The organism is Paraburkholderia sp. (assembly GCF_026225065.1).
Classification (GTDB): domain Bacteria; phylum Pseudomonadota; class Gammaproteobacteria; order Burkholderiales; family Burkholderiaceae; genus Paraburkholderia.
Genome location: NZ_JAMFSB010000376.1, coordinates 1 through 43,556 on the forward strand (window position 1 = coordinate 1; position 43,556 = coordinate 43,556).

Consider the following 43,556-nt stretch of genomic DNA (forward strand, 5'->3'; position numbering starts at 1 on the left):
GGATGGTGGGCGTGTTTCCGCAAGTGGCCGATGCGCGGGTCGAATATGCATGGGGCGGGTTCGTGGACGTCACGCGCAATCGCGCGCCGGATTTCGGCTCGATCGATCCGAACTACTTCTATGTGCAAGGATTTTCCGGGCATGGGGTGGCGTTGACCGGGATTGCCGGGCGCATCGTCGCTCAGGCCATGGCGGGTGAAACAGCGGCATTTGATCTGTTCGCGAGGCTGCGTCATGCGCGCTTTCCGGGAGGGCCGGCGTTGCGCGGGCCGGCGCTTGAGCTTGGGATGCTGTATCACCGGATTCGAGAGCTGCTGTAGCCCCCACTCCGCAATACCGACCGGCGCCGCCGTTGGCGCGGGTCGCCCCGCCAGAGCTGAAGGACCGGAACGGCATGATCGAGGCACAATGACGTACCACACACCACTGCTGTTGACCGTCAACACCGTGCTGATGTACCTCTTCATATTCCGCTTCTGACCTGCTACCGACGAAACGCCATGACTGCCCAACTCACTCCCGCTATCGCATCGAAATTCGCCAATCTGGCGCTGGATCACCTGACCCGCGAGTACCCGAACAAGCTGACGCACTCGCTTGAAGGTCCGCAAGACGTCCAGGGACCACGCGCGCTACACCCGATCTTCTACGGCAGCTACGACTGGCATTCCTGCGTGCACGGCTACTGGCTCATCCTCCATCTGCTCGAGCGCTTTCCCGAGCTGCCTGAGGCAGCGCGCATCGTCGCCGTCGTCGACGAGCATTTCACCGAGGCCAATGTGGCCGGCGAGCGCGCCTATCTCGACCTGCCGCAAAATCGCGGCTTCGAGCGGCCGTATGGCTGGGGCTGGCTGTTGGCATTGTCTGCGCAGATCGACGCGCTGAAGCTGCGCAAACATCCTCACGCCGCGCACTGGAGCGAAACCTTCGCACCGCTAACCGAAGCCTTTGTCGAACGCTTCGAAGAATTCCTGCCCAAGGCGACCTATCCGCTACGCGTGGGCACGCATTTCAACATGGCGTTTGCGCTCGCCCTGACGCTCGACTTCGCGCGGCAAACCTCACACGAATCGCTGACGGCGCTGGTGGTCGAAACCGCGCGTCGCTGGTACCTGGATGACGTGGCGTGTCAGGCGTGGGAACCGGCGGGAGATGAATTCCTCTCGCCGTCGTTGATGGAAGCCGAATTGATGCGGCGCGTGCTGCCGGGCGCGCAATTCGCCACATGGTTCGACGCGTTTCTACCTGAGCTCGCTGCGCAAAGACCGGTCACGTTGTTCAAGCCGGTCACCGTGACCGATCGCAGCGACGGCAAGATCGCTCACCTCGACGGTCTCAATCTGAGCCGCGCGTGGTGCCAGCGCTCGATCGCCCGCGCGCTGCCGGCCGGTGACGCCCGTCGCACGCTGCTCAACGAAGCGGCCCAGCGACATCTGGACAGCGCGCTCGCGCACGTGGCCGGCGACTACATGGGAGAGCATTGGCTCGCGACCTTTGCAACACTCGCGCTCGAAGCGTAATGGGCAAATCGAGTCTGACGCGTTGAAACATCCCCCTCACGATCGACATCCACTGTTTCTGTAAACGGTGGACACAATTGTTCTGGAACTTGGCAAGCGCATTTCTTTCTTAAGAGAATCGAGGGAGACAATCATGCTTCGCCTAATTGCGGCGCTCGGGGTGGTGGCAGTTCTGGCCGGCTGCGCCGTCGCGCCAGGTTACGGATATCCGTACTACGACGGGCCGGCCTACCCGGACTACGGACAAGCCTACTATCCCGACTACGGTTACGGGTACGGCTATGGGTACGCACCGGCCTACGGCTCGGTCAGCATCTGGGGCGGCGGCGGTTGCTGCTACTACGGACGCGGCGGGTATTGGCACGGCGGCCGGTACTGGCATGGCGGCAGCGGCTGGCACGGCGGCGGTGGCCATGGCGGCGGTGGTACTTGGCACGGCGGTGGCGGCGGACACGGTCAGGCGCGTTGAGCCGTTCAATCTCGGCTGTCTCGTTTCGGCAAGCCATGGAGCCGGCCGGTCAGGTTTTTGCAATTCCTTAACATTAACGTTTCACAACTGGGGCTAAGATAGCGGGCCGTTCACCAACAGGGTCGGTCTGACCCAGGAAAACCCCATGAAGAAAATTTTGCTTGCCATCTCGCTCGCCGCGGTCACTCTTGGCGTTATCGCCCCGGCCTCCGCCGAGGAACACCATCCGGTGTGCCACAAAGTAAAGGTTCATGGCCACTGGCAAAAGCGCTGTCACTAAGGCGCTGCCTGAGCCGCGGCTGACGCCGGGGCTTGCTACCGCTGGAAACTACAGCGGCTGTGCAAACCCATCAGTCAAGAAAAAAATGGCCGCAGATTGCTCTGCGGCCATTCCATATGCGCGGCTTCACTTCACCACGTTCTCATCAGTGTGCGCCCAATCTGGCGCGGCCCCGTTAATCATCCCCGTAATTAGAATTAGCAACATTTAGTTACGTTTGGTTACAGTCTAGGCGTTTTGCGAAAGCTTTCTATCATGGTTTTCCTTAGTATCCTCGCGACCCGCCACAGCCCGACCGCAAACGCCTGTAGCGCTTTTCCGGCGTTTCACGCAGCTTGCCATCCTGCCAATTTGAGCTACAGTTTTAATCAGACAAAATAAAAAGCTGGCGTAGACCAGGTACGGACCACCGCGGGGGCGGAACATGCTTACACTAATCGATCAGGACATCGCGCATATCACGCGCGTCATGAAGCAATCGGTGTGCGGGGATTTCGGCGGATGCATCCTGCCACCGGATTACTGGCGCAAGCGTCTGTTCAGACTGCTCGACACCCATCACGTCACCAAACCCCAACTTTGCTCGATCGACGACTTGCTGTTGCAACTCGATGAGCTCGACGCGGCCGTCAGGCACGGCAAGGTCACCGCCGACACGTAGCGCTCGGCGCTTTACTGCGATCCCAGTCAAACCCGTCGCTGCCCTTCAATGCGGCGCAGCGGCCTGCGCGTCATTCACATGCGTGTCCCGGCTGGGCTTCGATGCGGAGTCTTCGTCGATGCGCAGCAGTCGTCCTGCGTTGGCGATCACGATGAACGTGCCGACGTTGTGCAGGATCGCCACCCATACCGCTCCTAGCAAACCGAGCGCGGCAAGCGCGATGATCTCGACGGTCCACAGCAGTCCGATCGCCGCATTGATGCTCGCGGTACGGCGGCAGCGCCGGCCAAGCCGGATGCAGGTCGGAATGCGGCGCAGGTCGTCACCGAGCAGCACGATATCGGCAGAAGCCACCGCAATATCGATCCCGCGTTCGCCCATTGCGATGCTGGTCGCGCCAGCCTTGATTGCCAGCACGTCGTTCAGGCCGTCGCCGACCACGAGCGGATGATGTCCCGCTTCGAGTTCGCGCATCACGTAGTCGAGCTTGTCGTGCGGCAGCGCTTGAGAGACGACCGTCTCGATGCCGACCTCGGCGGCCACCTTGCGCGCCACTGCATCGCGATCACCCGTCAGCAGCGTTTGGCGCACGAGGCCGAGCTCGCGCAGTTCGGCGAGCGCGCTGGCGGCCTCGGCGCGCAAGGCATCGGCGAAGCCGAACCAGGCGAGCAGTTGGCCGTTGAGCGCCAGGCCGACGCAGGGCCCGTCGATGGAATCGGGCGCGGGTTGCAAGCCCGTTACGTGGTCGTGTAACAACTCCGCGCGACCGAGCACGGCGGTGCCTTCCGGCGTTTCCGCGACGACCCCGAGGCCGCGCAGCTCGCGCGTGCGCTCGAATGGCGACACCTCGTGCCCCGTGGCTGATGCGGCTGATGCGGCTGATGCGGCTGATGCGGCTGAGATGGTAGCCGCACCCGATGTGTTCGACGCGGCATAACGCGTCAACGCCCGGCTCACCGGATGCGCACTCCCCGCCCCCAGCCGCGCCGCCAGCGCGACGGCATCCGCTCGCACCACGCCCGGTTGCGCGAACACATCCGACACGCGCAGTTCCCCGTGCGTGAGCGTGCCGGTCTTGTCGATCACAAGCGAATCGATCTCGGCAATCCGGTCCAGAAATGCCGCGTTTCTAAACAGCACACCGTGCCGCGCACCCACGGCGATCCCGGCGATCGCCGTGGAAGGCGCAGCCAACACCAGCGCGCACGGACATGCGGCGACGATCACCGCCAACATCGCTGACGCATTGGCCGACGCGAACCACACAATCGCCGCGATCAGCAGCACCAGCGCCAGATAACCGCCCATATAGCGTTCGAGCACCTGAGTGATCGGCGGCTTAACCTGTTCGGCGCGTTGCAGCAGTTCGATGATCTTGCCGAGCGTCGAGTGCTCGCCCGCATGCGTGACTTCGATGCGCAGCGGGCCGTCGAGATTCAACGCGCCGCCGAACACCGCGACGCCTTCATCGACATCGAGCGGCAACGACTCGCCGGTGATCGGCCCGTTGTCGACGCTCGAGCGACCGCGCCGCACCACGCCATCGGCGGGAATCCGCGAACCGGCAGACACCTCCACCATATCGCCGGCGCGGATCGCCTCGTAGGCTACTTCTTCGATCATGCCGTCGCTCTTGACGCGCCGGACGTTGCCCGAGGTCAGCCGGCCAAGCGCGCGGATCGCCTCTTGCGAGCCAAGCACGCTGCGCTCTTCGAGCGCATGTCCAAAGGTCATGACGATCGGCAGCAAGGCCGCGGTGGTCATGTCGCCGGTCGCCCATGCCGCCAGCATGGCAAGCGCAATCAGCCGGTCGGTGACGCCATGCAGGCTCGGCGACTTCAGGCTGTACCAGGCGCCGGTGAACACTGGCCCCGCCACCAGCAGCGACGAGAGCCCAGCCAGTACTTCGGCGAGTTGCGCGCCGCCGGGTGCGAAATAGCGCCACGCCATCGACAGCAGCAGCAGGCCGCCCGCCAGCAAAGCAAGCGCGATCTGCCGCGTAACGATGCCCCGTTCCGTAGCGGAGAGCGCGATGCCCGGTCCATCGTCATCGTGCGAATGGGCGGCGTGCGGGTCGTGGTCGTGGTCATGGCCGAACCCGTCGTCATGACCGTGCTCGTGGTCATGCTCACGCCCCGCACCGTCAGCGCCATGGGCACCATGCGCGAGATCACCCGCCCCACCGGGCGTACCACGCTCGACCGGTTCGATGTGCGCGCTCATTGAATTTTCCCCGGCAGCACCAGACTCGATGCATCGTGTGGATCGATCGTTGTTACGCGTCCAGCCTTCGACAGGATCTGCTGGATCCGGTCGCGATACGCGCGCGCCAGCAAGCCCGGGTCGCTGTTGGCGTCGAGCGGCGTTTCGAGTTGCAGGATCGTGGTGGTTTCGGCCTGCGCCGTCGCGACGCGCTCGCTGGCGCTCGCCTGCGCGCTCTGCAGGATCTGATCCGCGGACTGCTGCGCGCCCTGGCGGATGTTCTCCGCTGTCGTGCGCGCATCGGCGATATTGCGGTCGGCGGTCTGCAGCGAGGTGAGCACCGAGTTGAATGCATCGACTGCGGTCGCCGGGAATTGCGCCTGCACGTCCATACGCGCCACCTCGATACCGAGCCCCGCATGCGCAGCCGCGAGCGCATCCAGATGGCGCTGCACCGCCTGCGCCATGTCGCCGCGCAACTGCTCGCGCTTGACCGCCATCTGCTGGTCGGACGACAGCAGTTCGGGACGCGCCACCAGAATCGAATCGAGATCGCGCCCCGCTGTCACTTCGACCACCGCCGCCGCAACCACGCGCTGCAACGCCGATTCGAGGCGCTCCTTTTGCAACACGTAAGCGTACGGATCGACGACGCGGTAGTAGAGCGTCGCGCTCAGTTGCACGACGCCTTCGTCGCCGGTCAGCACATAGCCTGAGCCGGCCAGCGCATCGGGCAGCGTGGGACCCGTGTTATCGGGCGAGGCGGAGTCCGACGAGGCAGAGTCGAGCGACGTAGCGTCTGACGGGATTCCCAACGAACTGGCTTCGCCAAGCGGCAGTGGCATCGTCTGACTGGATTGACTCGATTGACTGGACTGCGTCGCTGCAACCGGATCCGCTGCGCGGGCACGCGGGTCGCGATCGAGCGAGCTGATGCGCTGTTCAAGCACGCGCGCGCTGCCAGGAATCAGCAGCACGGTTTCGAACGGTTGCGGCATGGCCACCAGCAGTCCCGCGTCCTGGGTACGCACGAAGGCGCCGAAGCGCATCACGACAGCCCGGCTATCCGCCGGAATACGCCGGACATTCGAAGTGGCCCACACCCCTGCCGCGAGCAGCGCGATCACCACCACGAACCAGAACGCCAGACGCACGGCTTGTGCGCCGGGTCCGAGCGACGGCGTTGGCGACGACGTCTCCATGGCGGTACTCATGGGGTGTGCTTGCCCTTCTTCGACGGCGCCTGAGGTTGCGCCTGCGCCTGCTCGGCTTGCGTCACGCCGAGCCCGGCGGGCCCCTGCACGAGCACGTTAAACGGCGCGGCGTCGGTGCGCAGGATCAGGTTCGTGTTGGTGTTGACCACGCCGTTCAGCGTGTCGAGCGAGCGCAGCATCGTGTAGAGATGCGGGTTACCCGCATAGCTCTTGCCGTAGATTGCCGCCGCGTCCTGGCGCGACTGTGCCTCGATCTGGGCAGCCTTGACGTTGGCATCGGCCACCGCGATGCGCGCGTCGCGATCGGCATCGGAACGGATCTGCGCGGCTTGCCGTTTGCCATCCGCGGTGCGTTGCGCAGCCACCGTTTCGCGCTCGGCCCGCATGCGCTCGACAGTCGCCGAGAGCGTCACGGCCGGCAGCGTCAGCTGCTCCAGCCCGACCTGCACCACATGCACGCCATACGCCTGATATAGCTGCGAATCGACCTGACGGCGCAGTTCATCTTCGAACGCCGCGATGCGCACCTGGCCCGGATTGGTATTCACCAGCGAAGCGAGGTCGAAGTCAGCCGAGGTGGTCTGCAACGCGGAGCCGAGCAGCGAGCGAATCTGCCGCGCCGCTTCATCCGGTTCGTTGCGCACGGCGCGCACAAAACGTCCGACGTCGTTCGCATTAGCGGGCACGCGCCACGCCACATAGGCTTGCACGATGATGCGCAAGCCGTCGCGTGTACCGACATCCTGCAGGCCGCTCGAGGTCGTATGCAGACGCAGGTCGACCGGCACGGCGGCTTCGATCGGCGCCGGCAAGCGCCACGCGAGGCCGGGCTCGAGCAACACTCGCACCGGCTCGCCGAAGCGCGTCACCACGGTCGCCTGACCGGCCTGAACCTGAATGAAGCTCGCCACCGCAAACGCGATCACGACGCACAGCGCCGCCAGCGCCACGCGCCAGTAAAAACCGGGGCCGCCGGTTGCCGCACCGCCATGGCCGTGCGCATCACCGCCGCGATGGTGATGCGCGTGACCATGCGCGTGCGCACGCAAATGATTCAAACTCACAATATCCCCCGAAGCCGTCTGTCCGATGCCATGCAGCGTGTGCGTTGTTGGCGCGTGTCTCAAGCACTACCGTCAATAAACCCGCCGTGCCCCTGCCGCGTCGCCCGCACCATACGAGCGCAGATCGATCGTGGCGCGATTACCGTCGACGAGCCGGTCGTCGATCACCGTGATATGGGCGTTCTGCAAACCCTTCTGCAGGCTATGCAGGTAATACTCAAGCACAAACGCTGGGCCACCCGCCTGGGCAGCGATCACGTCGGCGCTGAAACTGGTTTGCTGGACTTGCGCAGCCGAGGTGATATCGGCGGCCTGCGCAGTGGCTTGCGCAACCGCGGTCTCGGCCTGCTGCTGCGCGTCGCCGAGCGACTGCGCGGCAAGCCCGCGCGCCTGTGCGACACTCGCCTCCGAGCGGATCTGCGCTGCCTGCACGCGGTGCCACGCTGCGGATGCCCCCGCCGGCGGATGCACGCTTTCGATCACCACCGCCACCACATCGATGCCGCTCGACAGACGATCGAGCTGGGTCTGCACGGCGCGCCGGAGCGTATCGGCCATCGCGGTCTGCCGCGTTTCGAGCAACGAATCGATCGTGTGCGAGGCGAGGTAGCGCACCACTTCGCGATTGGCAATCGCCCGCACGGTGCCCGGTACATCCTCGGCGCGATACAGCGAAGCGCGCGCGGCGGCATCCGAGAGGCCAATGCGGTAATCGAGCCGCACGTCGGCGCTGACAATCTGGAAGTTCTGCCGGTCGCCACTCGCGCCGGCGATCACCTGACTCGTCTCGCCCTGATGCACGACGTCCCACAGACGGTTCACCTGCTCGGGCGTCTGCGCATCGGCGGGCACCAGCGGCGACGCGGCCGCGCTCTCTTCCGGCGAACCGGAGACGATCAGCTGATGGACCGCGCCGTTATCGATCGCGCGCGCCTTGCCGAACGGCCACGGCAGCGCCACATGCAGACCCGGTTGCCAGACTGCGACCGGCGCGCCGAATCGCTCGTAGACGGCGCGTTGCTCGGGTCCGAGGATCACGATGCCCGTCAGCAGCCAGGCGCATACGGCAATCGTCCCGATGGCCGCGGGCAACAAACGCACCACGCTTTGCAACACCCAGTTCTGACGCAGATCGATGCCGTAGCGATTGCGCAGCTGCGCACTGAAGCGGGCCAGCGGCGACGGCCGCAGACGCAGCAGACTGGCGACGAGACTGTCGGGCACGCTGGCGTCGCCGCTGCGCATATGCGGCGGCGCGAACCACGAGAACACGGCACGCAAGGCGAATTCAAGTGCGATGACCGCGTTGAAAGCTGCGAGCGCCCGCACCGGCCACACTGCGGCAATCTCCGCATAAGCGAGCAGCACGGCACAGATCGCTGCGACCATCGCGCTCAGCAGCGCCACGCGCAACACATTGGCGAGCGATCCCCAGGCGCGTCCACGCGCGGCGTGCATCGCAAAGTACAGTTCAGCGACGAGCGTGCCGAAGGCCAGCGCAAAGGCGGCGAGGCCCGCGATCAGCGCGGCACCGGGCGGCCGTAGTACCGCAGCGAGCGCAAACTGGACCGGCGCGCGCCACGCGAGCGAGGCAACAGCCACGGAAAGCGCCGCGCAGAGCAGCACGACCCAAGGCTGCCAGCGGATCGCACGCAACGTCGCAAAGATCGTGTTGCCCAATGCACCCCACCACGCGCGTTGCCACACACGTAGGCCTTCCAGACGGGGTGTTTTTTCAACGGCGCGCGAGCCGCCGGTATGGGCGAGACGGGCCGCCAGCGCGACCGTCAACACATCGAGCCATGCACTCGACAAAGCGGCGCACCAGCGGATATCGAACCAGCCGCCCTTGATGAGCGGCAACGCGGCGAGCACGAGAGCTAGCACCAGGCTGACCGAGGCGATCCGAGTGGCGGAAACCGGATAGCTATGCGCTGTTTCTTCGTCGCTTTGCGTCTGATGCAACATCGCTATCCTTGGATGACCCGCGCCGGGCCCCTGAACCCGGTCAACTGAAAACTGTATGTATTTCGTCAGGATTTTTTGGCAGCGCCGGCGGCGTGCGAGGCGAATTTAACGCGTCGGGATTCGAAACTCAAGCGAATCATGAACTTGGTGTGTTTAACAGCCGGCAGGCTATTGCTGGATTGCATCCGGTGAATATCGACTTTCAAACAGGCTTGAAAACGATTTACGCTGCCGATTTAGTCACTGCCCCCGCAAACCCATTGCAAGCGGCAAAATCCGCAACGCACTTGCCTTGAAAATAAAATAATCTGAAAAGCGAGGGGCTTTAAGGCGATGGCGCAGTGGCTTGTCCGAGTTTTATGCACACGGTATGATTCTTCCTGAACGCCTACGAGACCACGTACGCAAAAACGGCCACCCAGGGTGGCCGTTGGTTTTTCTACCGCTTAATCGACGCCCGACACTTGGGCGTGCGCGCGAGCTCAACTCAAGCGCGTCAACTCTCTCTTTTGCCACTATGGACATCAACAAACAACTCGCCGCCCTCACCACGTCCGAACTGCAGACGGCCGGCGCCAGTCAGGCGACCGCCATCGCCGTGAGCGTGCTGCTACGGCACTTTCAGTCCCCCGCGCTTTCGAAGCTGCTAACTAACGCGTTCGAAAACCATCAAGCCGTGATGCTGCAAACGCCGTGGCCCGACCAGATGCTGCAATCGTTCGAAGCGACGCGGCGCTTTCTGGAAGGCGCCGCCAAACCGGCTAGCAGCGACGACACTGCGCAAAACGCAGGCTGAAACCAGGCGGCCGAAATCCACCGCGCAGAAGCGCCGGTCGACACTCGCCGGCCGGCGCTAACGCATTACGACTGACGAACCGCCACAGCACGCGTACGCACGCGAAGCTTGCCGACCATCTGGCTCTGCAACGCGCTGCGGCTTTGGGCGTGCGCAACCAGCTTGTCGATCGTCACGCGCGCCACGGCCCGGTGCGTGCGCCTGACTAGGTGGGTCAAACGCTTCTCGGTGGCTGGGCGACGTGCCCACATGAAAGCCGCAACCCAGCCGATCACCGTCCAGCCGAGCAGGACGTTGACCATCGTGATCGCAAAGGCGTCGTCACGGTTATGCGCGTCCGCTTCGATCGACGGGATCATGTAAAGCGTGAATGCGCCGAGAACCGCTATCCCTTCAAGTATTTGCGTCATGACATCACCTCATTTTTCTACCGCTCTAATGCGCGATCACACGACGGGCGGACGTGCTGTCCTGAGCCTTCACGCCCACGCACACGTCTGACACCCGTCGCGCGACGCAATCAATGACCTGCGTACAGGCTGCGCGTGGTGTCCGGGAACTGACGGCTACCCGATTCCGACGTGGCGCTTGCGACGCCACCGTAAGAGGTATCTGCGGTTGCGTTGCCGGTGCTGTTGCGTTCGGCAGCAACCACTTGCGCGCTCTGGCCGCGTTGCGAGACCGGTGCGCCGACAGAAGGACGATAGAACGGTGCCGGGCCGTAGCCGCTGGCAAAAGCCGGAGCAGCAACCGCTGCGGAAACGGCGACGAGCAATGCTGCGATCAGTTTGGTTTTCATGATGAAGCTCCAATGTGCTTTCAATTAACCGGGTGCGCTGCGGACTGCCCAGTGCAGCGCGACATTGGAAGGTAGTTTAGAGGAGCCCTATCGGAAGTCTATGACGATAGGGCGAAATCACAATTTTCAGATTTCGAACAATTCCTCCGGGCAACCCTACTGGCGGTCAATCGCGGTCCGGTGCGCCGAGCGGGAAGTACGCGCGATACGGGCGCGCTTCGTCGACGGCGCGCGCAAAAGACGGTCGTGCAAGCAGGCGTCGACGGTAGGCCAGCACATTGGCAAACGAAGCGTCGATCCGATGCGTCCAGTCCGCGTAGAACAGGAACGGCGCGGCGGCGCAATCGGCCAGACTAAAGGTATCGCCCGCCGCCCATTCGCGGCCTGCCATGGTCTTGTCGAGCCACGCGTACGCGGTATCGAGCGTGGCACGGGCATCGGCCACGCCACGGGGATCATGCTCGGCTTCGCCGCGCAAGCAGTCGCCAATCACCTTCTGCTGCGGCGTCGAGATGTAGTTGTCGAAGAAACGGTCCATGCTGCGGACCTCGAGCGCCGCACGCGGATCCGCCGGCAACAACGACACCGGCCCAGGATGGTAAAGGCCCAGATATTCGATGATGACGGTCGCCTCCATCACCGGGCGGCCGGCGTCGACGAGTACCGGAAACTTCCTGAACGGCCACAGCGCCGTGAGTTCTTCCATCACCTCCGGTTTGTCGTGGGACAGTTGGCGGAACTCGAACGGCGTGTGGTTTTCGTACAGCGCGACCAGCACCTTCTGGCAATACGAGGAAAAGGGGTGAGCGTAGAGCTTCAATGTCATCGCGATCTCCGGGTGTCGGGAAAGCTGCCCGGGCAAGGATAGCCGGAAAAAGCAGCTTTACCCTACGACGAACCACCATCGGGTAAATCGACGGGGACGCCTAGTCGGGGACGCCTAGTCGGGGACGCCTGGTCAAGGACACCTAGTCGGAGACGCTTGGCGGGGCACCCCAAATCGGGCACGCCTGTTGGAGGCACGCTCAGCAATACCCCCTCAATTCGTCGGCAAAACAAGCCGCACCCACAAGCCGCCATCGGGATGATTACCCAGCTTCAGACTGGCGCCGCCACTACGCGCCAGGCGCGCGACCACCGAAAGCCCCAGGCCCCAATGCTGAGTCAGGCTGTGTGTTTCGTTCAGACGCACGAACGATTGCGTCGCGCCCGGCATCTGGCTCGCGCTGATGCCAGGGCCATGATCGCGCACGCTGAGGTGCCAGCCGTGCTGATCGCGTGACGTCCTGATCTCGATGGGCGGCTCGCCATGCGCAAGCGCGTTGTCGACCAGATTGGTCATCAGGCGTTCGAGCAGCGGCCGCGACATCATGAACTGCGGCCCCGCCTTCAAATCGCAGGCGAATAATGCGCCGTCCATCGTGCCGATCATCGAGAAGCGGTCGCGCAGGAAGCCGTCCACGGACACCTGTTGCTCTTCGCTGTCGCCGTGTCCAGCCACGTCGAGCAGTTGTTGCGCGATGTCGGAAAACGAATCGATATCTTCGACGAATCCCACCCGCTTGTTCCACTCGCTGACTTCGAGCGCGCGGGTTCGCAGGCGTGCAGCCTGGTACTCCATATGCCGTGCGAGTCCTGCAAGCACTGCGGCCTGCGCTTCGATCGCCTCATTACGGCGCCGTGCCATTTCGTTGAAGGCGCGCACCACGTGCCGTAATTCGCTCGGTCCTTCCTCGCGGACGGTTGGAGCGACCCGGTGGCCACAGGCTGTTTCGCGCGCGGCGTGCGTCACGTTGCGCAGCGGGCGCTGCACGCGCCAGAGGCTAAAACACGCGAGGATGAGCATCACGAGCGACATCACCCACTCCGCGACAGCGAAACGCGAGTCCAGCGGCGACGCCGGAACGTCGCCCACGAGAGGCGAATCGTCACGAAGACCGTTCGACGAACCCGGCGTCGAGGGTGCGGCGATGTCCATCAAAACGCCGGCAGCGGGTGCTTCATATACGGCCGGGCGAACATCGACAATCCTCGGCCGTGCTGCGAGATCGAGCTTCATCGTCGCCGGCACCAGCGAGATGCGCTCCACCGGCGCACCCCACGTCCCGCCCGCACTGTCCAGCGGATCGTTGGCGAAAGCGCGCCCGGTGAAGACGGCAGTCTGTAGAGCACGGTCCTCGCCACCTGCCGCCGGCTCGGAAACCAGCAGCGTGACGCAGGCATGGACCGAGATCAGCACTAGCATCGACAGCAATATGGTTCTTACAAACAAGGTATTCAACGATTCCTCTTCGTTGTCAGTCGGAAGTTGCGCGAGCCGGATCGGGCGCCGGGCAAACGGGATGTTTAGCGATAAGGGTAAAGAATCTGCTTTTGCGTCCGTTAACCTTAAGAGAGACAGTAGTGGGTGGCTGCGAACCCGCATTTACGAATCCGCACGCTAATAGTCCCCCACTCCGGCCACATTAAAACCTACGAATAACCCCCTGCGCACGACAAGTCCTTACACAATATTTCCCGATCTTTCAAAAAGTAAGATCAGTGGGAGATTTTCTCCAGCTCCAGGCCTTTGGTGCGCGGCCCCATCAGACCAGTCGCCAGCATCACGATCAGCATCGCGCCTGCGATAAACACGAACACGCCCGTGGTGCCGAACTCCTTGAGCACGGCCGCGATCAGAAAAGCCGTAAAAATCGCCGAGAAGCGGCTCCACGAGTATACAAAGCCGACAGCCCGCGCGCGGATGCTGGTCGGAAACAGTTCCGACTGGTAAGCGTGGAAGCTATCGTTGATGAGTCGCCGCTGCGCGACGGAACTGGCGCGATAGTCGGCAATATATGCGGCGCCATGCCTTTCTTTTTCGACTACACCGCCATGAGCGCTCGCGTTGTCGGTCTTGGCAACGGTTTTGTGTCGCATGGCTTTTTCATTCGATGCCTACCGTTTCCTGTATTCGCGTCGCCGAACACGCCGGACCATTCGGCGAAGTCCAGATTCGTCGTTCGCCCTGGCGGGGGCCTCAATGCATGCTTGAGCAACGCCGCCCCTGAACAACAATCCGCTGACACTAACGCAAATACTGCACCTTGAGCGCGACGATCTCAGAAACGACGAACCGGATGTCGGCCGCCGCATTGGCAATCTGGTCGTTAAGGCCACGATGCATGCCCGCGATATGTTGCTGGCTTCCGCTCCCGGAAGCATTCAGCTTACGTTTCTTCTCTCTCAGGGCGGTAATCCGGGCCTCAACGCGAATCCGCTGATCTTTGAGTTCCGCTAGACGGGTTTCATAAGTGTGTTCGTCGGTATTCAGGCTTCCCGGCGCCAGCTGGTTATGGATGAACGCCATATCGTAGCTATGCTCGGCCCACTCTTCAGGTCGTAACCAGTCGCCCCATGCGCGCAGCTCAATGACCACGAGGCGTGTTTGCTTCTCCACTTCGCCAACCGTGTGTGCGCCATTGCCGTTCGACCGAACCTGCGGCACCGACACAATCTGGGTATCGAGCAAACCTAATGCGCCCAGCGATTGTTCGGGATCCGCGACGCCGTGGTGATCGATGAACTCAGGCGGCGGCGACATCATGTCGCGACTCGCTTCCCCACTCGCGATGATCGAGTCCATCCATGCGCCTACCGTTGGCCCGCGCGTGAAGCCGCGCTCGGTTTGGGTGTCGGAGATCTGGGTCTTGAATGTGTACGGTGAATCGAACAAGGGCTTGTCCTGCGATAGACCGAGCTGCTCAATGAACTGCGCCTTGTTCTCGGCAATCCACGCCTGGTCGGTATCGTTCAAGGCCTGATACATCTTGTCGAACCCGCTTCGGTTCATCAACATGAAACGGTACTTCGGATAGTCGAATTCCTTGAGCCGTTCGTCGATAAATTTTTTCAGATTGTCAACGTCCTCGCCTCCCAGCGCATCCACGGTCAGGCCATCTTCGGTGAGACAGGAATCGGTGTTGGCCTCTACCCACAGCTCGTGAAGAATATCGCCCGGATAGCCCAGTCCCTTGCACACGTCATCAATTTTCAGCGTGCTCCCTTGCGCGTACAGGCGCGCGAGTTCCTGGGCCACGTGACCGGCCCTGTGAAACTTGGTGAACTGCTTGTCGCTGTAGGTCGTCTGCATCGACTTTATGTAGTAGCTCAAGTACGACAGGAAGCCCTTTACGGCGGGACTTTGGTCGTTGGCGAGCTTTGTCGCCGCGTGGCGGTAGGCGTCCGATTTGGCGACGTCATGCTTGAGCGTGCCCCCGAGGAATTCGCGGGTCGTGGCTGCCTTGTTCTTCTCGAAGTGAAAACCCTTGTGGCCCTCGTCATAGCTCGCCGGGACATGGTTACCCTTCGCTAGCTTGTCGAGCAGTCCCGCCAGGTTTTCCATCGACACGCCAAAAGTGAATTGCGCCTTGGCCGACATGTTCGCGTCACTGGAAGGCGTGATTGACTCGTTTTCAAAACGTGGTTCCGGCGCGGTACCTAAAGCGTCTGCGATGGGGGTCGTGCCGCCGCCAGCATTCCCCAGAATATGCCGGGCCATCGCCACCATGGTGCTGACGGTCGCTTTCAACGCGGCCGCAGAATTGGCAGGCGGCTCGACCACAAATTCAAGGTTGTTGGCGTCGCTCTCGACTCGCCAGCCGACGCCATTGTAGATTGGCTTCTTGTGGTTCTCAGCCATATCACCGCTCACCGTCCAGTTGGTCTCGTACTCGACGCCGACGCGGCGCTGCGCGACCGCCGCCCCACCTGCGCCAGGCGCGGGCATCGGTATGGATTCGGCGCGTGGATTGAATTGCGCGGCAAGCGCGCCCATGCGATCTGCCTCGTTTTCCAGGGCTGGATCGTCGTTGAGGCGCGCACCCTTGGCTATCGTCGTAGCTCGGACCCGACCCTGCCGCTGCTGGGCAATGTGCCATGCCTCATGCGGCAGGTGACGTTCCTGGCCAGGGCCAAGGTGAATCGCGTTGCCGCGAGCAAAAGCAAGCGCCTGCATGCGCGCGGGCTCCGGCGAGTTGTAATGGACATTGACACCTTCCATCGACGTGCCCGACAACTGCTCGACACCCTGCCTCAGTCCATCCGGGATGCCGTGGGCCACGCCCGGCACCTGGACCCGCTGCGCGAGCACGCGCGGACTGCTGGCGATACCGGCGATAAGCTGCGCCTGGTCCCGCATGCGGGAGCTACCGGCCACCAGCTGGGCGAGACTGCTTTGCTGGACAGGCACGCCACGGGCAGGTTCGCCATTGATGGCGGACTCAGGAACCTTGCGTTTCTCACGTTCCATGGATAAGGGACCTTAACCCGTGTCGAACCTGCGGTTATACCGGTTCTGAATGCCAATTGCTTGCAAGCTTGGCCGTTTCAATGGTGAAGCGTTGAAGTCCGTGCCCGGTAAGTGAAAGAAGATTGATACGGTTCGTGCAGAATCCGGACGGCCCGTACATCGAACGCTTTGCCATTGGTGGGGAGCGCGCGGCCAGACGCGTTGCTTTTCCTAAAATTGCCAGACCGCGCCGGTCCAAGGCTAGTAGCTAAGCCATTCGCAACCGGCAAGCGCGTGCCATTGCGTGACCAGCGCTCCGATTTCCTCCGGACTCGGGGCGGGGCCCTGCGCCGGCAACAGATCTCTTACCAAATCGAGATCCAGTTCAACGGCGCCATTGGACTGCGAGCATGTCCGTCATCCAGCTCAACCGGATCATCGAGATTCGCCACGGAAGCGTATCGAGCAGCACGTCATACGCCTTCGTTTCGACGATCAGCGCCCAGTGATGCCCGGCGCTCTCGTCGCGCATCAAACGGCCGTTGCGCATCAGGAAGGACTCTCGCAGACCTTCCGTCGTGGTGTTGCGCAGTTTGTCCCAGTTTTGTCTGACGCCGCCCAGCAGTTCGTCGGAGACAGCCTGCTCACGGGCATCGGGCTCGCCCTCTGCGGCTGCGGCTAGCGGAGTCGACGGTACGATGCCGCACATCACCTTCGCAAGTGGCAACTCTGCTTCGTGCCGCGCATTGTGCCCGCTGGCAAGCCAATGTAGCAGATAGACGGCACGGCTGCGGGAGTCGAAGTCAATGAACGTGCCCTCACGAATCAGACCCAGCAATTCATAGTAGCGCTGCAAGTACGGCCAGAGTAGCACCATGCCCGCATTCGCCACGTAGATCGGATGACTTTCGTGCTTGACGGATTGACGTGGACGCTCGGGTGCGGCGCCCTCGTCCGAAGGCGCAATCTCGACACGGGGCGCCACGGCGCCGCCTCGATCGACTAGCGCCTCGCGGGCCGCAAGCCATGCTTGCCATTCACGCTCCAGCCCAGGCTCGACGCCAGCCAGCCGCACGGCACGCCGCCAGCGCGCGATCACCGTATGGGCCGCGCGCCCAGCCCTGTGGAGCGTCTCCTCGACGAGTACAGCAAGCATCGCGCGCACCGAACCTCGCCTGGCATGGAGCAGCCACGCAGCTTGAGCACGCGATATCATGAGCGCTGCATCCCGCGTGGCGAAGCCGGCAACCACCGACTGCAGCGCGAGGAGCGCGCTCGCGCGGCGTGGTGCCCCAGCTCGCGCAAGCCGCGCGAAGGCCGACGGATCGAGCGAGGCAAGCCGGGTGTGCATCGGCTCTACGGTCGCGTTTTCGCGCAATGCACGAGCAAGCAGTTGCGGTGCGGCGCGCGCGAGTTGCGCAATAGCCGCCTCAATCGACACGCCCGGTTCCCGCGATTGCTCTCCGTAGCGCATAAACAGCGCAAATTGCTGCCATGCCTGCGCGTGCGAAGGTCGCTCGCGTGCCAATCCAGCGGACCGCGTTTGCGTGCGATTCAGCTGGACCCCGCTGCGCGGCGTCTGCCTGGCCGCATCATGATCATCAGGTATGCTGAAGGATCTCGCCCTCAGCAAATCGCGCAGCACCGGACTGTCGTCTGCCGCCTCGTCAGCGAGTTCATCCGCGAGTCGCTCCGGTTTTAGATTGAGCCTGCGTGCAAGGCCGTCGAGCACGCGGTCGATGTACACCCGCTCCGAGGTCCGCGCCGCCGCGGGAGCCAATAGGGCAGCCAATAGGGCATGCTGAAGCGCGGCGAACTCTGGCCCATGCCGCGCTGTCGCCGCACATGAGCGGCCCGCGCGCAGCAAGCCGAGCGATAGAGCCGACATGTTTGGCGCCAACGCAGCGGCAAGACGCTGAAGACTGTCGGCCCGGAAGTGCCGCACAAGTCTGCGCAACATGTGCTCATCAGGACTGCGAGCCCGTAGCGCATCCGCGACTACGGCGAAATCGTCGCGCAAAACGGCGTCGAGCCAGGCGTCAGACGATCCCGATAGCCAGGGTAAAGCCTTCGGGGGGACCGTTCCGATCGCGACGAACTGGAGGAACGAAGCACCTGCAGCGGCAGCTTGAAGCAGTGTCGATGAGTGTTCGGAGAAAAGCGGCGCGTGCGAAATTTCTGCTGATGTTGACGACCGCTCGCCGGAATGCGCGCGCCAGCTTCGCAACAGCTTCAGTCCAAGGTCGACCTGCCGCCACTCTCGCGCGATCGCCAGGCCCGCGAACCACCGGCGCAGCGGTATGCCATATAACCCCGCGAGCCGGTTCAGTGCGTCTAACAGCATGTCCGAGGTAGTGACATGTGTCAGTTCTGGAACGGCCTGAAGCGCGCGACGCGGTAAGCGCAAAGCGTGGACAAGCATAGGCCACGCAAGCAATAACGCTCGCACAAAACGGTCTGCTTCGTGTCCAGTTGGCGTTTCATGGTTCGAGCTGGACTCGGGGGAAGTGGCCAATGCGGTGTGCGCGCTACGCCCCGCAACTCGAGCGTCGCCGCTTCGGTTCACCTCACCGCCCACACCGGCTTCAACAAGTCGCGCGCGCATCCAGCGGATGCGCCGTTTGCGCGCAAGGTCGCCATGCGTGACCAGCAACAGCACATCGTCAAACACGCGCTTGTCGAGTCCCGCGGCTTGTGCCGCGCGGGCCAGTATCTGCCCGAGCCATGCTCGCTCATCGAAGGCCTCGCTACGCGCCGCCGAAATGCATTCGAGCGTCGCAGCATTCAGGCCGCGCAGCAACGAGCGGCGCTGTGGGGCAGAAAATCCGGCATGCTCGATCAGGGCCTCCAGCGCGTTCAGCGAGCCAACCATCGCGCGGCGCGCCATCGGCTCGAAAGCGTCTATCAGCTGATCGCGCTGCCGTGCGTCCAGCGAAGCTGCGAGCCGCATAAGACGTGCCTCCCGCCCCATCTCCGAGTCGCGCCGCCGCAGCACCATGACGAGACGCAGCGGCACACGCTTTGCCAGACGGAGCACGAGCGCGGCGGGCGCGGTGGCGTCGGCGGTAAACCAGGGCCAGGCTCCCTGCTCCATATAAAAATCGAGTGCTTCCAGGTCGCGGTTTTCCGCTGCGCCTGCAGGTACCGGCGCGGCTTCGTCGGCGCTGTCCAAGGACGTCGCACCGTCCGCGCCGCCGCCCGCTTCACCGCTTCCGGACGCCGGGTGCACTTCGCTTGCGCTACCGCCTGCTGCATTTTTAACGGCCCTGCCTGGGTCCGTCTGTCTGCGCAATGCCGCCAGTACATCACGCAACGACTCATCCCGCTCCACGGCATAGTGGCCGTCCTCAACCCGCGCGAGCAGGCCGTCCAGCAAATCTGTGTATCTCACTCCTGCGTGCGCGGCGAGTCTCGTCAGCAGCGAGCCAAGAAACGCGCGCCGGTTAAAACGGCTGCCGCGATCGGCCAGCAGATAGGCGAATACTGTCTGCCATAGCACGGCGTCGAACGCTTGCTGGCTCATGGCGATGACGGGCGCCGCGCGATGATGGTCCGAAAACCGGTCAACATCGCCGATCACCTGCCGTGCATCGGTCGGCCGCAGGGCATGCACCGCCCGTGCACGTATTGAAGGATCGAGCGTTGCGACAAGGCGCTCGCGCCGCGCCTCTCTACGACCGTGATCGCGCAGCAGCAGGGCGACATCGTGTGCGGATACAGCAAGCGCGTCGGCGAACAGCCGGTTCACCGCTCGGGCATCCAGCATGGCACGCCCTTCGAGCCAATCAGCGAGCGCCGCGAGGTCAGCATTGTCCAGCCACTGCGTGCGGATGGACGGTCCGGCGCGGCCACGCTCGCTCGCAGGCGATGCGGGATACGCGTCGCGCCCACCCGGGTCGCTGGCAGGCTCCCATGGCCGTGCCGTCGAACCTGCCGCCCCCGCCGGGAAGCCAAACCGGTCTATCAGACGGTCCCGCAAAACCTTCGCGAGACGCTCTTCGAGTACTTTTTCGAGCCGGTCCGGCGGCGCGTCGCCGAGGTCGATCTCAAGCCGCTCAAGGATGCGCTCTGTTGCATCCTCGCTAAAGCCGCGCAATGCGTCATGCAGCAGCGTCGGCAGGCGCTCGCGGGCAAAGCGTGAAAGCCGGTCCGCAATCTGGTCGCCGTCGTCGCGCCGCTTCATCATTGGCTCCAGCACCACCCGGTTCACGAGCGGCGGACGTGTCATTTTCCAGCCCCATGGTTTACGCCGTGCCGACGACGCATACCGGGCTCATCATGGACACCGCCCTCAGCGGCGTCATCACCCTCCTCACGATCGCGCAGATCCATCCGCTCAATAAAAGCACGCATGGCCCGGGCCGTACCGCCTGGCCGCTCGCCTTGAGATTGATTCGCAAAACGATGCAGCTCCGAGCGCCATACGCCGTCGAGGCGCTCGAACTCCGTCATTTCGCCAAACCCGAGCCAGTAGCAGCGCACATCCAGATGCACGGGCGTGTTGTCGAATACGGTACGCTGCGCGAAAGCCCTGAATTCAGGGTCCTGAAAGCGAACCGGCCAGTTGGGGAAAAACAGACTCACACGCTGACGGTAGAAACCGTCGTCGGCACTAAGTTGATCCGGCCGCAACAGAATATGCTCGACCATATGGAAGCCCTCGCCCGATTGCAGCGCCCTCGCGTCGTGGCTCAGGCCACGCAGGTAATGCATCAACCGATCGCGCGCCGCATGAATCGCCTCCCGCGAGCCCGCGCGATGTATCTCCTGCGGCTTGTCTCCCGGCCAGGCGAAAGTCAGCACCCAACTGCCGGAACCGTCATGACTTACCCCGTACTGCGCATGGGCATCGTGCCGCACACTGTAATGCTCAGGCGTGAGCCCGTGCTCGAGCAGACTCGCAATGATCGCCGGTTGCTTCGCGCGGAATGTGAACGAACGCTGATTGGCAGGCGGCACGCGTGCGCCCGCGCCTTCCTCGCGCTCCACGTAGAGAAAGGGCGGGTTCTCGCGCGTCATGCGGAAATGCGCGCTGCGCAGCACACCGTCCGCGTCGGCCGGCACCTCGATGCCGAGCAACAGCGCGAGACGCCGCACGAAACCGTCGGCCGGTTCGTCGTCCTGACCACCGGGACCATAGTCGCTTTTCGTTAGCGCGCGGCCGTAGTCGGGTCCCGTGGCGCGGCCCGCGCCCAGCGGCACGAGGTTGCGCAGGAACAGGGTCTTCGCGCGCTGCAAACCGATCTGCAGCGCGGTGCCACCGTCGTCGCGCGGATCAAGCCGCGCCAGCAGGCTGTCCTCGAAGCGCTCGCCGAAACGGGCCAGCAAATGATCGAGGAAGCGATTGCGGCGTTCGACTGCCGGGTCGAAGCGCGCATTCAGCTCGGCGAGGCCCGCCAGATAGGCGCCCGGCAGCGTTTTGCCCGGCACGGCCGGCGAGGCTTCGATATAGGCGTCGTGCAACGAGGGCTCGTCGCGCAGGCGCACCACCCACGCGACCAGTTCGTCGCGCCCGAGGCGCGCGCTCTCAAGCGACGCATAGCGGATCTCGCCCGACGCCAGCAACTCGTGCTGCGCGTCGTGCAAGGTCAGCCGCAGCCAGCCACGATCGTCGCGCCTCACCCGGTAACGGCTGGGTTCGACCCCATGCAGCAACAGATCGCGCTCGCGCCGCGTGCGCGCCTGCGCGTCCGGCAGCGCACCGCTGTCGAGGACGATGCGTCCACCCCTGTCGGCGATCCGCACCGTAATCCCACTCAGCGCACGCACGATCAGATGCCGCGCCGTCTGCGCGGGATCGTCTACGCAGCGCGCCAGCAGCGCGGCCATCCGCGTCAGCGCGAATTGCGCACGCTCGAGCGTGCCATACCGTTCTTCACCGTACGCGAGCAGGTTGCCGTCGGCGGCATGAATGGTCAGGCGAAATTCCGCCTGACCCGACAGCTCCGGTTGCGCGATGCGTTCGATCTGATAGGCGTTCGCCGCCGCCCCACGCCGCACAAGTTCAGCGCGCACCGCGTGCGCATCGGACAGATTGCCCGTCTCGCGGCCGACCAGCACCACGCGTCGCTCGGCATCGATCACATAGACCCCGTGCTGCATCTGCTCGGTCCCGTCGGGACCGGTCCTTTGCGTCAGGAGCGCGAGCACGTCCGGCGGGTCGGTGTCGAGTTCGGGCGTATGGACGAGCGGCTGCCAGAAATAGCTGTGCTGAGCGGGCGGCCCGAGCTCCAGTGCAAACAGCTGCCACGCATTGGCAAGTTGTGCGAACTGGTTGGCGAGTAATTGCTCGAATAGTAGCAGGTAGCCCTTCAGTTGCTGCGCGAGCGCCTGGCGGCGGCGCCGGTCGGATGTCACTGGCACACTGCCTTGCAAACGCCCACCGGCGCTCTCCACGCTCCAGTGCGGCAACGCCGGCACGCCTTCACGGCCAATGCCGTAGGTCATGGGAAACTGATGCTGGATCGAGGTGTAATGCGGGAGATCCACGTACGAGGCGGTGGCCGCGCGGCCGTAACCCAACGCGCGCGTTTGCAGTTCAGCGTAATTCTGCTGGTCGGTCAGCGCTGCAATGAGCGCCTCGATACGACTATAGACGCGTGCCGAGTCGACCGATTGCGCGATGCCGCCTTCGAGTTCTAGCTGGATGGTGTAGGGGCGGCGTGTGGGCGGCTCGAAAATCGACGGCGCGAGGCGCGGCACCTCGTTCGGTTGCAGTGCAATCGCGTCGCCGGCTGCATTCAGACCGACGCCGGCCAGACTTACCTTCGAAACTCGCCGCACGCCCGGTACCGCCAGGATGATGTCGATCACCTGTTGGCGCGTCACATCGCGCCTGTAGTTGGCCAGACCGCTTTCGCCGATTACGCCCAGACCGAGCCGTGGCCCACGAAATATTTCGTCGGGCGGCATCCCGGCTTGCAGAAGCGCATCGGCTAGCTCGACCCTGGGAAACGGCACGAGGAAGTGCTGAAGGTCGAACAACACCTGGGCGAGCACGCCGACCGGGTCGGCATTGATGCCGACTTCGATCAGCGCATGCACCTCGATCGCATGCGGCTGCAGCAATACGACGCTCGCGAGATCTTCCCCGAGATTGCGCTGCGCGCGCATCTGCCGTACGACGGACTCGATCAGCGCGGCCCGTTCGTCGTCGCTTTTGATATCCTCGATAAAGCTCTCGACCCGGACTTCGTAGAGCCCCATGGACCACGCATAAGCGTCCGATGCTTTCGATGCCGCCGCCGGTCCCTGCCCCGCCACCGCGTCGCCCGGTGCCGCGAGCCAGGCGTTCTTCAGATGCACCACGCGGTCGTACAACATCCGCCGGTAATCGGCCACCGTCCACGGCGCGCTCGATAGAATGCGCTCGCCGGAGATCAGCGTATCGGCCGCTGCCGTCGTGCCCGGCGCGGGCGCCAGCAGCACCGGCACTGGTTGGCTGTTGCGCAAGCCGAGATCGGTCAACGCATAGCAAAGCTGTTCGAGGATCGTGACGCCGGGATCGTGCTCGTTATAGTCGGTCCAGGTGTCTTCAGTCAGCCGCTGGCAATAATCGAGGCCAAGCGCGAGCAGTGCCGCATAGTCCTGTGCGGGGTTGGCGGGCGGATCGCGCGGAATGGAGGGGGACGAGCTCATCGCGACAACCGCCGCAGCGCAGGCACGAAGGCAAAGGACGGATTAGCCGGCATGCCGGGTCACCACAGGCGTGTAATGTGAAAGCGGATCTGGGCCGCCTGCCCGCTGTCGTCGCGCCCGTAGTCGAAGTGCGTGCGAATTGCGAGGTCGTAGCCCGTAGGACGGGCAAACCAGTGACTGCGGCGCGGACGCCAGCACAACTCGATACGGCGCAGCCAACTCCAGCCGCGCTCGGTGCGGGTGATACGAATGCCCTTGCGGCTGCCGTTGAAGCTCGTCACGACGACCGCATGCAGCATGGCGTGCCGGCCCGACGCAGCGCTACCCGAAGCGTGGGCGACGATCTCGAACGCGCAGCAGGCGTTCACCACCGGCAGCATGACTTGCCATCGTCCGTTGGCGGGTAACTTGCCGGGCGCCACCGAATCGCCGCCCGGAAACGCCGGCTTCGCCGCCAGCACCGACGGCACGTAGCTGCCCACTCGCGCCGCTGCGGCCAGCCAGCCGTCGACGGCGAGCGGCGCCGCCACATTGCCGGCCGGGATCCGCCATTGGCCGGCCTCTCCCAGGCTCAGCAGCGTGCGTTGCCCTTCGATCAACGACGCGAGCCCAGCGTCGCCGTTCTGGAGTCCGAAGTGACGCTTGCCTACTTGCAGAGTGCCGCTATCGCCGTTCAGCGCGCCGGCGCCGGCCGGGGTATCGCCTTCGCCGCTCTCGTCGACGCGCTCGCCACGATGCACGAACGAATCGATCAGGATCCCGAAGTCTGCGCCGCTCGGCCGTGCGCCGTCGCTAAACAGCTTCTTCAGCGCCGCTCGGGACGCGATCTCGGATGTGGGTGTGGTGGCCATGGTATTAAGCGTCGTTGAAATCGGCAGAACCATCGGCAGCGCCGAGAGTGCCGTTGTCGGTATCGTTATCGGGAAAATCGATAAAAGCGTCCTGCAGCAGCGCAGCTTCGCGCTGATCGTGCCCACGGTGCCGGTCTTCACGGTCCGCGCCGTCGCGACCGCGCCGTGCACGACGCAGTTCCCGATCGAGAAACTTCACGTAGTACACCGCTTGCCTCGCGGGTGCATCCGGTGCGGGTGTGGGCGCCGACGCCGGCGCGGCAATAAAGTCCTCGCCGATAGTCAGGCTGCCGATTCCCGGCGGCGCCGGATCCGGTTGCGGCGCGCTGCCCGTGGACGCGCGATCGGCTCCATCCTGAAGCGGCGCGTCAACCTGTTTCAGTGCGTGACCGCCGGAAGGCACCAGCACGGACCATGGCGTACCCGGACGTACCCTTTCATCCTGACCGAACCAGCTTTCGCGCCAATCGTCGCCGGTACCGTCGGGTGAGACGTTGTACAGCACCACCATGTGGAACTCTTCGAGCGACTCGACGTAATCGCGCTGCCGGATAAAGCTGGCAATCGAATTGCCGTCGATTGCGCCGTAGCCGATCGGTAAGCGACCCTCAGGTTGTGCATGCCACGGCGCGAGCGCGGCGTCGAGCTCGCGGCTCAGCAGGTTGAGGTAGAACGCGCCGCTCGTGGCCCGCTTCAGCCGCACCGCGGCGACCACCTTGAGGCGCTCGTAGGCCGGATTGCGCACCGTCAGCCGACACAGGAACGGCGACACATAGGGGCGCAACAGATTCACCACACCGCGCAAGGTGGTCTGATCGACGTACGACTCGTACGTGTCGCCAGACTGTGCCGCGACCGCAATCACCACTTCCCCCGCCGCCAGCGGGGGCGAGGCGCTGTAGCCCCGGCTATTGCCCGGTCCAATGCATTTGGCCTGGGCGATGTTAGCGAAGCCGCCCAGCACGAGGCGCTCGTAGTCGTACGGCTGGATCGCGCGCTGCTTGTGGCGCAGCCGTTCGGCGACGCGTGCGGAGAAGCCTTGCGGCGTTTCGGCGGGCAGCCCCCCCCAGCTCGGCAATGGCTGCAGCACCGCCTTGATCGCCGGCAGCTTGCTGACCAGTCCGCTGACGCTCTGCGGCGGTAGATTCGCAATCACCGTTGCGCCGCCTGTCACGCGGCTGGCCGCTACCCCATTCGGCAGAATCGCAATGGTGTCGCACACTAGCGCCAGGCCGTCCGTGCCGGAGACCATCGCGGCTAGCCAGATATGCCCGGCGGGCATCAACGTCGAGTGCTCGTCGAACTGCAACGGAAGCACGAGCTCGACGATACCCGAGCATGTCAGGCCGTAAGTCGAATCGCTCAGCACGTCCTGCTTCTTGAAGCGCTGCCAGCGATTGCCGTCGAGGTAATACCAGAGGAGGCCGCTACCGCCGTCGCGCTCGTCCCGCCGGTCGCTCTGGGTGAAATCAAAGCTTTGCGCGGCGTGACGGTCAGCCAGTTGAAACAGTAGACTCAAGGTGTCACCGGGCGACGCGTCCAGGAGACCGATAAACAACGCGCCCCGCACGCCGTCGGGCACGAAGCGGGTGTCGAGGCCGTGCCGCGCGCGCACGTAACCGAATGGCGCGAGCGTATAGAAACGCAGCGGATTACCGTCGTCGAGCGAGTCGAACTCAACGTGTGCTGCACTCGTGTAGTCGAGCGACAGGGCGCTTGCCATCGGCACGAACGGCGGCTTCGGGATTGGCACCAGGTCACCTGGCCCGGGCTTGCGCGGCGCGCGCGAGTTTTGCAACACCGCCTGCGCGAGCGCCTGCGAATAAACGTCATATCCGAAAGCGCCAACCGGCGCGGCCAGGGCGATCCGCAACGCGCCCGCTTCCGAACCGGGCACGATTGCCGAGGCCAGGGTGACGGGTGTCGTACCCGCAGCAGCAGGCGTCGCGGGAGTGGCGCAGTCGATCTCGAAGCGAGTGGACGCGGCAACCTCGGTGGAGGGCCCCGTCGACCCGCCCTCGGCCGGCGCAAAAAGCGCGAAGCGCGAGGTACGCACAGCGCTCGTCGGCCGCCAGGCAATGCCGTCGTTGCGCTCGATGCCCACCGCGAACGAATCGCGCGTTAGCGGCTCGCCGTTTGCATCCGGCGGATAGCCGCGGTAGTACGCGGAGAATCCGCCCGCGCCAGGCAGGTTGAACCAGTCGATCTGCAACCCGATATGCGACACCGGCTTGCAGGCGAGTTCGGGCGAACCGACCTGCAGAAATCCGCCGAGGGTCGGCGCCGGCCCGAATGGCATGAAAGGCTTGCCGGCCACGAGCGGCCCCAAGGTGTTTTGCAATTCGAGCGTCTGAAGCCCGTGCACCTGGACCTCGAGATCCGCGCTGCGGGCGCGCAACGCTTCGAAAAACGAATAACCGTACACCCGCGCCGTCGGGTTCATCGTGACGCGTAGCAATGGCAGCGGCTGCGCCTGCGCACTATCGAATGCCAGCGTCGGATTGGCGAGCACGGCGGGCGCCGCGGCTGACAGCTCGATCACGAGATCGAGGGTGTTGCGCTCGCTCACCACCAGGCGCGCGCGTTGCGGCGTGAACCAGCCGTCCTTGCCGCTCAGGCTGACCAGACAGACATCGGCGAGAAGGCTGTTGAGGAGGTCGGCGGAGCTAGCTGGTGGCGACGCGGAAGGCTCTGCAACGGGCGCCTGCCCGAGCGAGCGGGCGTACGCGGCCGCGAGGCGCTCAAGGCGAGCGTATGCGTCGTCCGCCGCAGCCGGCGGCCGGGCCGCGAGCGCCACGCCTTCGCCCGGCGCACCTAGCTCGAAGCTGAGGGTGATGGTGCGCTCGCCGCCCATCAACAGCAGAAGCGGCGAGGCAATCGCGAAGCCCACCTGAGCGTCGGGCGCCGCATTGCCCGCAGCGAGCGCGTCCGCACGAGCCGGGCCGAATGTCGGCCAACCTACCCCCGGTGCAACGAGCTTCGCGCTGCAGCCGTCGGCGGAATCGGCCTTCGGATACGCGACGATCGAAGTCAGCGGCTGGTTCTCGCTGCTGCCGCCGCCGTCCACGTAAGTGGCGCTCAGCGCCATCACGGAGGTGATCCGCGCCGGCGTGACAACGAGCGGCGCGGCGGTAGCGAACTCGATCGGTGCACCCGCTCCGTCCACCCCCGCCGCAAGCCTGCGCCCGGATTCGAGCAACAGGGGCGCCGCACGCGGTGCCAGTGCAAACGCCACCAGCGTCTGGTCCGCCTGGCTTGGGCGTGGCGCGAGCCGCAAAACCTGCGTCAGGTAGTACTGCAAATGCCGCTCGGTGAACTGGTTCAGATCGCCCTGTGTCACGCTGAGAAGCTTCACGAACGCAATCAGCAGGCCGGCCTGCGGCGCGTGATCCTTGCTCTCGTGCTGCGATGACTCCAGATAGCGGCGCGCCAGCAGCTTGAGATTTTCCAGCGCGCGCTCAAACGCGCTTTCCACCGGGGCGAGATCCTGCGCATCGAAGGTAAGGCTGCGGCTATGACCGTCGTCCTTCGACCAGAGCGGTGCGAAGCTCAGGTTCGCGCGTTCGGCAAAGCGCCGCCAGCCAGGGCCAAGCAGACGGCTCGCATCGATCTGTTGGGTATAGCGTCGCAGGTCGTTGACGATCACCTGCTCGAGATTGATAGCGAACGGATGGACTTCGATACCGGTCGTCTCGAGGCGCGCCGCGGTCACATACCAGGCGTCAATGCGCTGCGCGATCGTGAAGATCCGCAGCAGCGACGCCGGCTCCGAAGCGCCGTGGTCACGTTCGTCTGCCTGACTCGCCGAAGCCCGCGCCGCAGCATGGGCAGCGAGCGACCCGGCCGTGGTCGCGCAAACCTGGGCGAGCAAAAAGCTCTCGTCCTGCTCGAGAAAGCGACCCCAGTCGCCGGCCGGCTCGCCCTGCCCATCGACGAATCCCACCAGGCGAGCGAACTCGGCGAGCCATGCCAGCATCTCGGGCAGACCGCGTTCGTCCACCTGCGCCGATGCCGGATCGAGCCCGCGCAGGTAACGCGAGCGCTGCGTTTCGCCGCGGCCATAGACAAACGAATGGGTCTGATCGGTCATGGTCAGTTACGGGGACGTCGAATGCATGCCGCCCCCGCCTAGAGGCGCGGCGGCGCAGCCCGACGTGCCGTCAGGTTAGTGCCTTCGTCATGACAGAACGGAATCACGATATTGCTGCGGCTGTTGGTGCGGCGCACCGTGTACTCGATCGAAAGCGAGGCAATGCCGTTAGGCATGTCGATCTCAATGCCAATCTCCTGGACGTCGATACGTGGCTCGTAGAACAGGATCGCGTCGGACACGAGGCGGCGGATTTGCGTCTGAGTATTCGCGTCGAGCGCGGCGAATACGAAACTGTTCAACGCGCAGCCGTAGTTCGGGACCATCAGGCGTTCGCCCGGCAAGGTGGTTAGAAGGACGTAAAGGCTTTCGCGGATATCCGCGTCGGCCTCCACCATCGACACCTCGCCCGTATGCGTGTCGAAACTTGGTGGAAAACTCCAACCACGGCCGAGAAACACCGGCCTGCCTGCGAATCCGTCACGCGCCACGGTCAGCCTCCAATCATTACGGTCGGCAGGCCAAACGCCACCAGTCCGCCGTGCGCCGTGGTGTCGCCCATGCGCGCCGCCGGCCGGCCGCCGATCAACACGGTGGCCGATCCCTTGACGATCACATCCGGCGGCCCGACGCAGGTGGCCATATCGCCAAGAACCGAGGCCGGCAGTCCGCCGATCAGGACGTTGGGCACACCCGGCCCGATGACGGGACCGCCCACGTGCGGGATGGGCGGCAGGCCGGGGGTCACCATCGGACAGGTATGCAAGTCGGTCACACGGGCGGCGGGGGGCATGGCACGGTCCTCGATCGGTGTCGTGGGTTCAGTGAAATTCAGTTGATCGAAACGAGTGCGCCGCGTACCGTCACCTGGCCGGACGCGGTCAGCTCAGCGGACACCTGCCCTTGCGCGACAAACGACATTGACGCCTTGGCGGCAATCTGCGGCGCGTCCAGTGTCACGCTAGCGGTCGACTTGACGGTGACACCGGCCTGCGCGTCGAGCGTCATCGAGCCATCGGCCTTTATGGTGATATTGCCGGGGCTTGTGAGCGACACGCCATCCGAGGACATCTTCAAGGAGTTCCTGCTGGAGTCGATGACCGTCACGGTCTTGCTGTCGTCGTCGAGGGTAACCACATGGCCGCCCGGCGTGCTGATGCTGATCTGCTTCTTCTCTTCGTCGATCTGGATCGTGACCTGCGAGCGCGACACGATGGCCTTGGTGGTGTTCTGTGCATCGGGCGTGCGCGGCGGCATGTGGGCGCCGCTGTAGAGGCTGCCGAGAATCACAGGATAAGCCGGATCGCTGTTGAGAAAGCCGAGCACCACTTCGTCGCCGATCTCCGGCATGAAAAACATCCCCGCGCCGCTGCTGGCATAGCCGTTGGCGAGGCGCGCCCACACACCGTCGCCGTCCATCTTGACAAGCGGCACGTGGACCTGGACCCGCGTCTGGCCGTCAGGGTCCTCGTCGATCTTGACCACCTTGCCGGTCAGCAGACCCTGGACCCCAGGCGCGAGGCCCGCGGCAGGCGGCGCTTCGATATCGGCCTGTTCGGCCACAAACGGACGTGGCGACATCCCAAAGCGCGCTTCAGTAGTCCAGTCGCCCTGCTCTATGCGGTGTACGACGCCGCTTACATACGCCGCGCCGTTAAAGCGCGCGCCCACGCCGCCAAGTTCGATCAACCGCCCCAGCTTCACCTTCGCGTCGCCAGGCATGCTAACCGTGCCGCGCAGCGCACCCATACGCGACTTCAGCAATTGCGCGCTTGCCCAGCTGGAGAGTTCGCCGTCCGCCAGCGTGGCTGCGCTCTGCCAGTCGTAACCCGATACGCCGAGCGTGCCGGCGAGCTTCGCGCCGCTCAGGTTGCCCTGCGCGTTCAAGGCCGGCTCGGAGGACTGGCCTTCTACCATCGCCTGCACGTTCGGATCCCATGCACGGCAGGTCACCGAGGCCAGTTGTGAGCGCGCGTCGATTTCCGCATCAAATTCCTGCAGTGCATCGCCGAAGTTGACCGTCACACCAGCGTCGTCGCTGAACGACGGCGCCGCCACCCGCACCGCGCCGTTCTCAACCATCACTACCATGCCGCACGCCTCGGCACGGGTCATCATGAAGTCCCAGTCCGAGGCGAAGTAACGCACGAGGCTTTTGCGCACCCCCGGGGTGGATTGCACGTCGGCGCTCAAGCCGTTCGCCGAGATCAGTGACTCCATCACCGCGCTGTCGGTCTGATCCACATAGACGTTGTTACGGCGCGCCACCGTCATTTTGAGTGCCTTGTCGGCGCAATTGACGACCAGGTTCGCGCGACCGTCGCGAATCCGCAAGCCATGCCGTACCACAATGCCCTTGAACAAGGAAACGTACTGGCTGTGGTAGCCCGCGAGAATTTCGATTTCCGCGCCCGGCACGAACAACGACGACTCGCTCCAGGCAAACTCGCCGGTGGTCGCGTGGCCGTCGATCAGCGTGACGCGCGCCTGCGGAATGCGGTTGATCTCGCTCGTCACGCGTACCGCCGAGACCTCGCAGGAATCGGGAATCGCGCTCCCTGCTACCTTGATCGACACCGAGACCAGGTCGATGCGGCCCGACAGCGGTGTACTCATGACGACGCTCCTAGGGGCGGGAAAATGACGCTCGTGCCCGGGCGCAGATTGCGGAAATCCGTGAGACCGTTATAACGCGCGACCTCCAGATAAAACCGGCTATCGCCATAGATCCGGAAGCACATCAACGGTAGCGTGTCGCCCGCCACGGCGACACGCGCGTGCGTGAGATCGGGCGAAGTCTTGTTCGCGAGGCGCGCCAGTTCATCGGCGCTCAGAAACTGGACCAGCGAGATTTTCAGTTTCGCGCGCAGCGGTGTGCCATCCGGGTCGAACAGCTGATATTCGATGTCGAGCGAGGTAAGCCGGCATTTGAAATCCAGCGACTTGCCCCACACCAGGTGCAAATAGTTCGGACTATGAATCGATCCATTGAAATCGTAGGCCACCGTGCGGAATCTGGCGATCTCGTCGTTTACGCTGGCGATGCCGTCGATCACGCCGGTGGCGTCGAGGTAGAACTCGAAGCTGACGGTCTGCGGCTCGATCGTCACGTAGCGCATCACGCGCCCCGCCGTGTCGGTGGTCTTGTTCGGGTCGTACGTGGTCTTGAACTGCTGGGAAAACGAGGCGGGGTTGATCTTAAGCGTGTAGCTGCCTGCCGATGCGCTGAAGCGCTCGTCGTTGTAGCCCTTTACGACAACTTTCTCGAGTTTGCCCATCAACGCTCCACGCCGCGTTGCAGAGCTGCCTCGATACGTTCCTCGCAGGCGTCGAGAAGATCCGCCTTGAGGACGGCCAGCCGCTCCTCGAGGCGAGCGGGTTCGGCGTCGCCGGCCTGCTCAGTGACGTTGACGCGAATGACCAACTCCCGTATTTCAATCATTGTTCAATGGCCAGTCTGCCGCGGCACACGCGCTTAATTGCCGCCCGTGCGCCGCGTAAAGTAATTGTACGAGAACTCGAGCGTTTCCATCGCGAGCTTGTTTTCCTGGGCGTTGAACGAGGCGACACTCCACTTGACCGGCCATGCATTGACGAAATTCCACGTCATCAGCGGATTGGCGTTGTGGTCGAGCAACGACAACTGCACCGAGCGCGGCGTGATCTGCCCGGACAGATCGCTTTCGAGAATGCGCCGACACCACACGGCAAGCGACGACGACGCAGTCATCATGCCGCGCTTGAGCACGAGGTTGCCGTACTTCGCACGTTCCGGAACCCTGTACGTAAAACGGTTCTCCCCACCCTCCTTGATTTCCGTCACGGTGAATTCGGCGTCCATGCCGCTTGCTTCCATGAAGGCGGCATCATCTGCGCCCGAGATGCCCTGGAACGCAAGCGTGAAATAGAAACTGACGGGCGGGTAATAATCGGACATCGTCCCTGTGCTGCAATGCGCGACCGCGGGACTCGCACGACGTTCCGGTCCCGCCTGCGGAACCAGTTGCCACGCGAGCGCGCGCCTCGTTACTGGTTCACGACCTTCAATCCTTCGTGCGCGAACTCGATGGTCTCGACCGCCACTTCGTTGCCGTCGGACTTGAGATCAGTGCCGGTGATCTTGGTAGGCCACGCATTCGCAAGCGTCCAGACCATGGTCGGCGAGCCGCTCTGGTCGAGCAGCTTGATCGTGACCGTGACGCGTGCGATCAGATTCATCGAAATCTTCGAGTACATATCGAAGAATTTGTTGTCCTTCACGAAGATGCCCTTCTTCAACGTGACATTGCCAAACTTTGCAATGCCGGGCATCTTGATCGTCGAGAACACCTTATTGTTGCCGGCGCGATATTCGATCACCTGAGTTTCGGTGTCGAGACCGCTGACTTCCTGGAACGGCAAATTGGTCTGGCTACCGATGTCGACCGAGAAGTAGAACTTCGGCAACGGCCACACGTTGCCTTGCGATTCACCTGCCATGCTGGACTCTCCTAGAGCGTGCTATATCAGGACACCTGCATCTGCTGCTTGAACGTGAGTTCGATGAACTCCGCCGGCCGGACCGGTGCGACCAGAATCAGCACTTTCAGCAACCCGTTGTTGATGTCGTCGGCCGTCATGGTGACGTTCAGGCCGACGCTAACCGAGAACGCATCGCTCGCCTTGGCGCCCGCCAGCGCGCCCGCTTTCCACTGGTTCGTGAGGAAGTTTTCAATCATGCTCTGCACGGTGACCCAGGTCGTCGCCGTATTCGGTGCGAACACGTATGGCTGCATGGCAATCTTGATCGACTGCTCGAACATGATCAGCGTGCGACGCACGTTAATGTAGCGCCAGTCGTTGCTGTTGCCATCCAGGGTACGCGCGCCCCATACGATCGTGCCGCGACCGGGAAAAGCCCTGATCGCATTGACCGCCTTGCCTTCGAGCGGCATATTCAGGTCTTCCTGATCGAGATCCGACAGGTTGACCGCAGGCGCGATGACCGAGTTGATGCTGGTGTTGGCCGGCGCCTTGAAGACGCCCTGCGTCGCGTCGATGCGGCCGTAAATGCCGGCTATCGCGCCGCTCGGCGGCAACAGGTTGAGCTTGGTGGCGACGTCGCCCATTACCTGCGCGTACAGCGGACTCGACGTATTCAGCACCTGATGCAGCGCGGTGATCTGTTGCGGCGTGGGGGTCGCAACTGGACTCGGCGCGGGTGCAGGCCCAGGTGCGGGTGCGGGTGCTGGCGCCGGAGCTGGATCCGGTGCGGGTGCCGGTGCCGGCGCGGGGTCTGGTGCAGGCGCCGGCGCTGGAACCGGTGTGTTGCTGCCGCTGCCGCCCGCAGGACCTGCCGGCGACTTCAATTGCTGGATCTTCAGCGTCAGCGCCGCCAGCTTGGCCTTATTCGCGTCACCCGCGAGCCTCGTGTTTGCGTCGATGGTTAGCGCCGTAACAAATGCGTCGAGCGAATCTGAGCTGATCGCGGTGAAATCAACGCTGTCGACGATCTGGGTATTGAGCCACGGGTAATAGGCCGCACCGTAGTTCAGAAAGTCAGTGCCCACAGAAGTGCGGAAGGCGGTGATCTGATCGGCCGAGTCCTGGCCACGCTTTTTGTCGCCGCCTGGCACATCGAAGATCGCCACGCGGCTTTGCATTGTGTCGCAATGGGCGAGGAACAGCGGGGGCAACTTGGACGGATCACCCAGATTCACGGCGTCCGGAGCGACCAGCATGGTCGGCTCCGTTTCGCGCGTGAGCGCGTCGAGCGCAGGCTGAAAATCACTCGAAGCACGACCCGTCTTCGTGTAAGGGCCGACCGACACGATGTAGCAAGGTCCGCCGCCATTGTCGAAGTAGATGCGCAGGCTGTAGTAAAGGAGAAACTGCGCGCTGGCCGCGGCCGTCAGCGTATAACCGCTGCCAGCACTTGCGGCAGCGAACGAAAACGCTGGCGCGGGCGGCCCGCCGAAATACGTCTGATAGTCCGCCATCGACTCAATGCGCCATGGCACATTCTGGAGCGAATCCGTGCCATTCAGGGCACGCTCGGTATAGCCGATAAACGCAGGAACAGCCGTTTCGACTTCCACCACCGAGTTGGGAAACGCGTCCTCTTCGACGATGTAGACACCCGGTACCTTGTACTGCGCCATGCTCTCTCCTTTTCCCAATGGAATGCGGGAAGGTCTTTATCTGCTCAGGGCAGCCATCGATGCAAGATCACACAGGCGCGACGAGACCGCACAGGCAAGCCGCGCAGGTCGAGAAACGCCGGATTAAAAACGTGATGCGATGGAAAGGAAGCTCAAGCCACCTATGTTTTCTGGTCTGCCTCATTCGGTCTGATACGGCCACGCAGGAAGTTCTTTGCGTAATCGCCAACGAATTCTTTTACGGCTTTTTTATAACAAGAATGCTTGGATGAAACGGTGTCTCGGCGGTTAGTATAGTTCAGACAAATCCAAGGTACAGAGAAATTTTTAACATTTCACTGAACACCCTTAACGCGTCACAGATAGACGTAGATATCGGTCCCGTTGCTTCCGTCAAGCGATGCTGGGGTTTCTGCATCTACCCGTGCCGGAACCGGAACCTGCAAGGACAGGCGCACGTGCCCCATGTCCGGATACGGCAACGCAAGCGGTTGCGCAAAGCCACTCCCGGTGAGCCGCACGCCCAGTCCGGCAGCCGGCCGTTGTGACACTGTGAGAGGACCTGGTGACGAGAACATGATCGCAGCACGGCCGCCGAGTTGCACGGTTTCCGCCGCGCGCGCGAATCTGCGTGGTGCGGCTACCGCGTCAGCAGACCTGGCGTCCGGCATCACAGCGTCGACTTGCCAGTCGTCATGCGGCTGATTCGGATGAGGAACGATGAAGTAACGCCACGGCAAGACTCTCGCGCCAAGCGCGATCGTATAGCGTTGCGGTGTGACATTGCCCTGCGCATCGAGACATGTCGCGCAGCCGGCCGCAGCGTGCGCACCGCCTGGATATATCGCCGCTATCGCAAACGCGCCATTGAGCGGCACGTCGCTCAGATAGAACGGATAGTCGGGACTGCCGGGGGCAGCGAGCCGATAACGTCCTTCGGATAGATGCGTGAGCGCCAGCGAAGCCCGCAGTGCCGACGGCACGATCGCCATCGGTCCCCACACCGGTGGCCCATCGCGCGCAGCAAGCACCGCGATACTCGTGAGCGGTGCTTCGCTGACATAGTTGAAGCGGCGCGGTTTCCAAGGCAGTGCGCCATACGCAAACGGCTCGCCGGCCGGATGCAGCAATGCGCTGGTTGCCCCGTCGAAAGGCACACTTCCGCCGTTCAGATTGTCGAAGTAGTAAAGCGACACGCCTGGCGTGGCTGCCGGTTGCGTATCGATCGCCGTATAGTTGGTCAGCCCCGCCCCTTGGCTCTCAAGGATGAACGTGAACGCCCCCTGCGCCGCGAAACCGAGCAGCGAGCCAGGCGCACCCTGCCGTTGCGCGCTCGCGTCGTAATAAACCTCTGCGCCCTCGCGCGTGGCTTTGAACAACAGGCCGTATTGACGCATCAGGCGTTCGCATGACGGCGTTGGCCTCACGCCCAGCGCGTCGCACCAGCCGTCCGCGAAATAGGTGTGTCGGATGTCAAGTGCGAACAGCAGGCGGTAAACGCTCATGAGCGGGTCCCGAGATCCGTCGCGGCGCCGCTGACCGCCGGTTCGAACGCGGCAACCCAACCCTGCTGCACAGTCAGCATACGGATCTTGTAGAGCGCCGAAGGCAGGTAATTCGCACCGAGCACGGACCAAACGTTGCTCAGCATCGTCAGATCGCAACTGACCATCTCGATTGAAAGCCGCTCGATCCCGGGCGGCAAAGCAGGCGCGTTCTGCGGTGTGAAACCGGGACGCGCCTGAAAAAATCCGATGGCCGCGCTCAACACTTTCAACGCCTCCCGATAATTCGCGCCGAACGACGCAGCCACCATCACGTTGAGATTCAAAGGCAGCGGAGCCGCGACCCGGGCGAAGCCAGACGGCGCCCCCGCTTGAGCCGGCGCGCTCGGGTCGCGCAACGGCACGGGCAGCGACGAGGCGGCGCCCTCTTTTTCGATGCTGAGCAGCGATATCACGAGCTTGTTATCCGTGCCGGGCGCCGCGCCACCGTGCGGTACGGCGAGACTCGACAGCACGGCGAGCGGCTCGCCGCCAGGGCTGCGCGGTTCGAGAAAACGGTTCAGTTCGTCGAGCAAAAAACCTAAAGCCTTGTCGATCATCGAGGAGCCTTTGCAAATCACACCGGGTTTGATGAGGCGCTGCGAACCGGCTGCGCCCGGGTGGCCATCAAGGCGTCTTGCCGTCCTTGCGCAACTCGCGACGGATCCCTTCGATAATATCCGCCTGCAAGATCGTCTCGCCGCCGCGCCGCAAAGTCGAGAGCGCCGCGTGCCGCAGCACGTTGGCAATTGCCCCGCCTGTAACTTCGTAGTCTGCCGCGATGACCTCCAGATCGACCTCGGCCGCAAGCCGGGGGCCGCGTGAGAATGCGTTACGCCAAAGCGTCAAGCGCTCTGCCTGTCCCGGTGCAGGAAAGTAGATCATCGACTGAAAGCGCCGCGCGAACGCATCGTCGATATTACCTTTCAGATTCGACGCGAGAATCACCACGCCCGGAAAGTCTTCGACCCGCTGCAGCAGAAAGGCCACTTCCTGATTCGCGTAGCGATCGTTCGAACTGCTGGTCGCGGTACGCTTGCCGAACAGCGCGTCGGCTTCGTCGAAAAAGAGGATCCACTCGCGCCTCTCGGCTTCGTCGAATACCTGCGCGAGATTCTTTTCGGTCTCGCCGATAAACTTCGACACCACGAGCGACAAGTCGATGCGGTACACGTCGAGCCCGGTGGTCTTGCCCAGCAGCGACGCAGTCAGCGTTTTGCCGGTGCCGGGCGGCCCGTAAAAGAGGCTGCGATAACCGGGCTTGATATGGCGGTCGAGTTGCCACGTATCGAGCAAGGTCCTGCTGTGCTCGATCCATGCACGCAGTTCGTCGATCTCGTCGCGCACGCCTGAATGCAGCACGAGATCATCCCACTCTAGCGGCGTCGTCAGACGGCGGGCCGGAAACGTACTGCTGTAATCGGGGCGCTGTTCGACACCGAGCGTGATACGCGACAACGCGAGGGGATCGACGCGTAAGGGAGCGTCGAACCAGTTCACAGCGCTCTCGGTAGGCTCGAGATGGAGTATCCGGGCGCGGCGCAACGGGTGGTCGGGTTCGGCGAGCCGGGTCAGGCGAATGCGCCGCTCCAGCGCCGTCGTTGCGCCGACGACGAAGGCCGCGGTTTCGTAGGTCGGCCAAAAGCCAGCGTGCGTGCCACGCGCGGTGCCACCGAATTCGGAGAACGCGCGCTCGAGATTGGGGTTGCGGGCAAAAAGCGGGTCGAGCAGTTGCGGGCGCAAGCAAGGCGCGAGCGCCAGCGCCAGCGTTACGCGCTCGTCCAGTTCGGTTATGTGCTCGCGGACGATGCGCGCGTACCAGGTGGTTTCGTCGCGCAGATCGGGAGCGTCAATGCGTGCGATATCGTCCACCTCGCACGGTTGGCCAAAGTAAAGGCGGATTGCCGCATCCAGCAACTTGGCGAGCCAGTTCATCTCGGCGTCGAGGACCCTGGCGGCCGCACCGCTGCCCTGTGGGATCGTGCCAGTGCCGATGTTGCTCCCGTGGTTCCTGTTGCTCACACCGCTGGCGGCAAGCTCGGACATCTACGCCTCTTATCAATTTTTGCACAGCCGTTCATGAGCCAGGCTCCGCTCGCGAGATACGAGGCAGATCGCGGCGTTTAGTATAGTTCACACAAATCGCCCGTCCAGGAAATTTTGGCGCGGTCATTGTGTCGGCTATGCTGGCTGCTGGGCCGGACAGGACGGCTGGCTACTGCTGGATCGTTGCGTCCTAAGCTGACCGGCTACAAACTGCGCACTCGCCTTCTCCACCGCCAAGGGCTGCAACTGCTGGCGAATCGTGTCCCTGGCCTGATTGAAGCCCGGCACCACTGTCGGCCGCTTTGCGTCGAGCTTCGCGACTACGTACAACGTGCCGCTTCCCTGTATTACAGGGATCGCCGCGGGAGTGACCGCGTCTACTGGCAACTGCGCGACCGCCTGCGCGACGGGCAGCGGAAGACCCTGCGTCTTGCCCTCCTCCAGTGGAAGCTTAAAGCTGATCCACGACATCTCGCCACCGGCCGCCTTGCTCGGCGCCATCGGGATTGTGTTGTATTTCGATATGCAGGCAGCCAACGCTGCCATCGCTTCGGTCTGGAGAGCCGCCTTGCGCGATCCCGTACAATGAGCAGGTTCAAATCCTTCGATAGATCGCGCTTTGCGCCGGCCTACAGCGTCATGAATCACGACATTGAACATGCTCTCACCGCAGCGAAAAAGAACTTAACGGCCGGGCGATTAGACGATGCCGCAGGTCTGCTGAGCGGTATTCTGGCGAGCGCTCCCGATCACGGCGAAGCTCTTGAAGGTCTCGGTTACATCGCCGCCAGACAGGGTGATCACGCACGAGCGGCCGAGTACCTGATACGGGCATCAGCGAATATGTCCATGTCGGTGGAACAACTAAACTTCGCGGCGCAGGTGTGTCAGTCGGCGCAACGGCACGATGGTGCGATAGCGCTGTTCGAGCGCGGCCTGACCCAGTTTCCGAACCATGCCGCCTCGTTGCATGGTGTCGCAATGTCGTTGATTCAGCTCGGCGAATCGCAGCGTGCACTCGAGATGCTGGTGCATCTGTGCAAAATCCAGCCGCAATCAGCCGAAGCGCATTACAACCGGGGAGCGCTGCTCGGTACGATGGCGCGTTACGAGGACGAACTGGAGGCCTACCGGCAGGCGATCACGATCAACCCGCGTTTCGTGAACGCGTATGTCAATCTTGGGGTTGCGTTGCGAGATATGCGGCGCTTCGATGAGGCGTTGCTTCAGTTCAGGAAAGCACTTTCGCTCAATCCGAACGACGCCGGCGCCCGCACCAATCGAGCTCAGACGAATTTGCTGCTCGGCGAATTCGAACACGGCTGGCGCGAATACGAATGGCGTTGGCGCGATGGCTCCCAAAGCCACGGCTTTCCCCAGAGCGCCCAATGGACTGGCACTCAACCGACAGATGGCAAGACAATTTTCGTTCATCATGAGCAGGGGTTCGGCGACACGCTGCAATTCGTGCGTTTCGTGGATCGACTCAGTGCGGCTGGTGCTCGCGTCGTGTTGCGAGTTCAGGACGCGCTGCTGCCGCTCCTCCAGAATTATAGGGGTGCGGCCGAAGTCATCGGCGAGACATGGCAGGTACCACGTTTCGATTATCACATTCCGACCCTGAGCCTGCCGTTTGCGCTCAAGATTCGTGCAGCCGATCTGGCGGTGGCTGGTCCATACGTGCACGCGGACGGTGCGCTTGTCTCTCAATGGGATGATGTGTTCGCAGGCTCTACTCAACGGCCAGGCATAGGAATCGTGTGGTCGGGAAGCCGTACGCATCTGAATGATCGCAACCGGTCTATGTCGCTCGAGCAACTGAAGCCGCTGTTTGACGCCGACGCGAATTTCTTCGCGCTGCAACAGGATGTACGCGAAAGTGATCGCGCGTGCCTCGCGCAGCTGGATGAGCGCGGGCTGCTGCGCGATGTTTCCGCCCGGCTCACCACGTTCGCTGAAACTGCTGCGCTGATCGCTCGTCTCGACCTCGTCATCAGCGTCGACACAGCTGTGGCGCATCTGGCGGGGGCTCTCGGGAAGCCGGTATGGATTGCTTTGCCCTTCATGCCGGACTGGAGATGGCAACTCGACAGAAGTGATAGTCCATGGTACGCAGATGCGCGGTTGTTTCGACAAAAGATACAAGGCGATTGGGCTGGCGTAATCGCTGCGCTTCGCGTAGAGATCGACGCGTTGCGGGGCGCCCGAACGGCGACCGGCGTAAAGTGAGCGGCCCCATCCGTGTGCTCGCTGTAGGTTCGATCCACAAACTTGATCGCTTCTTCTCCTTCGTGCCGATTACCCGCTTTAAGCGAGTGAGGCGCGTCGGATCGGCGGGTGCAGACAACGGCGAAAAACTGGCCGTTGTGTCGAGTGTCCAATTTGAAGCCCTCTTACGGACATTCGTCACAGTGATTCGACAGGCGGTTGCGGGTCCAGTGGACTAAACCGCTCGCGCGGTATGCGCTCCGTTCAAAGTTATTGGTCGGTGAAGGGTAAAACCCTCCGGTTTCCTATGTTGGCTAATGAGGCGATCCGCCTCGTTACCCAGGAGGAACCGGGCCATGACATCCCCCACCCAAGTTATCAGTCCGTTGCGTCAGCGCATGATGGACGACATGCGCATGCGTCGACTCGCGCAAACCACGCAAGCCAACTATCTTCGTGTGGGACGAGAGTTCACTGTCTTCCTCGGGCGCTCGCCCGACACTGCCACCGTCGAGGACTTGCGGCGCTACCAGCTGTATCTGGTGGACCGCGGCGTATCGCCCGTTTCCCTGAACGCGGCGATCACCGGGTTGAAGTTCTTCTTCGGCACGACGCTCGCTAAAGAGGCATTGATGGCGAAGATGCGTCCGGTTTATCTTCCGCGTACCTTGCCCGTCATACTCAGCCGCGAAGAGGTTGGCCGGCTGATCGCGGCGGCGACCAACCTGAAGCATCAAACGGTGCTGGCGCTCGCCTACGGAACAGGATTACGCGCCAGCGAGGTAGCTGCCCTGAAGGTCGGTGACATCGATAGCGAGCGTATGACGCTGCGCGTTGAGCAGGGCAAAGGCCAGAAGGACAGATATGCCATGCTGTCGCCGATCCTGCTCGAGCGTTTGCGGGTCTGGTGGCGAGTCGCACGAGCCCAGGGCAAGATGCTCGACGGTGGCTGGCTGTTTCCCGGACTTAACCCGATCGAGCCGCTCAGCACCCGCCAGCTCAACCGGGCGGTCCATGCTGCGGCCGAAGCTGCGGGAATCGACAAGCGCGTGTCCATGCATACCTTGCGGCACAGCTTTGCCACGCATCGGCTGGAACAGAAGGTCGATATCCGGGTGATCCAGGTCATGCTTGGGCACAAGAAGCTTGAGACCACAGCGCTTTACGCCCAGGTTGCCACCGATATTCTGCGCGAGGTGGTCAGCCCTCTTGAGAGTCTGCGTACCGATTAACTCTCATTGTGGCGCATTGCGCGCTTGAGGTAGCAGACGTCTTTCGCTCTCTTGGTTCAGCGTGGCATCAATCCGCTAACCTGAACCTCGGGCAGTTAAAGGTCATGTCCGCGATCGAACAGTGCCGCAGCGCGGCGCTGGGAGGGCACGTGTTGCGCTGCGAAGGATGCGCGGCGATTGAAGTCGCCTACAACTCATGTCGCAACAGACATTGTCCAAGGTGCCAGGCTAGCGCTGCGCGCCGGTGGCTCGAGGCGCGTGAGGCTGATCTCCTGCCCGTCGAGTACTACCACGTGGTCTTCACACTGCCGGCGGCCATCAGCGCGATTGCGTATTACAACAAGGCCGCCATCTACGGGCTGCTGTTCGATATCGCGGCCGAAACGTTGCGCACCATCGCCGCTGATCCGAAGCATCTTGGAGCGCAGATCGGTGCCACCCTCGTCCTGCATACGTGGGGCTCGGCGCTCACACATCATCCCCATGTGCATGGCATCGTTCCCGGTGGCGGGTTGTCGCCGGACCGAAGCCGGTGGGTAGCGTGCAGGCCGGGCTTCTTCCTTCCAGTGCGCGTACTCTCGCGGCTGTTTCGCCGGCGCTTCCTCGAAGAACTTGAAGTGACCTATCACCGGGGGCAGTTGCGGTTCTTCGGCGAATACGCCGGGCTCAACGACGTCGCCGCCTTTGCCAGGTGGCTTGCGCCAATGCGCGCATCCGAGTGGGTGGTGTATGCCAAACGCCCGTTTGCGGGACCCAAAGCGGTGCTCGCCTATCTGTCGCGTTATACGCACCGGGTCGCGATCTCCAACCAGCGCCTGGTCGCGCTCGACGAACACGGCGTTACCTTCCGCTGGAAGGACTACCGCGTGGACGGACGCACACGCAACAAGACCATGACTCTCGAAACAGATGAGTTCACGCGTCGCTTCCTGTTGCACGTGCTACCTGGCGGTTTCCACCGCATCCGCCATTACGGTCTGCTCGCGAATCCATCGCGGCGCGCGAATCTCGCGAAGATACGCGAGTTGCTGGACGGAGCGCCTGCCAGTATCGGCCGCAGTGCCAACGACATCGCGACAGTCGCAGTGTGGCCAACCTTCGTTTGCCGGCACTGCGGTTCGCCGATGATCATCATCGACATACTCCAGCGCAGCAGACCTATCCGGGCACCCCCTGTTGAGCGAGCCCACGCATGAATGCCATCGCGTCAGGATGCACGCATCGACTGTCGGCTCTTCGCCAACGGGAGCCCATAGGAGACGCTTGCGCCTACGACTCCAGACAGGCAGTCTGGTGCTGGCCGGGGCGGCATGATAGCAACGGCCAGCAGCGTCGCTGCTGCGATCGCGGTTGCCCAGGCGCACATTTACCCGCGTTTATATCCAACAGGCTCCCAACGGGCTTGAACAAATCGCCATAGCGGTGAAAGGTTCAGACCATGTCGGAGCACTCCGCGGTTTCCTCCCTTGGGGCTTGTAGGACGCCTGCCCGCTGGCGTCTGGGCGAGTTGACGTGCCGACGGATCAGGGCAGGCGTCCTACAACCCGATATGACTTTCCGTGTCA

The 43,556-nt window shown here is 63.3% G+C and carries 34 protein-coding genes and 1 pseudogene; 10 read left to right on the forward strand and 25 right to left on the reverse strand.

Translation table 11 applies throughout. The features are described 5' to 3' along the window. The 5 genes from M0954_RS26350 to M0954_RS26370 all read left to right on the forward strand — a co-directional run. Positions 1-320: FAD-dependent oxidoreductase (locus M0954_RS26350; protein WP_297356382.1), on the forward strand; the 320-nt coding region annotated here is incomplete at its 5' end. 180 nt (positions 321-500) lie between these two features. Then, positions 501-1,520, forward strand: coding sequence for a DUF2891 domain-containing protein (locus M0954_RS26355; RefSeq protein WP_297356384.1), 1,020 nt, complete (start codon positions 501-503; stop codon positions 1,518-1,520). Between the two features lie 133 nt (positions 1,521-1,653). After that, positions 1,654-1,989, forward strand: a complete 336-nt coding sequence (locus M0954_RS26360) for a hypothetical protein (RefSeq protein ID WP_297356386.1) — start codon at positions 1,654-1,656, stop codon at positions 1,987-1,989. A gap of 145 nt (positions 1,990-2,134) precedes the next feature. Beyond that, positions 2,135-2,269, forward strand: a complete 135-nt coding sequence (locus tag M0954_RS26365; protein WP_297356388.1) for a hypothetical protein — start codon at positions 2,135-2,137, stop codon at positions 2,267-2,269. A gap of 424 nt (positions 2,270-2,693) precedes the next feature. Beyond that, positions 2,694-2,930: a hypothetical protein gene (locus M0954_RS26370; RefSeq protein ID WP_122158671.1), complete on the forward strand. Its 237-nt coding sequence runs from the start codon at positions 2,694-2,696 to the stop codon at positions 2,928-2,930. Between the two features lie 45 nt (positions 2,931-2,975). Here M0954_RS26370 and M0954_RS26375 read toward each other — a convergent pair whose 3' ends face one another. The 4 genes from M0954_RS26375 to hflK form a co-directional block, all read right to left on the reverse strand. Then, complete coding sequence (locus tag M0954_RS26375) at positions 2,976-5,153, reverse strand: heavy metal translocating P-type ATPase (protein ID WP_297356390.1); 2,178 nt, start codon at positions 5,151-5,153, stop codon at positions 2,976-2,978. After that, positions 5,150-6,346, reverse strand: a complete 1,197-nt coding sequence (locus M0954_RS26380) for an SPFH domain-containing protein (RefSeq protein WP_297356392.1) — start codon at positions 6,344-6,346, stop codon at positions 5,150-5,152. Before M0954_RS26380 ends, M0954_RS26375 begins: the two co-directional genes overlap by 4 nt. Then, positions 6,343-7,410: a protease modulator HflC gene (hflC, locus tag M0954_RS26385; protein ID WP_297356394.1), complete on the reverse strand. Its 1,068-nt coding sequence runs from the start codon at positions 7,408-7,410 to the stop codon at positions 6,343-6,345. The genes M0954_RS26380 and hflC overlap by 4 nt, the downstream gene beginning before the upstream one ends. A 72-nt stretch (positions 7,411-7,482) precedes the next feature. Next, complete coding sequence (hflK, locus tag M0954_RS26390; protein ID WP_297356396.1) at positions 7,483-9,378, reverse strand: protease modulator HflK; 1,896 nt, start codon at positions 9,376-9,378, stop codon at positions 7,483-7,485. 8 nt (positions 9,379-9,386) lie between these two features. Here hflK and M0954_RS26395 point away from each other — a divergent pair, with 8 nt between their 5' ends. Further along, positions 9,387-9,674 (forward strand): hypothetical protein, encoded by a 288-nt coding sequence (locus tag M0954_RS26395; RefSeq protein WP_297356398.1) that lies wholly within the window; start codon positions 9,387-9,389, stop codon positions 9,672-9,674. Between the two features lie 221 nt (positions 9,675-9,895). Then, entirely contained in the window at positions 9,896-10,174 is a 279-nt protein-coding gene (locus tag M0954_RS26400) for a hypothetical protein (protein ID WP_133893366.1), read from the forward strand. Positions 10,175-10,239: 65 nt separating this feature from the next. On the opposite strand, the gene M0954_RS26405 is transcribed toward M0954_RS26400, so the two are convergent. The 21 genes and pseudogenes from M0954_RS26405 to M0954_RS26505 all read right to left on the reverse strand — a co-directional run bounded on the left by M0954_RS26405 (position 10,240) and on the right by M0954_RS26505 (position 38,551). Next, positions 10,240-10,584, reverse strand: coding sequence for a superinfection immunity protein (locus M0954_RS26405; protein ID WP_122158666.1), 345 nt, complete (start codon positions 10,582-10,584; stop codon positions 10,240-10,242). Between the two features lie 110 nt (positions 10,585-10,694). Then, positions 10,695-10,973, reverse strand: a complete 279-nt coding sequence (locus tag M0954_RS26410) for a hypothetical protein (RefSeq protein ID WP_123388003.1) — start codon at positions 10,971-10,973, stop codon at positions 10,695-10,697. A gap of 166 nt (positions 10,974-11,139) precedes the next feature. Then, entirely contained in the window at positions 11,140-11,799 is a 660-nt protein-coding gene (locus M0954_RS26415) for a glutathione S-transferase family protein (RefSeq protein WP_122158664.1), read from the reverse strand. A gap of 213 nt (positions 11,800-12,012) precedes the next feature. Continuing rightward, complete coding sequence (locus M0954_RS26420) at positions 12,013-13,254, reverse strand: ATP-binding protein (RefSeq protein WP_297356400.1); 1,242 nt, start codon at positions 13,252-13,254, stop codon at positions 12,013-12,015. Positions 13,255-13,511: 257 nt separating this feature from the next. Then, positions 13,512-13,769: pseudogene (locus tag M0954_RS26425) on the reverse strand (MFS transporter); the annotation flags it as partial. 271 nt (positions 13,770-14,040) lie between these two features. After that, positions 14,041-16,263: a DUF4157 domain-containing protein gene (locus M0954_RS26430; protein WP_297356403.1), complete on the reverse strand. Its 2,223-nt coding sequence runs from the start codon at positions 16,261-16,263 to the stop codon at positions 14,041-14,043. A gap of 364 nt (positions 16,264-16,627) precedes the next feature. Further along, the gene (locus M0954_RS26435) at positions 16,628-20,470 is read right to left on the reverse strand and encodes a contractile injection system tape measure protein (protein ID WP_297356405.1); all 3,843 of its coding nucleotides are present in this window, start codon (positions 20,468-20,470) and stop codon (positions 16,628-16,630) included. Beyond that, entirely contained in the window at positions 20,467-23,880 is a 3,414-nt protein-coding gene (locus M0954_RS26440) for a hypothetical protein (protein ID WP_297356407.1), read from the reverse strand. Before M0954_RS26440 ends, M0954_RS26435 begins: the two co-directional genes overlap by 4 nt. Before the next feature lie 59 nt (positions 23,881-23,939). Then, a complete protein-coding gene (locus M0954_RS26445; protein ID WP_123388009.1) occupies positions 23,940-24,731 on the reverse strand; it encodes a hypothetical protein in 792 nt (263 codons plus the stop codon). Between the two features lie 4 nt (positions 24,732-24,735). Further along, a complete protein-coding gene (locus M0954_RS26450) occupies positions 24,736-28,821 on the reverse strand; it encodes a baseplate J/gp47 family protein (RefSeq protein ID WP_297356409.1) in 4,086 nt (1,361 codons plus the stop codon). A gap of 38 nt (positions 28,822-28,859) precedes the next feature. Next, positions 28,860-29,312, reverse strand: coding sequence for a GPW/gp25 family protein (locus M0954_RS26455; RefSeq protein ID WP_208297193.1), 453 nt, complete (start codon positions 29,310-29,312; stop codon positions 28,860-28,862). A 2-nt stretch (positions 29,313-29,314) separates the two neighbouring features. Continuing rightward, positions 29,315-29,614 (reverse strand): PAAR domain-containing protein, encoded by a 300-nt coding sequence (locus tag M0954_RS26460; protein ID WP_122158657.1) that lies wholly within the window; start codon positions 29,612-29,614, stop codon positions 29,315-29,317. A gap of 38 nt (positions 29,615-29,652) precedes the next feature. Then, positions 29,653-31,437 (reverse strand): type VI secretion system tip protein VgrG, encoded by a 1,785-nt coding sequence (vgrG, locus tag M0954_RS26465; RefSeq protein WP_123388011.1) that lies wholly within the window; start codon positions 31,435-31,437, stop codon positions 29,653-29,655. Further along, the gene (locus M0954_RS26470) at positions 31,434-32,099 is read right to left on the reverse strand and encodes a LysM peptidoglycan-binding domain-containing protein (protein ID WP_122158655.1); all 666 of its coding nucleotides are present in this window, start codon (positions 32,097-32,099) and stop codon (positions 31,434-31,436) included. The genes vgrG and M0954_RS26470 overlap by 4 nt, the downstream gene beginning before the upstream one ends. Continuing rightward, positions 32,099-32,263, reverse strand: a complete 165-nt coding sequence (locus M0954_RS26475; RefSeq protein WP_166660838.1) for a DUF5908 family protein — start codon at positions 32,261-32,263, stop codon at positions 32,099-32,101. The genes M0954_RS26470 and M0954_RS26475 overlap by 1 nt, the downstream gene beginning before the upstream one ends. A gap of 33 nt (positions 32,264-32,296) precedes the next feature. Continuing rightward, positions 32,297-32,758 carry a phage tail protein gene (locus M0954_RS26480; protein WP_122158654.1) on the reverse strand — a complete coding sequence of 154 codons (462 nt, stop codon included), beginning with the start codon at positions 32,756-32,758 and terminating at the stop codon, positions 32,297-32,299. A gap of 89 nt (positions 32,759-32,847) precedes the next feature. Continuing rightward, positions 32,848-33,300, reverse strand: a complete 453-nt coding sequence (locus M0954_RS26485; protein WP_123388012.1) for a phage tail protein — start codon at positions 33,298-33,300, stop codon at positions 32,848-32,850. 26 nt (positions 33,301-33,326) lie between these two features. Continuing rightward, complete coding sequence (locus tag M0954_RS26490; RefSeq protein ID WP_133893372.1) at positions 33,327-34,961, reverse strand: phage tail sheath C-terminal domain-containing protein; 1,635 nt, start codon at positions 34,959-34,961, stop codon at positions 33,327-33,329. Between the two features lie 356 nt (positions 34,962-35,317). Beyond that, complete coding sequence (locus M0954_RS26495) at positions 35,318-36,466, reverse strand: hypothetical protein (protein WP_297356411.1); 1,149 nt, start codon at positions 36,464-36,466, stop codon at positions 35,318-35,320. Beyond that, positions 36,463-37,065 carry a DUF4255 domain-containing protein gene (locus M0954_RS26500; RefSeq protein ID WP_122158650.1) on the reverse strand — a complete coding sequence of 201 codons (603 nt, stop codon included), beginning with the start codon at positions 37,063-37,065 and terminating at the stop codon, positions 36,463-36,465. The genes M0954_RS26495 and M0954_RS26500 overlap by 4 nt, the downstream gene beginning before the upstream one ends. A 67-nt stretch (positions 37,066-37,132) precedes the next feature. Continuing rightward, positions 37,133-38,551 (reverse strand): ATP-binding protein, encoded by a 1,419-nt coding sequence (locus tag M0954_RS26505; protein WP_133893375.1) that lies wholly within the window; start codon positions 38,549-38,551, stop codon positions 37,133-37,135. Between the two features lie 183 nt (positions 38,552-38,734). Between M0954_RS26505 and M0954_RS26510 the strand changes: the two genes are divergently transcribed. The 3 genes from M0954_RS26510 to M0954_RS26520 all read left to right on the forward strand — a co-directional run bounded on the left by M0954_RS26510 (position 38,735) and on the right by M0954_RS26520 (position 43,187). After that, entirely contained in the window at positions 38,735-40,780 is a 2,046-nt protein-coding gene (locus tag M0954_RS26510) for a tetratricopeptide repeat protein (protein WP_367279537.1), read from the forward strand. A gap of 335 nt (positions 40,781-41,115) precedes the next feature. Further along, positions 41,116-41,991 (forward strand): tyrosine-type recombinase/integrase, encoded by an 876-nt coding sequence (locus tag M0954_RS26515; protein ID WP_297356413.1) that lies wholly within the window; start codon positions 41,116-41,118, stop codon positions 41,989-41,991. 8 nt (positions 41,992-41,999) lie between these two features. Beyond that, positions 42,000-43,187 (forward strand): IS91 family transposase, encoded by a 1,188-nt coding sequence (locus tag M0954_RS26520; RefSeq protein WP_122153858.1) that lies wholly within the window; start codon positions 42,000-42,002, stop codon positions 43,185-43,187. Positions 43,188-43,556 lie beyond the last annotated feature (369 nt).

Coding starts and splice junctions, on each gene's coding strand:
- M0954_RS26355 (WP_297356384.1), top strand. CDS start 501: ATGACTGCCCAACTCACTCCCGCTATCGCATCGAAATTCGCCAATCTG.
- M0954_RS26360 (WP_297356386.1), top strand. CDS start 1,654: ATGCTTCGCCTAATTGCGGCGCTCGGGGTGGTGGCAGTTCTGGCCGGC.
- M0954_RS26365 (WP_297356388.1), top strand. CDS start 2,135: ATGAAGAAAATTTTGCTTGCCATCTCGCTCGCCGCGGTCACTCTTGGC.
- M0954_RS26370 (WP_122158671.1), top strand. CDS start 2,694: ATGCTTACACTAATCGATCAGGACATCGCGCATATCACGCGCGTCATG.
- M0954_RS26375 (WP_297356390.1), bottom strand. CDS start 5,153: ATGAGCGCGCACATCGAACCGGTCGAGCGTGGTACGCCCGGTGGGGCG.
- M0954_RS26380 (WP_297356392.1), bottom strand. CDS start 6,346: ATGAGTACCGCCATGGAGACGTCGTCGCCAACGCCGTCGCTCGGACCC.
- hflK (WP_297356396.1), bottom strand. CDS start 9,378: ATGTTGCATCAGACGCAAAGCGACGAAGAAACAGCGCATAGCTATCCG.
- M0954_RS26400 (WP_133893366.1), top strand. CDS start 9,896: ATGGACATCAACAAACAACTCGCCGCCCTCACCACGTCCGAACTGCAG.
- M0954_RS26405 (WP_122158666.1), bottom strand. CDS start 10,584: ATGACGCAAATACTTGAAGGGATAGCGGTTCTCGGCGCATTCACGCTT.
- M0954_RS26410 (WP_123388003.1), bottom strand. CDS start 10,973: ATGAAAACCAAACTGATCGCAGCATTGCTCGTCGCCGTTTCCGCAGCG.
- M0954_RS26415 (WP_122158664.1), bottom strand. CDS start 11,799: ATGACATTGAAGCTCTACGCTCACCCCTTTTCCTCGTATTGCCAGAAG.
- M0954_RS26430 (WP_297356403.1), bottom strand. CDS start 16,263: ATGGAACGTGAGAAACGCAAGGTTCCTGAGTCCGCCATCAATGGCGAA.
- M0954_RS26435 (WP_297356405.1), bottom strand. CDS start 20,470: ATGACACGTCCGCCGCTCGTGAACCGGGTGGTGCTGGAGCCAATGATG.
- M0954_RS26440 (WP_297356407.1), bottom strand. CDS start 23,880: ATGAGCTCGTCCCCCTCCATTCCGCGCGATCCGCCCGCCAACCCCGCA.
- M0954_RS26445 (WP_123388009.1), bottom strand. CDS start 24,731: ATGGCCACCACACCCACATCCGAGATCGCGTCCCGAGCGGCGCTGAAG.
- M0954_RS26450 (WP_297356409.1), bottom strand. CDS start 28,821: ATGACCGATCAGACCCATTCGTTTGTCTATGGCCGCGGCGAAACGCAG.
- M0954_RS26460 (WP_122158657.1), bottom strand. CDS start 29,614: ATGCCCCCCGCCGCCCGTGTGACCGACTTGCATACCTGTCCGATGGTG.
- vgrG (WP_123388011.1), bottom strand. CDS start 31,437: ATGAGTACACCGCTGTCGGGCCGCATCGACCTGGTCTCGGTGTCGATC.
- M0954_RS26470 (WP_122158655.1), bottom strand. CDS start 32,099: ATGGGCAAACTCGAGAAAGTTGTCGTAAAGGGCTACAACGACGAGCGC.
- M0954_RS26475 (WP_166660838.1), bottom strand. CDS start 32,263: ATGATTGAAATACGGGAGTTGGTCATTCGCGTCAACGTCACTGAGCAG.
- M0954_RS26480 (WP_122158654.1), bottom strand. CDS start 32,758: ATGTCCGATTATTACCCGCCCGTCAGTTTCTATTTCACGCTTGCGTTC.
- M0954_RS26485 (WP_123388012.1), bottom strand. CDS start 33,300: ATGGCAGGTGAATCGCAAGGCAACGTGTGGCCGTTGCCGAAGTTCTAC.
- M0954_RS26490 (WP_133893372.1), bottom strand. CDS start 34,961: ATGGCGCAGTACAAGGTACCGGGTGTCTACATCGTCGAAGAGGACGCG.
- M0954_RS26495 (WP_297356411.1), bottom strand. CDS start 36,466: ATGAGCGTTTACCGCCTGCTGTTCGCACTTGACATCCGACACACCTAT.
- M0954_RS26500 (WP_122158650.1), bottom strand. CDS start 37,065: ATGATCGACAAGGCTTTAGGTTTTTTGCTCGACGAACTGAACCGTTTT.
- M0954_RS26505 (WP_133893375.1), bottom strand. CDS start 38,551: ATGTCCGAGCTTGCCGCCAGCGGTGTGAGCAACAGGAACCACGGGAGC.
- M0954_RS26515 (WP_297356413.1), top strand. CDS start 41,116: ATGACATCCCCCACCCAAGTTATCAGTCCGTTGCGTCAGCGCATGATG.